Source organism: Billgrantia gudaonensis, from assembly GCF_900100195.1.
GTDB lineage: Bacteria > Pseudomonadota > Gammaproteobacteria > Pseudomonadales > Halomonadaceae > Halomonas > Halomonas gudaonensis.
Genome location: NZ_FNES01000005.1, coordinates 1 through 55,277, shown reverse-complemented (window position 1 = coordinate 55,277; position 55,277 = coordinate 1). Strand labels below are relative to the sequence as shown.

Annotated in this window: 54 protein-coding genes, 1 tRNA gene and 1 pseudogene (1 of these 56 running past the window's edge); 42 read left to right on the top strand and 14 right to left on the bottom strand. The window is 65.3% G+C overall.

The window, feature by feature from the left end:
* Positions 1-185: the 5' end (the start) of a LysR substrate-binding domain-containing protein gene (locus tag BLP96_RS07775; RefSeq protein ID WP_089684824.1), read on the bottom strand. The gene continues 757 nt to the left of window position 1, outside the view; the window shows 185 of its 942 coding nt (coding positions 1-185); its start codon is at positions 183-185; the stop codon falls past the left edge of the window.
* A 187-nt stretch (positions 186-372) separates the two neighbouring features.
* Here BLP96_RS07775 and BLP96_RS07770 point away from each other — a divergent pair, with 187 nt between their 5' ends.
* From BLP96_RS07770 to BLP96_RS07745, 6 genes are all read left to right on the top strand, one after another.
* Positions 373-1,752 (top strand): L-serine ammonia-lyase, encoded by a 1,380-nt coding sequence (locus BLP96_RS07770; protein WP_089684822.1) that lies wholly within the window; start codon positions 373-375, stop codon positions 1,750-1,752.
* Between the two features lie 257 nt (positions 1,753-2,009).
* A complete protein-coding gene (locus tag BLP96_RS07765) occupies positions 2,010-2,783 on the top strand; it encodes an ABC transporter ATP-binding protein (RefSeq protein ID WP_089684820.1) in 774 nt (257 codons plus the stop codon).
* A complete protein-coding gene (locus BLP96_RS07760) occupies positions 2,780-3,532 on the top strand; it encodes an ABC transporter ATP-binding protein (RefSeq protein ID WP_245682197.1) in 753 nt (250 codons plus the stop codon). The genes BLP96_RS07765 and BLP96_RS07760 overlap by 4 nt, the downstream gene beginning before the upstream one ends.
* A gap of 131 nt (positions 3,533-3,663) precedes the next feature.
* Positions 3,664-4,884 (top strand): ABC transporter substrate-binding protein, encoded by a 1,221-nt coding sequence (locus tag BLP96_RS07755; protein ID WP_089684818.1) that lies wholly within the window; start codon positions 3,664-3,666, stop codon positions 4,882-4,884.
* Positions 4,885-4,948: 64 nt separating this feature from the next.
* The gene (locus BLP96_RS07750) at positions 4,949-5,836 is read left to right on the top strand and encodes a branched-chain amino acid ABC transporter permease (RefSeq protein WP_089684816.1); all 888 of its coding nucleotides are present in this window, start codon (positions 4,949-4,951) and stop codon (positions 5,834-5,836) included.
* Positions 5,837-5,838: 2 nt separating this feature from the next.
* Entirely contained in the window at positions 5,839-6,822 is a 984-nt protein-coding gene (locus BLP96_RS07745) for a branched-chain amino acid ABC transporter permease (protein ID WP_089684815.1), read from the top strand.
* A 58-nt stretch (positions 6,823-6,880) separates the two neighbouring features.
* Here BLP96_RS07745 and BLP96_RS07740 read toward each other — a convergent pair whose 3' ends face one another.
* Positions 6,881-7,786, bottom strand: coding sequence for a LysR family transcriptional regulator (locus tag BLP96_RS07740; protein ID WP_089684813.1), 906 nt, complete (start codon positions 7,784-7,786; stop codon positions 6,881-6,883).
* Positions 7,787-7,912: 126 nt separating this feature from the next.
* Between BLP96_RS07740 and BLP96_RS07735 the strand changes: the two genes are divergently transcribed.
* From BLP96_RS07735 to mtgA, 3 genes are all read left to right on the top strand, one after another.
* Complete coding sequence (locus BLP96_RS07735) at positions 7,913-9,022, top strand: S-(hydroxymethyl)glutathione dehydrogenase/class III alcohol dehydrogenase (protein ID WP_089684811.1); 1,110 nt, start codon at positions 7,913-7,915, stop codon at positions 9,020-9,022.
* Between the two features lie 84 nt (positions 9,023-9,106).
* Positions 9,107-9,961, top strand: coding sequence for an S-formylglutathione hydrolase (fghA, locus tag BLP96_RS07730; RefSeq protein ID WP_089684808.1), 855 nt, complete (start codon positions 9,107-9,109; stop codon positions 9,959-9,961).
* 57 nt (positions 9,962-10,018) lie between these two features.
* A complete protein-coding gene (gene mtgA, locus BLP96_RS07725; RefSeq protein WP_089684806.1) occupies positions 10,019-10,747 on the top strand; it encodes a monofunctional biosynthetic peptidoglycan transglycosylase in 729 nt (242 codons plus the stop codon).
* Here mtgA and BLP96_RS07720 read toward each other — a convergent pair.
* A complete protein-coding gene (locus BLP96_RS07720; RefSeq protein WP_089684805.1) occupies positions 10,744-11,658 on the bottom strand; it encodes a DMT family transporter in 915 nt (304 codons plus the stop codon). The genes mtgA and BLP96_RS07720 overlap by 4 nt on opposite strands.
* Positions 11,659-11,832: 174 nt before the next feature.
* On the opposite strand from BLP96_RS07720, the gene BLP96_RS07715 reads away from it, so the two are divergent.
* The 4 genes from BLP96_RS07715 to BLP96_RS07700 all read left to right on the top strand — a co-directional run bounded on the left by BLP96_RS07715 (position 11,833) and on the right by BLP96_RS07700 (position 16,401).
* Complete coding sequence (locus tag BLP96_RS07715) at positions 11,833-12,231, top strand: DUF4168 domain-containing protein (protein WP_089684803.1); 399 nt, start codon at positions 11,833-11,835, stop codon at positions 12,229-12,231.
* A 145-nt stretch (positions 12,232-12,376) separates the two neighbouring features.
* Positions 12,377-14,281: a DUF294 nucleotidyltransferase-like domain-containing protein gene (locus tag BLP96_RS07710; protein WP_089684802.1), complete on the top strand. Its 1,905-nt coding sequence runs from the start codon at positions 12,377-12,379 to the stop codon at positions 14,279-14,281.
* Positions 14,282-14,291: 10 nt separating this feature from the next.
* The gene (locus BLP96_RS07705; RefSeq protein WP_089684800.1) at positions 14,292-15,017 is read left to right on the top strand and encodes a 3'-5' exonuclease; all 726 of its coding nucleotides are present in this window, start codon (positions 14,292-14,294) and stop codon (positions 15,015-15,017) included.
* A 67-nt stretch (positions 15,018-15,084) separates the two neighbouring features.
* On the top strand, positions 15,085-16,401 hold the full coding sequence (locus BLP96_RS07700; protein ID WP_176761485.1) for a sensor domain-containing diguanylate cyclase: 1,317 nt from the start codon (positions 15,085-15,087) through the stop codon (positions 16,399-16,401).
* Positions 16,402-16,447: 46 nt separating this feature from the next.
* Here BLP96_RS07700 and BLP96_RS07695 read toward each other — a convergent pair whose 3' ends face one another.
* The 4 genes from BLP96_RS07695 to BLP96_RS07680 all read right to left on the bottom strand — a co-directional run bounded on the left by BLP96_RS07695 (position 16,448) and on the right by BLP96_RS07680 (position 21,642).
* Positions 16,448-17,827 (bottom strand): putative bifunctional diguanylate cyclase/phosphodiesterase, encoded by a 1,380-nt coding sequence (locus BLP96_RS07695; protein WP_089684796.1) that lies wholly within the window; start codon positions 17,825-17,827, stop codon positions 16,448-16,450.
* 204 nt (positions 17,828-18,031) lie between these two features.
* A complete protein-coding gene (locus tag BLP96_RS07690; RefSeq protein WP_089684794.1) occupies positions 18,032-19,693 on the bottom strand; it encodes a BCCT family transporter in 1,662 nt (553 codons plus the stop codon).
* Between the two features lie 63 nt (positions 19,694-19,756).
* Positions 19,757-20,182 (bottom strand): universal stress protein, encoded by a 426-nt coding sequence (locus BLP96_RS07685; RefSeq protein WP_089684792.1) that lies wholly within the window; start codon positions 20,180-20,182, stop codon positions 19,757-19,759.
* Between the two features lie 203 nt (positions 20,183-20,385).
* On the bottom strand, positions 20,386-21,642 hold the full coding sequence (locus tag BLP96_RS07680; RefSeq protein WP_089684790.1) for an NAD(P)/FAD-dependent oxidoreductase: 1,257 nt from the start codon (positions 21,640-21,642) through the stop codon (positions 20,386-20,388).
* A gap of 213 nt (positions 21,643-21,855) precedes the next feature.
* Between BLP96_RS07680 and BLP96_RS07675 the strand changes: the two genes are divergently transcribed.
* From BLP96_RS07675 to BLP96_RS07660, 4 genes are all read left to right on the top strand, one after another.
* Positions 21,856-22,998: an ABC transporter ATP-binding protein gene (locus BLP96_RS07675; RefSeq protein ID WP_089684788.1), complete on the top strand. Its 1,143-nt coding sequence runs from the start codon at positions 21,856-21,858 to the stop codon at positions 22,996-22,998.
* Positions 22,999-23,139: 141 nt separating this feature from the next.
* The gene (locus BLP96_RS07670) at positions 23,140-24,255 is read left to right on the top strand and encodes an extracellular solute-binding protein (protein WP_089684785.1); all 1,116 of its coding nucleotides are present in this window, start codon (positions 23,140-23,142) and stop codon (positions 24,253-24,255) included.
* 78 nt (positions 24,256-24,333) lie between these two features.
* Complete coding sequence (locus tag BLP96_RS07665) at positions 24,334-25,587, top strand: ABC transporter permease (RefSeq protein ID WP_089684783.1); 1,254 nt, start codon at positions 24,334-24,336, stop codon at positions 25,585-25,587.
* 4 nt (positions 25,588-25,591) lie between these two features.
* Complete coding sequence (locus BLP96_RS07660) at positions 25,592-26,443, top strand: ABC transporter permease (RefSeq protein ID WP_089684780.1); 852 nt, start codon at positions 25,592-25,594, stop codon at positions 26,441-26,443.
* Between the two features lie 87 nt (positions 26,444-26,530).
* Here BLP96_RS07660 and BLP96_RS07655 read toward each other — a convergent pair whose 3' ends face one another.
* From BLP96_RS07655 to BLP96_RS07645, 3 genes are all read right to left on the bottom strand, one after another.
* Complete coding sequence (locus BLP96_RS07655; protein ID WP_089684778.1) at positions 26,531-27,400, bottom strand: glycine betaine ABC transporter substrate-binding protein; 870 nt, start codon at positions 27,398-27,400, stop codon at positions 26,531-26,533.
* 104 nt (positions 27,401-27,504) lie between these two features.
* The gene (locus BLP96_RS07650; RefSeq protein WP_089685149.1) at positions 27,505-28,341 is read right to left on the bottom strand and encodes an ABC transporter permease; all 837 of its coding nucleotides are present in this window, start codon (positions 28,339-28,341) and stop codon (positions 27,505-27,507) included.
* 5 nt (positions 28,342-28,346) lie between these two features.
* Positions 28,347-29,591 carry a quaternary amine ABC transporter ATP-binding protein gene (locus BLP96_RS07645; RefSeq protein ID WP_089684776.1) on the bottom strand — a complete coding sequence of 415 codons (1,245 nt, stop codon included), beginning with the start codon at positions 29,589-29,591 and terminating at the stop codon, positions 28,347-28,349.
* A gap of 432 nt (positions 29,592-30,023) precedes the next feature.
* Here BLP96_RS07645 and BLP96_RS07640 point away from each other — a divergent pair, with 432 nt between their 5' ends.
* Positions 30,024-30,323 carry a hypothetical protein gene (locus BLP96_RS07640; RefSeq protein ID WP_143005084.1) on the top strand — a complete coding sequence of 100 codons (300 nt, stop codon included), beginning with the start codon at positions 30,024-30,026 and terminating at the stop codon, positions 30,321-30,323.
* Between the two features lie 171 nt (positions 30,324-30,494).
* Here the strand turns inward: BLP96_RS07640 and BLP96_RS07635 are convergent, their stop codons facing one another.
* From BLP96_RS07635 to BLP96_RS07620, 4 genes are all read right to left on the bottom strand, one after another.
* Positions 30,495-31,871 (bottom strand): sigma-54-dependent transcriptional regulator, encoded by a 1,377-nt coding sequence (locus BLP96_RS07635; protein WP_089684772.1) that lies wholly within the window; start codon positions 31,869-31,871, stop codon positions 30,495-30,497.
* Between the two features lie 10 nt (positions 31,872-31,881).
* A complete protein-coding gene (locus BLP96_RS07630; protein ID WP_089684770.1) occupies positions 31,882-33,366 on the bottom strand; it encodes a sensor histidine kinase in 1,485 nt (494 codons plus the stop codon).
* 38 nt (positions 33,367-33,404) lie between these two features.
* Complete coding sequence (locus BLP96_RS07625; RefSeq protein WP_089684768.1) at positions 33,405-34,556, bottom strand: PQQ-dependent sugar dehydrogenase; 1,152 nt, start codon at positions 34,554-34,556, stop codon at positions 33,405-33,407.
* An 81-nt stretch (positions 34,557-34,637) separates the two neighbouring features.
* The gene (locus tag BLP96_RS07620) at positions 34,638-35,513 is read right to left on the bottom strand and encodes an AEC family transporter (protein WP_089684766.1); all 876 of its coding nucleotides are present in this window, start codon (positions 35,511-35,513) and stop codon (positions 34,638-34,640) included.
* 127 nt (positions 35,514-35,640) lie between these two features.
* Here BLP96_RS07620 and BLP96_RS07615 point away from each other — a divergent pair, with 127 nt between their 5' ends.
* The 24 genes and pseudogenes from BLP96_RS07615 to BLP96_RS07500 form a co-directional block, all read left to right on the top strand.
* Positions 35,641-37,437, top strand: coding sequence for an ABC transporter ATP-binding protein (locus BLP96_RS07615; RefSeq protein WP_089684764.1), 1,797 nt, complete (start codon positions 35,641-35,643; stop codon positions 37,435-37,437).
* 78 nt (positions 37,438-37,515) lie between these two features.
* Positions 37,516-37,592, top strand: a tRNA-Ile gene (locus tag BLP96_RS07610).
* Positions 37,593-37,657: 65 nt separating this feature from the next.
* Positions 37,658-38,524: a ParA family protein gene (locus BLP96_RS07605; protein WP_089684762.1), complete on the top strand. Its 867-nt coding sequence runs from the start codon at positions 37,658-37,660 to the stop codon at positions 38,522-38,524.
* Positions 38,511-39,914: a replicative DNA helicase gene (gene dnaB / locus BLP96_RS07600; RefSeq protein WP_089684760.1), complete on the top strand. Its 1,404-nt coding sequence runs from the start codon at positions 38,511-38,513 to the stop codon at positions 39,912-39,914. Before BLP96_RS07605 ends, dnaB begins: the two co-directional genes overlap by 14 nt.
* Complete coding sequence (locus BLP96_RS07595) at positions 39,911-40,291, top strand: DUF7673 family protein (protein WP_089684758.1); 381 nt, start codon at positions 39,911-39,913, stop codon at positions 40,289-40,291. The genes dnaB and BLP96_RS07595 overlap by 4 nt, the downstream gene beginning before the upstream one ends.
* The gene (locus BLP96_RS07590; RefSeq protein WP_089684756.1) at positions 40,284-40,520 is read left to right on the top strand and encodes a type II toxin-antitoxin system HicA family toxin; all 237 of its coding nucleotides are present in this window, start codon (positions 40,284-40,286) and stop codon (positions 40,518-40,520) included. The genes BLP96_RS07595 and BLP96_RS07590 overlap by 8 nt, the downstream gene beginning before the upstream one ends.
* Before the next feature lie 75 nt (positions 40,521-40,595).
* Positions 40,596-42,500, top strand: coding sequence for a ParB family protein (locus BLP96_RS07585; protein WP_089684754.1), 1,905 nt, complete (start codon positions 40,596-40,598; stop codon positions 42,498-42,500).
* Positions 42,497-43,099 (top strand): DUF2857 domain-containing protein, encoded by a 603-nt coding sequence (locus tag BLP96_RS07580; RefSeq protein ID WP_089684752.1) that lies wholly within the window; start codon positions 42,497-42,499, stop codon positions 43,097-43,099. The genes BLP96_RS07585 and BLP96_RS07580 overlap by 4 nt, the downstream gene beginning before the upstream one ends.
* Positions 43,099-44,448 (top strand): STY4528 family pathogenicity island replication protein, encoded by a 1,350-nt coding sequence (locus tag BLP96_RS07575; RefSeq protein WP_089684750.1) that lies wholly within the window; start codon positions 43,099-43,101, stop codon positions 44,446-44,448. The genes BLP96_RS07580 and BLP96_RS07575 overlap by 1 nt, the downstream gene beginning before the upstream one ends.
* Before the next feature lie 82 nt (positions 44,449-44,530).
* Positions 44,531-45,259 carry a PFL_4669 family integrating conjugative element protein gene (locus tag BLP96_RS07570; protein ID WP_089684748.1) on the top strand — a complete coding sequence of 243 codons (729 nt, stop codon included), beginning with the start codon at positions 44,531-44,533 and terminating at the stop codon, positions 45,257-45,259.
* Between the two features lie 205 nt (positions 45,260-45,464).
* Positions 45,465-45,920: a DUF3158 family protein gene (locus BLP96_RS07565; protein ID WP_176761484.1), complete on the top strand. Its 456-nt coding sequence runs from the start codon at positions 45,465-45,467 to the stop codon at positions 45,918-45,920.
* Positions 45,921-45,938: 18 nt separating this feature from the next.
* A complete protein-coding gene (locus tag BLP96_RS07560) occupies positions 45,939-46,373 on the top strand; it encodes a single-stranded DNA-binding protein (RefSeq protein ID WP_089684744.1) in 435 nt (144 codons plus the stop codon).
* Positions 46,374-46,440: 67 nt separating this feature from the next.
* Entirely contained in the window at positions 46,441-46,998 is a 558-nt protein-coding gene (locus BLP96_RS07555) for a hypothetical protein (RefSeq protein ID WP_089684742.1), read from the top strand.
* A gap of 89 nt (positions 46,999-47,087) precedes the next feature.
* A complete protein-coding gene (locus tag BLP96_RS20105; RefSeq protein ID WP_176761483.1) occupies positions 47,088-47,243 on the top strand; it encodes a hypothetical protein in 156 nt (51 codons plus the stop codon).
* Positions 47,244-47,345: 102 nt separating this feature from the next.
* Positions 47,346-49,343, top strand: coding sequence for a DNA topoisomerase III (locus BLP96_RS07545; protein ID WP_089684738.1), 1,998 nt, complete (start codon positions 47,346-47,348; stop codon positions 49,341-49,343).
* An 820-nt stretch (positions 49,344-50,163) separates the two neighbouring features.
* Positions 50,164-50,430, top strand: a complete 267-nt coding sequence (locus BLP96_RS07540; RefSeq protein ID WP_089684736.1) for a hypothetical protein — start codon at positions 50,164-50,166, stop codon at positions 50,428-50,430.
* Positions 50,431-50,543: 113 nt separating this feature from the next.
* Positions 50,544-51,077, top strand: a complete 534-nt coding sequence (locus BLP96_RS07535; protein WP_089684733.1) for an STY4534 family ICE replication protein — start codon at positions 50,544-50,546, stop codon at positions 51,075-51,077.
* A 92-nt stretch (positions 51,078-51,169) separates the two neighbouring features.
* Positions 51,170-51,409: a hypothetical protein gene (locus BLP96_RS07530; RefSeq protein WP_089684731.1), complete on the top strand. Its 240-nt coding sequence runs from the start codon at positions 51,170-51,172 to the stop codon at positions 51,407-51,409.
* Between the two features lie 144 nt (positions 51,410-51,553).
* Positions 51,554-52,198 carry a PFGI-1 class ICE element type IV pilus protein PilL2 gene (gene pilL2, locus BLP96_RS07525; RefSeq protein WP_089684729.1) on the top strand — a complete coding sequence of 215 codons (645 nt, stop codon included), beginning with the start codon at positions 51,554-51,556 and terminating at the stop codon, positions 52,196-52,198.
* Positions 52,191-52,964 (top strand): hypothetical protein, encoded by a 774-nt coding sequence (locus BLP96_RS07520; protein ID WP_089684726.1) that lies wholly within the window; start codon positions 52,191-52,193, stop codon positions 52,962-52,964. The genes pilL2 and BLP96_RS07520 overlap by 8 nt, the downstream gene beginning before the upstream one ends.
* A gap of 19 nt (positions 52,965-52,983) precedes the next feature.
* The gene (locus BLP96_RS07515) at positions 52,984-53,727 is read left to right on the top strand and encodes a TIGR03759 family integrating conjugative element protein (RefSeq protein WP_089684724.1); all 744 of its coding nucleotides are present in this window, start codon (positions 52,984-52,986) and stop codon (positions 53,725-53,727) included.
* A 14-nt stretch (positions 53,728-53,741) separates the two neighbouring features.
* Complete coding sequence (locus BLP96_RS07510) at positions 53,742-54,311, top strand: lysozyme family protein (protein ID WP_218118590.1); 570 nt, start codon at positions 53,742-53,744, stop codon at positions 54,309-54,311.
* A gap of 14 nt (positions 54,312-54,325) precedes the next feature.
* Positions 54,326-54,907 carry an integrating conjugative element protein gene (locus BLP96_RS07505; protein WP_245682196.1) on the top strand — a complete coding sequence of 194 codons (582 nt, stop codon included), beginning with the start codon at positions 54,326-54,328 and terminating at the stop codon, positions 54,905-54,907.
* Between the two features lie 9 nt (positions 54,908-54,916).
* Positions 54,917-55,277, top strand: a pseudogene (locus BLP96_RS07500) (type IV conjugative transfer system coupling protein TraD); the annotation flags it as partial.

Genomic DNA, 55,277 nt, shown 5'->3' with positions numbered 1-55,277 from the left:
AGGCGACGCGGCAGGCGACGGAACAGCTTGAAGCCGAGTCGCGCCTCCAACTGCTTGATCTGCTGGCTGACGGCGCCGGTCGTCACGTGCAGCTCCTCGGCGGCGCGCGTGAAGGAGAGCAGCCGGGCACTGACGGCGAAGACTTTCAGCCAGGCATGGGTCTGGGCATGCAAGAGTCGGCTCATGCTTTAGTCATTCTATACTGAAGGGAAGATATTTTCGTTTGCTCGTCGTGCCATAGGCCACCAACATAGGATCATTCCCCGTGACATGGCAATAGGCTTTAGTTTCGCTCATGTATGAATGGCGTGTCATGAAGCCATCGACCAATAAAGAACGCTCGGTTCTCACGAGCGAACAGAGGTGATCCCCATGGCAATCAGCGTTTTCGATCTCTTCAAGATCGGCATCGGCCCTTCCAGCTCGCACACCGTGGGTCCGATGAAGGCCGCCCATGATTTCGTGCAGGCACTGCACGAGCGGGCGCAGTTGGAGCGGGTTGCCCGAGTCGAGGTGCGGCTCTACGGATCGCTGTCGGCCACCGGGGCCGGCCACGGTACCGATCGTGCGGTGATCATGGGGCTCATGGGCGAGCGCCCCGCCACCCTCGATCCGGCCATCGTCACGCCCTGCATCGAGGAGCTCCTGGAATCCAATGCCCTGTTGCTCGACGGCCGGCTGGCGATTCCCTTTCTGTGGGCGCGCGACATGCAGTGGTACGAGGAGTGCCTGCCCTACCATCCCAATGCCATGACGCTGATCGCTCATGGCCACAGCGATGAGCTCTTCCGCAACACCTACTACTCCGTGGGTGGCGGTTTCGTGGTCGATGAGGATCAGGCGGCGCGCGGCGAGCTGGATACCGACGGCACGATTCTGCCTTACGACTTCGACACGGCGGCGGAACTGATGGCGCTGTGTCGCATGCACGGGCTGCGCATCAGCGAACTGATGCTCGAGAACGAAAAGGCCTGGCGCAGCGAAGAGGAGGTGCGTGCCGGCCTCCGGGAGATCTGGGAGGCGATGCAAGCGTGCGTGGAGCAGGGGTTGCGCCAGGAGGGCGTGCTGCCCGGTGGGCTCGACGTCCGCCGCCGCGCCGCCGCATTGCACCGCCGCCTGTTGGCGGCCGAAGACGATGACAGCCTGATCGCTTCCACCTTCTCCGCCATGGACTGGGTCAACGTCTTTGCGCTGGCGGTCAACGAGGAGAACGCCGCCGGCGGGCGGATGGTCACCGCTCCCACCAACGGTGCGGCGGGCATCATCCCCGCCGTGCTGCATTACTACATGAAGTTCAGGCCCGGCGCCGGCGAGCGCGACGTGGTGGATTTCCTGCTCACCGCCGGTGCCGTGGGCATTCTGTGCAAGAAGAATGCGTCCATCTCGGGGGCCGAGGTGGGCTGCCAGGGTGAGGTGGGGTCGGCCTGCGCCATGGCCGCGGCAGGCCTCGCCGAGGTCATGGGCGGCAGTGTCGCTCAGGTGGAGAATGCCGCCGAGATCGGCCTGGAACACAACCTGGGGCTGACCTGCGACCCGGTGGGCGGGCTGGTGCAGGTCCCTTGCATCGAGCGCAACGCCATCGCTTCGGTCAAGGCGATCAACGCTGCCCAGATGGCGCTGCGCGGCGACGGAGAACACTTCGTTTCGCTGGACAAGGCGATTCGCACCATGCGCGACACCGGGCGCGACATGCAGGACAAGTACAAGGAGACCTCCCGCGGCGGCCTGGCCGTCAATGCCATCGAGTGCTGACGGGCGAATCCTTTCCAGATCAGCCCCCTACCGTAGACCAGCGCGACGCCCCGGCCGGCGTCGCGTTTTTGTTTGCAAGCTATTGAACTGTCAGGCGTCTACGCCATTGGTCGAGTTCGGCGATTCAGCTATTGCTCCCTAGAGGCGAGTCCTCTAGCTTACGTTAACGTAAAGGTTAGAGAGTCCTGAGCCTTCTCTACAACGACAACAACGTCAGCAACGGCGGATCGCCAGCGGCGGTCCAGAGAGGACGCCACATGACCCAGGAGTTCGCACTCGAAACCCGTGGGTTGACCAAGGAATTTCGCGGTTTCACGGCCGTGGACGACGTCAACCTGCAGGTTCAGGAGGGGCACATCCACGCCCTGATCGGTCCCAACGGAGCCGGCAAGACCACTGTCTTCAACCTGCTCACCAAGTTCCTGCCGCCGACCCGCGGCGAGATCCTCTACCGCGGCAAGGCCATCACCGGCATGAAGGCCAACGAGATCGCGCGCATGGGGCTGGTTCGCTCCTTTCAGATTTCTGCGGTGTTCGGCCACATGACCGCATTGGAGAACGTTCGGGTCGCCCTGCAGCGTCCCATGGGGACGTCCTTTCATTTCTGGAAGTCCGAACGCTCCTTGGAGCCGCTCAATGAGCGTGCCGTGGCGCTGCTCGATGAAGTCGGCCTGAGTGACTACGCCGACGTGCTCACCGTGGAAATGCCCTACGGGCGCAAGCGCGCACTGGAGGTGGCCACCACCCTGGCCATGGAGCCGACGCTGATGCTGCTCGACGAGCCGACCCAGGGCATGGGGGCCGAGGACGTCGATCGCATCGTCGAGCTGATCCGGCGCGTGGCCAAGGGGCGCACCGTGCTGATGGTGGAGCACAACCTCAGCGTGGTCAGCCGCCTGTGCGATCGGATCACCGTGCTCGCCCGTGGCAGCGTGCTTGCCGAGGGAGACTACGAGAGCGTCTCCTCCGACCCGCGCGTCAAGGAAGCCTACATGGGCAGCGAAGTCGCGGAAGAGGAGGCCGGGGCATGAATCAGCTCGCCGAACAGACCGGTGTGACCCATTACCGGGATCACGACGGCGCCGAAATGCTGAGGGTCAGCGACCTGCATGCCTTTTACGGCGAATCGCACATCCTGCACGGCGTCGACTTCGAAGTGAGACGCGGCGAACTGGTGACGCTGCTGGGTCGCAATGGCGCCGGGCGCAGCACCACTCTCAAGTCGATCATGAACATGGTGGGACGGCGTACCGGCTCGATCATGATCAACGGCAACGAGACGCTCGACGTCAAGCCACACCGCATTCCACGGCTAGGGGTCGGCTACTGCCCGGAGGAACGCGGCATCTTCGCCAGCCTCGACGTCGAGGAGAACCTGCTGCTGCCGCCCACGGTGCGCTCCGGGGGAATGTCCATCGATGACATCTACGCGATGTTCCCCAACCTCTACGAACGACGGCGCAGTCAGGGAACCCGGCTCTCCGGCGGAGAGCAGCAAATGCTGGCCATGGCGCGCATCCTGCGCACCGGCGCGCGACTGCTGCTGCTCGACGAGATCACCGAGGGGCTGGCACCGGTCATCGTCCAGGCGCTGGGCGAGGTGCTGGTCAAGCTCAAGGAGCGCGGCATGACCATCGTGCTGGTGGAGCAGAACTTCCGCTTCGCCGCGCCGCTGGCCGACCGCCACTACGTGATGGAGCACGGCCGCATCATCGAGGAGATATCGGCAGCCGAGCTGCCCTCGCGTCGTGAGCACCTGCATTCCCTGCTGGGGGTATGAATGCGGCTCGCCCCCGGCTAAACCGCCGCGCCAGCGCTACGCCTGGCGTCCAGGCTTCCACCCACCCAAACCCATCGCTGCGCAACGTCAGCTACAACAACAACAGCCCCGCTGGGGCCGAGGAGACGATAATGACCTTCATCAAGAAGACACTCGCCAGCAGCATCGCCATCGCCGCCACCTCCATGATGGCAGCCACTGCCCAGGCCGAGATCAGTGACGGCGAGATCCGCATCGGGTATCTGGCCGACATGTCCGGCACCTACCGCGACCTGGCCGGCCCGGGCGGCCTCGAGGCGCTGGAGATGGCCATCGAGGACTTCGGCGGCAGCGTCGACGGGGCGCCCATCGAAGTGATGAGCGCCGACGATCGCAATAGTGCCGACGTGGGCGCCAACACCGTGCGCGGGTGGATCGACCAGGACAACGTCGACCTGGTGGCCGGCATGGTGGCCTCGTCGGTGACCATCGCCGTGACCAATGTCCTCGAGGACAACGACAAGCTGGGCATCGTGTCCGGTTCGGCGGCGTCCAGCATCACCAACGAGCACTGCACGCCCAACCACATCCACTGGGTCTACGACACCTACCCGCTGGCCAACGGCACGGCCAAGGCGGTCGTCGACCAGGGCGGTGACACCTGGTTCATGCTCACCGCCGACTACGCTTTCGGCCACGCTCTGGAGAGCGACGTGGAGAAGGTGGTGACCGACAACGGCGGCACCATCGTCGACCGCATTCGCCATCCCTTCCCCACCGAGGACTTCTCTTCCTACATCCTTCAGGCGCAGGGCTCCGGTGCCAAGATCGTCGGCCTGGCCAACGCGGGTGCCGATACGGTCAATGCCATCAACACCGCGAGCCAGTTCGGCCTGGTGCAGGGCGGTCAACAGCTCGCCGGCCTGCTGGTGTTCCTCAACGACGTCTACGCCATGGGGCTCGAAACCACCCAGGGACTGCTGCTCACCACCGGCTGGTACTGGAACATGGACGACGAATCCCGCGAGTGGGCCGAGCGCTACTACGAGCGCGTGGGCCGTATGCCGACCATGGTCCAGGCAGGCATCTACTCCAGCACCATGCACTACCTCGAGGCCGTCGAAGCCACCGGCAGCGACGATGCCCAGACCGTGCGCAGTTACATGATGGAGCAGCCCATCGAGGACTTCTTCGCTCGCAACGGGCGTATCCGCGAGGATGGACGCATGGTCCACGACATGTACCTCGCCGAGGTCAAGTCGCCGGCCGACTCCACCCATGAATGGGACCTCTACGAGATCCTGGCCACCATTCCTGCCGAAGAGGCCTATCGTCCGCTCTCCGAGAGCGATTGCAAGCTGGTCAACGACTGAGCGGACGTGCGAGATCCGGCGGCGGCGCGAGCCGCCGCCCCTCTGACGGCGAGGAGAATCTGACATGACGATGATATTCGGCGTGCCGGTGGCGGTGTTCATGGGCCAGCTCATGCTGGGCCTGATCAACGGCGCCTTCTACGCCCTGCTGAGCCTGGGCCTGGCGGTGATCTTCGGCCTGCTGAAGATCGTCAACTTCGCCCACGGGGCCATGTACATGCTCGGTGCCTTCGCCACCCTTCTGGGCATGCAATACCTGGGCATCGGTTACTGGGCGGCGCTGTTGCTGGCACCGCTGGTCGTGGGTGCGCTGGGCATGGTGATCGAGCGATTGCTGCTGCGTCGCATCGGCCATCTCGATCATCTCTATGGCTTGCTGCTCACCTTCGGTCTGGCGCTGATCTTCGAAGGTTCGCTGGTCAACGTCTTCGGCGTTTCCGGCGCTCGCTATCCCACGCCGGAAGCGCTGCAAGGGGGGCTGCAGCTCGGCTTCATGTTCCTGCCCACCTATCGTGCCTGGGTGCTGGTGGCGGCACTGGTGGTGTGTCTGGGCACCTGGTACGTGATCGAGCGCACCCGGCTCGGCGCCTACCTGCGTGCGGGCACCGAGAACCCGGCACTGATGCAGGCATTCGGCGTCAACGTGCCGCAGCTGATCACCCTCACCTACGGTTTCGGCGTGGCGCTCGCGGCTTTCGCCGGCGTGCTGGCCGCGCCGCTCTATCCGGTGTCGCCCACCATGGGCTCCAACCTGTTGATCGTGGTCTTCGCCGTGGTGGTGATCGGCGGCATGGGCTCGATCCTGGGGGCGGTTCTCACCGGCCTGGGGATGGGGCTGATCGAAGGCCTCACCAAGGTGTATTACCCCGAAGCGGCCAACACCGTGATCTTCCTGGTGATGATCCTGGTGCTGATGCTGCGACCCGCCGGCCTGTTCGGCAAGGAGGCATGACGATGGCCACGACACAAACTCTCACCCCGGCCATGGAGCGCGCCCGGCGAGCTTCCCAGCGCCGCAATCTGTTCTATCTGGCGCTGTTGGCCGTGGGGCTGGTGGCTCCGTTCCTGGCCTACCCGGTCTTCCTGATGAAGGTGCTGTGCTTCGCGCTGTTCGCCTGCGCCTTCAACCTGCTGCTCGGCTACGCTGGCCTGCTCTCCTTCGGTCATGCGGCCTTCCTGGCCACCGGCGGTTACGTGACGGGGTTCCTGCTGTCGAGCTATCCCGCCCTCACGCCGGAGATGGGCATCCTCACCGGGACAGCCGCCGCCGTGGCGCTGGGCGCGGTGTTCGGCGTGCTCGCCATACGCCGCCAGGGCATCTACTTCGCCATGGTCACGCTGGCGCTGGCCCAACTGATGTTCTTCGTCTTCATCCAGGCGCCGTTCACCGGCGGCGAGGACGGCCTGCACGGCGTGCCGCGCGGCGAGCTGTTCGGTCTCTTCGACCTGGATAGCAATCTGGCGATGTACTACTTCGTGTTCGCGGTGTTCCTGATCGGCTTCGCCATCATCCAGCGGGCCGTGCACTCGCCCTATGGCCAGGTACTCAAGGCCATTCGCGAGAACGAGCCGAGGGCGGTGTCGCTGGGCTACAACGTCGACGCCTACAAGCTGCTGGCCTTCGTGCTCTCCGCCGGGCTGGCGGGCCTGGCGGGCTCCACCAAGACGGTGGTCTTCCAGCTCGCTTCGCTGACCGACGCTCATTGGCACATGTCCGGCGAGGTGATCCTGATGACCCTGCTGGGCGGCGTGGGCACGCTGTTCGGGCCGTTGGTGGGGGCCGGCCTGGTGGTCAGCCTGCAGCACATGCTGGCGCAGTCGCCGCTGGGCAACTGGGTCAGCCCGATCCTCGGCCTGATCTTCGTGATCTGCGTGCTGAGTTTCCGCAGCGGCATCGTCGGCGAGGCGCTGAAAATCGTGCGCAAGAATTTCAAATGACGGCCGGTGCGGTCACTGACGGGCGCCTTGCGAGGCGCCTTTTTTCCATGGGCGCGGCTCAGAGTGGGGAGCCGGCGGTGGCCTCCGCCAGCCGCGCTGGCAGGTGCTCGACCAGGAAGTCGACGAATTGACGCACCTTGGGGGCGTGCTGGCGGTGGTGTGGCATCACCGCCCAGACTCCGGTGTCGCGGCACTGGAAGGCATCGAGTACCGAGAGCAGCTCGCCCCGGGCGAGGAAGGGGGCCACATAGTAGTCGGGTAGCTGGGCGAGCCCCAGTCCCTTGAGCGCCGCATCCAGCAGCGCCGAGCCCGAATTGGCTTGCCAGGGTCCATGGACGCGCACGTCGCGATGCACCCCTTCGACGTCGAAGCGCCACAGTTCCCGCGTACCGATCAGGCAGCGGTGGTGGGCCAGCTCGGCCAGGGCGTGGGGTTGGGAGACGCGGGTGAAGTAGTCGGGAGCGGCCACCACGAACTCGCGGCGCTCGCCGAGGCGTCGCGCGACCAGCGAGGAGTCCTGCAGGGTGCCCATGCGGATGGCGATATCGTAGCCCTCGTCGATGATGTCCACCTGACGATTGGTGAGGTGCAGGCGCATTTCCAGCTGCGGATGCAGGCACAGGAAGTCGTTGACCAAGGGGGCGATGAAACGCTCGCCGAAGGTGGTTGCCGAACTCAGGCGCAGCACGCCATGGGGGCGGTTCTGCCGTTCCTGAAGGGTGGACTCGGCATCCCGGAAGCCGTCCAGAAGAGTCCGGCACCGAGCGTAGTAGCTCTCGCCGGCGTCGGTGAGGCGGATCTGGCGCGTGGTACGATAGAGCAAGGGTACGCCCAACTGCTGCTCGAGCTGGGCGACCTGGCGGCTGACGTGGGAGTTGGAGACCTGGAGTCGGCGCGCTGCGGCGGCGAAGGTGCCGAGACGTACCACCTCTACGAAGGCTTCGATTCCATCCCAGCGGGACATGGTGTCTCCGAGTTGGATTGTTGCTCAGCGGAAATAATGTTGTGAGTCTGTTTCAGTTTCGTCGCGCTGGCAAGGTCGCCTAGACTGACAGTCCATACGAGACATGCAATCGACGAGGAGGTCGCCATGAAGTCACGCGCCGCCATTGCGTTGGAAGCAGGCCAGCCGCTCACGCTCACCGAAATCGACGTGGAAGGCCCCAAGGCCGGTGAAGTGCTGGTGCGCATCGCCGCCACCAGCGTCTGTCATACCGATGCGTACACGCTCTCCGGCGCCGATCCGGAAGGCAACTTCCCGGCGGTGCTGGGGCATGAGGGTGCCGGCGTCGTCGAGGAGGTCGGCGAGGGCGTCACCAGCGTCAAGCCCGGCGACCATGTGATCCCGCTCTACACGGCCGAATGCGGCCAGTGCAGGTTCTGCCTCTCCGGCAAGACCAACCTGTGCGGGGCGGTGCGCGCCACCCAGGGCAAGGGCGTGATGCCTGACGGTACCTCGCGCTTCTCGCACGATGGCACGATGCTGCACCACTACATGGGCTGCTCCACCTTCAGCGAATACACGGTGCTGCCCGAGGTGTCGCTGGCGGTGGTGTCCAAGCAGGCCCCGCTGGACAAGATCTGCCTGCTCGGCTGCGGGGTGACCACCGGCATCGGTGCGGTGATGAACACCGCCAAGGTGGAACCGGGCTCGACCGTGGCCGTGTTCGGCCTGGGCGCCATCGGCCTGGCGGTGATCCAGGGGGCGGTGATGGCCAAGGCCAGCCGCATCATCGCCATCGACGTCAATCCCGACAAGTTCACGCTCGCCGAGCAGTTCGGTGCCACCGACTTCGTCAACCCCAACGACTACGGCGACCCCATCCAGCAGGTGATCGTCGATCTCACCGACGGCGGCGTCGACTACTCCTTCGAATGCATCGGCAACGTCAACGTCATGCGTCAGGCGCTGGAGTGCTGCCACAAGGGATGGGGCGAATCGGTGATCATCGGCGTGGCCGGGGCCGGCGAGGAGATCAGCACGCGGCCGTTCCAGCTGGTCACCGGTCGGGTGTGGAAGGGATCGGCCTTCGGCGGCGTCAAGGGACGCTCGCAGTTGCCCGGCTACGTGGACCAGTACATGGCCGGCGAGATCAACATCGACGATTTCATCACCCACGACCTGCCCTTCGAGCAGATCAACGAGGCCTTCGATCTGCTGCATGCCGGCAAGAGCATTCGCACCGTCCTTCACTACTGAGCGTCCGGCGCCGAATGCCTGGCGTTGCCCTCGACATTCGATCAGGGGTGGTCGGCACGCGTCGGCCATCCGGGAGATTGCCCAATGACCATGACGGAAAACCTCGAGCTGGTATCGGCCAACAAGAGCTTCGGCGGTTGGCACAAGCGCTATCGCCATCGTTCCCGAGCGCTGGACTGCGAGATGGTGTTCGCCATCTATCTGCCGCCCCAGGCCGAGACGGAGCGAGTGCCGCTGCTGTGGTGGCTATCGGGGTTGACCTGCACCGACGAGAACTTCATGCAGAAGGCCGGGGCGCATCGCCTGGCTGCCGAACTGGGTCTCGCCATTCTGTGTCCCGATACCAGTCCGCGCGGCACCGACCTGCCGGGCGAGCACGACAGTTACGACCTGGGATCGGGAGCGGGCTTCTATGTCAATGCGACCCGCGAGCCCTGGAAGCGCCACTACCGCATGTACGATTACGTGGCCGAAGAGCTGCCCTCGGTGGTTCGCCAGCATTTTCCGGTGAACGGCCGCGAGGCGATCAGCGGCCACTCCATGGGAGGGCACGGCGCCCTGGTGATGGCGCTGCGACGCCCCGGGCATTACCGCTCGGTGTCGGCCTTCGCGCCGGTCGTCAATCCTACCCAGTGTCCCTGGGGCAGGAAGGCCTTCACCGAGTACCTGGGCGACGATCCCGGCGTCTGGACCCAGTACGACGCTTGCGAGCTGGTGGCCAAGGGGGCTTCCAGCCAGAGGTTGTTCGTCGACCAGGGCGACTCCGACGACTTCCTCGAAGAGCAGCTATGTCCCGAGCGGCTCGAAGCGGTATGCGCCGAGCACGATCACCCACTGACGCTGCGCCGCCAGCCGGGCTATGATCACAGCTACTTCTTCATTGCCAGCTTCATCGAGGACCACCTGCGCTATCATGCCGAGCACCTCTCCCGTCGCTGAACGCTGCCTCCATAAGTGGCGGCGCGGGGATGTCGTCACGCTGAACGGCGGGGCGTCATGACGACGCTGCGGAGGCTGCTGGAAGCACTCGTGCGCCGTCTGCTGCGAGTCCTCGCCCTGATCGCCGTCGGGTTCGCGGCACTCTCGCTGTTGCTGGTGCTGCTGCTACGCGAAGTGCCGGCCTACGGCTCCATGGTCATGATGGAGCGCAAGGTGCAAGCTTGGCTGGCCGGCGAAACGCTGCCGATACGTCACCAGTGGCGGCCCTGGGAACAGCTATCCGGGCATGCCAAGCTCGCGGTGATGGCCGCCGAGGATCAACGCTTTCCCGAGCACCGCGGGTTCGACCTGGTCGAGATTCGCCGCGCCTGGGAGGCGAGCCGTGACGGGATGCGCTTGCGCGGTGCCAGTACCATCAGCCAGCAGACCGCCAAGAACCTCTTTCTGTGGACCGGGCGCAGTTGGGTGCGCAAGGGACTGGAGGCCTGGTTCACCCTGCTCATCGAGACGCTGTGGCCCAAGCAGCGCGTGCTCGAGGTCTACCTCAACATCGTCGAATGGGACAGCGGCGTGTTCGGTCTGGAAGCCGCCGCCCAGCACTATTTCGGCGTCTCCGCCGACCGGCTCAGTGAAGTGCAGGCCAGCCGGCTGGCGGCGATCCTGCCCAATCCGCGCGGCTGGGACGCGGCCCGGCCCGACCCTTACGTGCAGCGGCGCAGCGCCTGGATTCGCCAGCAGATGCACAACCTCGGCGGCATGGCTTATCTCGAACGCCTCGTTCGCTAGCGCCGGCCGCGCGCCGTCAGAACCACGCCGGCAATGGTCACCGCCATGCCGACCAGTCCGATCATCGGCAGGCGTTCGTCGAACAGCCACCACGCTTCCAGCGCCGTCACCGGCGGCACCAGATAGAACAGGCTGGCCACGCGCGAGGCCTCGCCGCGCTTGATCAGCGCCATCAGCAGCAGGATGGCACTGATCGACAGCACCAGTACCAGCCACAGCAGGGTTAGCAGAAAGGTGGGCGTCCACTCGATGTTGCGTTCCTCGAAGAACAGCGCCCCGAGGCCCAGCAGGATACCGGCGGCCAGGTATTGCACCGCGGTACCCGTGAGCAGCGGCATGCCCGTGCAGTAGCGCTTCTGGTAGAGCGTGCCGAGCGAGATGCCGGCCAGTGCCACCATGACGCTGGTCAGGGCGCCGAGGCCGAAACCCTGGAACAGCGCTCCGCCGGGGTCGAGCTTGCTGCCCAGCACCAGGGTGATGCCGGTCAGCCCCAATGCCAGTCCGGCCCATTGCAACGGGGCGAGGCGCTCGCCCAGCAAGGGTCGGGCCAGGGCGGCGGTCAGCAAGGGCTGCAGCCCCACCAGCAGCGCGGCGAGTCCCGCCGGCATACCGAGCTGAATGCCATAGAACACGCCGCCGAGATAGGCGCCGTGAACCAGCATTCCCGAGATGCCGATGTGCCCCCATAGGCGCAGGCCGCGGGGCCAGTCGACCTTGAGCAGGCCAGCCAGGGGCAGCAGCAAGGCCAGCGTCAGCACGAAGCGCACGAACAGGAAGGTGAAGGGTTCAGCATGGGGCAGGCCGAACTTGGCCCCGATGAAGCCGGTACTCCACAGGGCTACGAAGAGCACGGGCATGCTGGCGAGCCAGAGCCGGCTGGGGGAGAAGGAAGAGAAGGAAGGTAGTGGCATGGCCTCAGAAGGGTTCCGGTCGCAACGAAACGTCGACCATACTGGGTTCCCGCCGCGGGCAAAAGGGGATGAGATGCGAAACGCTGTTACATTCCGTTACTCGAAAAGTGTGAACCCCCCCATGCGAGCGTCGTCACAGGGACGCACATACACACGCAACCCTTGGAGGTATTCATGCCACGGATGACTGCACTGTTCTCGGCTGCCTTGCTCACTGCCGGACTCATGAGCGCTCAGGCGCATGCCCAGGACCAGTCACAGGATCCGGCTCAGGATCCGTCAGCGACGCAGCAGCCGCAGGCCACTGCCGAGGATTTCTCCGACGAGCAGCTTCAGCAGTTCGCCGATGCATCTCAGGAGATCGCCGTCATCTCTCAGGACTACACCGAGCGCCTGCAGGAGGCCGAGGACGAACAGGCTCAGCAGGATGTGCGCATGGAAGCCAACGACAAGATGGTCGAGGTGGTCGAGGACAGCGGTCTCGACGTGGATACCTTCAATGCCATCGGTCAGGCCATCCAGCAGGATCCGGAAATGATGCAGCGGGTTCAGGAAATGGCCAGCGAATCATGAACTGACGTAGGCTCTCGCCCGACGTCGCGAAGGCCACCTCACGGGGTGGCCTTCGCTGTGTCTGGGCGCCGATCAAGACTTTACAGCCCGTGGGCGTGCCCACACACTGACCGCGATGCGGGTCGAAACGGTCTCGGAGCGATGCATGGACGTGGAACTGCTGGAGATTCGCCAGCACATGGCGCAATTTCCCCCCTTCGACAGCCTCTCCGACGAGCGGCTGGATGACGTGGCCGGCCATGTGGAGGTGAGCTACTTCAAGGCGGGAACGGTCATTCTCGCCCTGGATCAGGAAGTTCACGAACTTTGCTACATCCGCAGCGGGGCCGTGGAGGTCTACCGGCGCAACGGCGACCTCTACAACCGGCTCGGCGAGGGCGATATCTTCGGCCAGTTCAGCTTGCTGCGGAACCATCGCGTGCGTTTTCCGGCCTCGGCGCTCGAAGACACCCTGATCTATTTCATCCCCGAGGCGGTATTTCGTCGGCTGTGCGAAGCCGATGAGCACTTCGCCGATTTCGTCGAGCTCGGTCGGCCCCGGCTCGAGGCGGCGGTGGAGGATCAGAAGAAGTCCAACGACATGATGATCACCCGGGTGCGCAAGCTGCTGTCGCGCTATCCGGTGATGGTCGAGGCGACGACCACGGTGCAGGAGGCGGCTCGTCAAATCGGCGCAGCGCAGGCCTCGGCGGCGCTGGTGCTGGATGCCGTCGGCGAGCACCCTCGCTACAGCTTCACCGACAGCGAGGAGCGGGCCTGGGAGATGTGCGGCATCCTCACCGACAGCGATTTCCGCACCCGAGTGGTGGCCGAGGGACTCCCACCCGACACCCCGGTGGGCCAGCTGGTGGGCAAGCCGCCGATCACCATCCAGTCCGATGAGTCGGTCCACGAAGCGATGCTCACCATGCTGCGCAACAACATCCATCACCTGCCCGTGCTGTATCGCCGACGGCCGGTGGGCATCGTGCATCTCTCCGACATCATCCGCTACGAGACCCATTCCAGCCTGTACCTGGTCAGCAACATCTTCAACCAGTCGAGCGCGGCCGGGCTCGCCAAGCTGGAACCCGACGTGCGTGCCGCTTTCGTGCGCATGGTGGAGGAGGGCGCCAACTCGCAAATGGTCGGCAGTGCGCTGTCGACGATCGGGCGCAGTTTCACGCGGCGCCTGCTGGAGCTGGCCGAGCAGGAACTCGGCCCGCCACCGGTGCCCTACTGCTTCATGGCCAATGGCTCCATGGCTCGCAACGAGCAGTCCATCGTCACCGACCAGGACAATGCCCTGGTGCTTTCCGACGACTTCGACCCCGAACGTCACGACGCCTACTTCCTGGCGCTGGCGCAGCGGGTCAGCGATGGGCTGCACGCCTGTGGCTACACCTACTGCAAGGGCGGAGTCATGGCCACCAACCCCAAGTGGCGTCAGCCGCTGTCGGTGTGGCGGGACTACTTCCGTGACTGGATCGACGACCCGACGCCCGAGCGTCTGCTGCACAGCTCGATCTTCTTCGATCTGGACAGCGTCTACGGCGAGGAAGACTACGTCGAGCAACTGCAGGATCTGGTGGCCGGCAAGGCGGCCAAGAGCCCGCTGTTTCTCGCCGCCATGGCACGCAACGCCCTGAACCGCACGCCGCCGCTGGGATTCTTCCGGACGTTCGTGATGGAAAAGGATGGCAAGCACAATAACTCGATCAACCTCAAAAGGCGCGGTACGGCGCCCCTGATCGATCTGATCCGCGTGCATGCCCTGGCCTGTGGCTCGCGTGCCCAGAACAGCTTCGATCGTCTCGACGACATCGGCAATACCCAACTGCTGGCGCCGGGCGTCGGCGACAAGCTGCGCTACGCACTGGAACTGATCGCGATGTCGCGGATTCGCCATCAGGTCATCGATCTGCAGCAGGATCGCGAGCCGGACAACAACATCGAGCCCGAAAACGTCGCGGATAGCGAACGTCACAACCTCAAGGATGCCTTCCAGGCGTTGAGCAACGCTCAGAAGTTTCTCAAGTATCGTTATCCGCTGCCCTCCCGTTCACGCTGACAGGTGCTTCATGCCGATCCTGCGCCGTTCGTCCCACGTCGCCGCGCCTGGCTGGCCGGAATACCTGGAGCAGCGTGCCAGCGAGTCGCGCTCGGCATTGTTGTCGCGCTACTTTGCCGCCGGCGTGCCAGCGGCCGACACGCCCATCGGCGAGGTGGAAATGGTGGCTCTCGACCTGGAAACCACCGGGCTCGATACTCGCCGCCATGCCATCGTCAGCGTCGGCGCGGTCCCCTTCACGCTGGCGCGCGTGCGTCTGGCCGAGCGCCGTTACTGGGTGGTACGTCCACCGCGACCGCTGTCCAGCCAATCGGTCATCTTCCATCACATCACCCATTCGGAGGTGGCGGAGGCCCCTGACCTGGAACGCATCCTGCCCGAGCTCCTCGAACTGATGGCTGGGCGACTGGCGGTGGTGCATTTTCGCCATATCGAACGTCCCTTCCTCGACACCGCCGTGAAGGCTCGCCTCGGCGAGGGGCTGCGCTTTCCGGTGATCGACACCATGTCGTTGGAGGCGCGTCGCCATCGCCTGTCGCCCTGGGCTCGCTTTCGCCGCTGGCTACGCCGCCCGCCGGTGTCGATCCGGCTGCATGACAGTCGCTTGCGCTATGGCCTGCCCGCCTACCAGGGGCATCATGCGCTGATCGATGCCCTGGCCACGGCGGAACTGCTCCAGGCGCAGATCGCCACCCACTATCGTCGCGAGACCCCCATCGGCGAGCTATGGAGTTGACCGTGTTTCTCGCCCCAGGCGGCCGAGACAGGCATACTGGCTGCCAGGGCAGGTGACGGGGGTATGCATGGCAGCGAGCGATCAGGATAGCCAGAACCGACATCTCGATCATGCAAGGCTGTGGCAGCTTCTCGAGCGCGCTCCGCTGCCCCTGCTGCTCACCCAGGGCGGCGACAAGCGGGTCGTGTTGCTCAACCGCCAGTTTCGTCAATGCATCGGCTATGGGGTCGACGAGATCCCCGATGCCGGCCACTGGTGGCCGCTCGCCTACCCGGAGGCCGAGGAGCGCGAACGCCTGGCCGCGCTGTGGCGCCAGCGCCTGGAGCAGGCCGCCCGGGGGCAGGGCGAGGTCGAGCCGCTGGAGGCGCCCATTCGCTGCAAGGATGGCGAGACCCGCATCTTTCTGGTACATGCCGTCTGCCACGGCGACCTCACCTTGAGCCTGTTCGTCGAACTGACCGCACTGCGCCAGGCGCAGTCGCAGCTGGCCGAGAGCCACCGTACCTATCGTGCGCTCTTCGAGCGCAGCGCCGACGGCATCCTGCTGTTGGATGGCGAACGCTTCATCGACTGCAATGCCGCCGCCGCAGAGCTGCTGGACTACCCCGACAGGCAGCAACTGCTGCAGCGGCACCCCGCCGAGATTTCGCCGCCTCGCCAGCCCGATGGCCGAGCGTCCTGGGAACTGGCCGTCGAATGGATCCAGCGGGTCCGTGAGGTCGGATCGTGTCGCTTCGAGTGGGTTCATCTGACGCGCACCGGAAAGCCGACCTGGCTGGAAGTGCAACTGACGATGATTCCCATCGAAGGTCGCGAGGTCGTGCATACCGTCTGGCGCGACATCAACGAGCGCATCCAGGCCCGCGAGGAACTGGAGTATCGCGCCAGCCACGATGCCTTGACCGGTCTCTACAACCGCGATCGCATGCAGCAGTTGCTGCGTGAGGCCGACGCCCTGCATCGTCGTCATGGCTTCCGCTACGCCTTGATCCTGCTCGACATCGATCACTTCAAGTCGGTGAACGATCGTTTCGGTCATGCCGTTGGCGATAGCGTATTGCAGACCATGGGGAACCGTATCCACGAGCGGCTTCGCGAGACGGATCGCCTGGGCCGCTGGGGAGGCGAGGAGTTCCTGATACTGGCTCCAGAGACCACGCAGCAGGGAGCGCTGGAGCTGGCCGAACGCATCCGGCAGCACATCGAGAGCCATGAATTCGACGACGCCGGCCGCGTGACGGCGAGCTTCGGCGTGGCCGCCAGCCAGTCGGGCTTGTCGCTGGATACGTTGATGGTGCGCGCCGACCGGGCGATGTATGCCGCCAAATGCCAGGGACGCAACCGCGTCACTGCCGAGCAGGGCTCATCGGCTTCCGCCTCCTGAGTGGAACTGCAGGGTACGAAATGGCGCATGCCGTGAAGCGGGCCGCTCAAGTGACGGAAGAGCGTTGCGTCAGCCAGCATGCGGTAAAGGTGGCGGCATCCACCGGGCGGCCGTAGTGGAAACCCTGTACGCCGCTGCAGCCCAGGGCGCGCAATGCATTGGCCTGATCGGCATTCTCCACGCCTTCGGCCACCGTCTGCATGCCCAGGGTGTGGGCCATGGCGATGATGGTGGCAACGATGGCATGGTCGTGGCTGCTCTTGAGCATGTCGTGCACGAAGGACATGTCGATCTTCAGGGTGTCGGCCGCGAACCGCTTCAGATAGGCGAGCGACGAGTAGCCGGTGCCGAAGTCGTCGATCGCCATGCCGATGCCGGCCCGGCACAGGGTGCGGGTGATGCCCACCGCCATCTCCGGATCGCGTATCAAACCGCTCTCGGTGAGTTCGAGTCCCAGCAAGCCCGGACGCATCCGGGTCGCCAACTGCTGCACGTGACCGGCCAACCGGGGGTCGTCCATCTGCTGGGCCGAGACGTTGACGCACAGCCTTCCCGGAAAGGGCGTCCCAGCCTGCTCCCAGCGCTGCAGCTGGCGACAGGCGGACTCCAGCACCCAGTCGCCCAAGATGCTGGCCAATCCCTGGCTCTCCGCCAGGGCGACGAACTCGCCCGGGCTCACCCAGCCCAACAGCTCGTCGTGCCAGCGACATAGCGCTTCGGCGCCGATCAGCTCACCGTTTGCCAGGCTGAACTGGGGCTGATAGTGCAGCGTCAGCCGCTCGTGCTGCAGGGCTTCGAGGAATCGCGCCTGCAGGCGCGCTTTCTGGTGCATGGCCTCGGCCATGGGGCGGGTGAAGAAGCGCGTGCGGCGCCCGCCGCGCTTGGCATGGTTGAGCGCGATGCTGGCGTGCTGGAACAGTGCGCCAGCATCGTCGGCATCCCGTGGGAAGCGAGCCACGCCGGTGCTGAGCGAGAGGGTGAAGTGCCGGCCGTCCACGGGAATGGGCGACGCCAGGCTTTGCCGGTACCGAGCCACGGCTTCCTCGAGATGGACTCGATTGGCGGTCCCGCAGAGGACGGCGAACTCGTCGCCGCCCAGTCGGGCGATGAACTCATCGGCGGCGACGACGTCGCTGAAACGCGCGGCGACGGCAGCCAGCAAGCGGTCGCCGCACTCGTGACCCTGGCTTTCGTTGATCTGTCGGAAACGGTGCAGGTCGATGTAGAGCATGCCGAGCGAGCCGGCGGTTCGGCGTGCCTGACGGCAGGCGTCGTCAAGGCGCTCCATGAAGTGGCGGCGGTTGGCAAGCCCAGTGACGCTGTCCCAGTAGGCGAGCTGTTCGGCGAGTCGTTCCAGGTGCTGGGGCAGGCCGGCCTTGCCTAACCCATCGGCAAGCTGGCGAAAGGCGTCTTCGGGGGCCTTCATCGGCGCTTGGGGGCTCCTTGCCGGGCGGGTGGCAGTATCGTGAAACTATGGCCGAAGCGGCATCGCCCCGCCAGGGCGGTTGCCGAGAGTCGTAGCAGAATACGCATGACGCCTGGCGGCGCACCTCATGCCGAAGAATGAGGGAGTCCAAATAGGACAGGCGACCAAGAGGCCGCCTGTCGTGGGTTGCAGCGAAAGAGGGAATCAGGCGCGTGGCTCGCTGGCCAGCCCCTTGATGATGGCGTAGCAGGCGGCCAGCAGCACCAGCGTGAAGGGCAGGCCGGTGGTGATCACCGCCGTCTGCAGCGCGGTGAGCCCGCCTCCGAGCAGCAGGGCGATGGCAACGGCCCCCTCGATGACGGCCCAGAAGATGCGCTGCGGTTTGGGCGCATCGACCTTGCCGCCGGCGGTGATGGAGTCGATCACCAGTGAGCCGGAGTCCGACGAGGTGATGAAGAACACCATCACCAGCACGATGCCGACGAAGGAAGTGATGGCGGTGAGCGGCAGCTCGCCGAGCATCACGAACAGCTGCAGCTCGAGCGCTGCGTCCTGAACGCCTTCGAAACCGTCGCGGACGACCTGGTCGATGGCGGTACCGCCGAAGGCGGTCATCCAGATGACCGAGACGACCGACGGCACCAGCAGCACGGCGATCAGGAATTCACGCACGCTGCGCCCGCGGCTGACTCGGGCGATGAACATGCCCACGAAGGGCGACCAGGCGATCCACCAGGCCCAGTAGAAGGCCGTCCAGCCCTGGGTGAAGTTGGCATCCTCACGCCCGAAGGGGTTGGAGAGCGCCGGCAGATTCACGACGTAGGCGATCAGGTTCTCGAAGATGCCCGTGGCGATCAGCAGCGTGGGACCGACGAAGATCACGAACAGCAGCAGCAGGGCGGCGAGTACCATGTTGAGCTGCGACAGCCGCTGCACGCCCTTGTCGACGCCGAGCAGAATCGAAACCAGGGCTACCGCCGTGATGCCCATGATCAGCAGCACCATGGTGGTGTTCGTTTCGGGGACCCCGAACAGATAGCCGAGCCCCGCCGAGGCCTGGGTCGCGCCGAGCCCCAGTGAGGTGGCGAGACCGAACAGGGTGGCGAAGACGGCCAGGATGTCGATGACGTGCCCCGGCCAGCCCCAGACGCGCTCCCCCAGGATGGGGTAGAAGATCGAGCGCATGGTCAGCGGCAGGCCCTTGTTGTAGGAGAACAGGGCCAGGGCCAGCGCGACCACGGCATAGATGCCCCAGGGGTGCAGGCCCCAGTGGAAGATGGTGGCGGCCATGCCCAACGAGATGGCCCCCGACTCATTGCCTTCGGCCGCGCCCAGCGGTGCCCAGTCGGTGCGGGCGCCGTTCTCCATGGCGGTGCCGCCGATGGCGGTGCCGTAGTGCGTCAACGGCTCGGAGACCCCATAGAACATCAGGCCGATGCCCATGCCGGCGGCGAACAGCATCGAGAACCAGCCCAGGTAGCTGAAGTCGGGCTTGGCGTGCATGCCGCCGATGCGGACCTTGCCCAGTGGGGTGAAGATCAGCACCACGGAGAGGATCACGAAAATGTTGGCGGCCAGCAGGAAGAACCAGGCCAGGTTGCCGGTCAGGAAGCTGAACATGCCGTTGTAGATGGGTTCGACCTGATCCTGCAGGGCCAGCGTGATGATCACGAAGAAGAGGATCACCAGCGAGGAAAAGGTGAATACCTTGCCGTGCAAGTCCAGGTTGACGCCCATGGGGCTGGCGGTGATGTTGTCCTGACCGATCACGTAGTCGGTATCGATCAGGTTGGCCGGCCCCTCTGGCGCCGGAATGCCTTCCGAAGCCTGCTCTTGGGGCCCTTCGTCTTGGGGATTCTTTTCCATGGAGCGTTCTCCCTTCAGTTCGTCAGGATGCCGTGTCTAGGGGCTTTCCCGGCAGCCGGCGAGTCACTGCTTCGCCGGGCGAACCAGAAAGACCGACACGTCGGTGTGGGTTGCGACCTTGCCGCCATGCGAGGGCATCAGGACGTCCAGGTGCTTGGGTGGATGGGTCGGCATGATCACCAGATCGGTGCCGACATCGTCGATGGCATCGATCAGCAGGTCGTCGAGGTCGGCGATGGGATCGGGGCTGGTGATGACATGCGTGCTCACCGGCTGGCCGTGCACCGCGGCGCGTTCGTCGGCGAAGGCATCCAGCTTCTGCTGGTACTCTTCCGGTGTGCGGGCCACGCTGCCTGGCTGAGTCGCCGTGACGCCGACATAGCAGATTTCCGCGTCGTAATGGCGAGCCAGGTCGGCCACGGTGGCCAGAGATGGCTCGAGCACGTCGAGATGTGCCAGATCGATCGGCACCATGATCTTGCGGTACATGTCTGCGTCTCCTTGCATACTGAGAAACGAGAGACGGCCCGAAGCAGGCCGGCCCCTTCATCTTAGTTTGGCGAGCTCGTCGATCCACGCCAGTGGTGGCGTCAACGCTTTCCCGCCTTGGAAGGCGCTGTAACGCGATGATACAGGAATCGCACCGTTACGCCGACAGCGTAGGCCGACTTTTCTCCTTTTACCACCGGTGGTTAGCGTGTGAACCGCTGAGGGTGGCAAGCCTCCAGCCAGCTCGGCGACGCGCCGGAGAGACTTTCGGCGACCAGCCGACCGGTAGTCGGCGCCAGGGTCAGTCCCAGATGGCCGTGGCCGAAGGCGTAGGTGACGCCCGGAAGGCGGGCGGGTCCGATCACTGGCAGCGAATCCGGCAACGACGGCCTCAGTCCCAGCCACTCGTGGCTGGCTGGGCCGAGAGGCCCGAGGAGCGCCTCGCCGTGACGGCGCAGATAGGCCAGGCGGCGCGGGTTGGCCGGATCGCGGGGATGGCCGAGCTCGACGGTGCCGGCGATGCGCAACCGTCCGGCCAGCGGGGTCATGTAGAACGCGTTTTCCGCCGGATTGCAAGGCCGCGACAGGCGCGTCGAGGCATCGGGAAATTCCAGGTGATAGCCGCGTTCGACGTCCAGGGGAATGCGGTCGCCGGCGCAGCGAGCCAGCGTCGCCGACCAGGGGCCAGCCGCGACGATGGCGTGCTCGGCCAGCCAGCTGCCGAGATCGCTGTCGATGCGCACTCGCCCTCCGGCTCCGTCGAGGCCGGTGACGCGTGCCGTGCGGAAGTCGACGCCGCGCTCCGCCAGGCGGCTTGCCAGTCGTGTGGCCAGGGCCTGAGGGTCGGCAAGATGGCCGGCGGCCAGAAAGTGCACGCCGCCTTGTGCCACGCCTTCCAGGGCGGGTTCCAGCTCGGCGACCTGCCGGGCGTCCAGGTAGCGTTGGGGAATGCCCAGCCGCTCGCGAGCGATGTAGGCGTCGCGTTCGGCTTGCCAATGGCGACGCTGGCGAAAGAACGTGAGTGCGCCGCGTCGATGCAAGGCGGTGGCCGAGGTGCCGGTGCCCAGCGTCGCGTGCAGTGCCTGCCAGTCGTCCATGGCAGGGGCCAGCAGGTGGTGAAGGGTTCGGGTCGCGGCAGCGGTTCGGGCGGGGGTCGCTGCGGCGAGAAAGCGCCACAGCCAGGGTGCCAGGCGCGGTAGGTGGCGCCAGCGCAGGTGGAAGGGCGAAGAGGGAGACAACAGCAGAGCCGGCAACTGGGTGAGTAGGCCGGGATGGGCCAGCGGCTCCACCGCATAGCCGGCGAGCGTGGCCGCATTGCCGGAGGAGGCCTGCCCTCCCGGCGGTCCCGGATCCAGCACGGTGACTTCGCGTCCCCGCTCGATCAGTGCCCAGGCCGTGGCCAGGCCGACGATGCCGGCGCCGATGACGACGATATCGGCCTTGCCGTGGCGATTCGACATGATGGCCTCCCTTTTCTGGAGCCTGAGGGCATAGCCGACTTCATGAGCGGTTGCGGGCTTGCCATTCAACGCTGGTTGGACCCTGCAAGGATTGCGAGGTGATGGGCAATCAGACTACTGTCGATTTCGTTGAATTAGAACAAGACAAAGCGGCCTGGCGCACTGCGCAGGGGAACGATGCTCGTAGCGACCGGTCGTCAACAGGAAGCTTGCATGAACGAAAGTGCCGTCCCCGACGCCCCCGCGGCGTCTTCCCAAGAAGTCGATACCTGCTTTGCGCGTTTCATCGACGTCCAGAAGAGCTACGACGGCGTGGAACTGGTCGTCAAAGGATTCAACCTCGATATCCAGCGGGGTGAATTCGTCACCCTGCTCGGTCCCTCGGGGTCGGGCAAGACCACCTGCCTGATGATGATGGCCGGTTTCGAGACTCCCACCCACGGTGACATCCTGCTCAAGGATCAGCCCATCAACGGCTTGCCGCCCCACAAGCGCGGCATCGGCATGGTGTTTCAGAACTATGCGCTGTTTCCCCACATGACCGTGGCCGAGAATCTCGCCTTCCCGCTCGAGGTGCGTCACCTCTCGAAGTCAGAGATCGCCCGCAAGGTCGATCGGGCACTGGGCATGGTGCGTCTGGAGGGCTTCGGCAGCCGTCGCCCGGCGCAGCTTTCCGGCGGCCAGCAGCAGCGCGTGGCCCTGGCGCGCGCGCTGGTCTTCGAGCCCGATCTGGTGCTGATGGACGAGCCGCTCGGCGCTCTGGACAAGAACCTGCGCGAAGAGATGCAGTACGAGATCAAGCGCATTCATGCCAGCCTCGGCGTGACCATGATCTACGTGACCCACGATCAGACCGAAGCGCTGACCATGTCGGATCGCATCGCCGTGTTCAACGATGGCGTGGTCCAGCAGTTGGCGAGCCCTCAGACCCTATACGAATCGCCGGAGAACGCCTTCGTGGCCAGCTTCATCGGCGAGAACAATCGCCTCATGGGCGAGGTGGTGGAGCATCTCGGCAAACGCTGCGAGGTCGTGCTCGACAGCGGAGAGCGCGTCGTCGCCAAGCCGGTCGCGGCAGGAGGGATCGGTTCGCGCACCACGCTGTCGCTGCGTCCGGAGAGGGTGGTGCTTCTGGAAGCGGACGACGGCGATGGCGAGCGCTTCGACAACTGCTTCACGGGGACCGTGCAGGAAGTGATCTACCTGGGGGATCATCTGCGCACGCGGCTCGCACTGTGCGGCAACGACGAATTCATCATCAAGACCCCGAATGCCGAAGGACATCCCCCGCTGCGACCGGGGCAGTCGGTGACCGTCGGCTGGACGTGGCAGGACTGTCGCGCCCTGGATGCCTGACGATACCTGGCGAAGGGGATAATCGTGCAGCCCGGCGACGCTCGTTCGCGTCGCCGGCCACCGACGCGGCCGGGATGGTCTGCAACGCCGATAGGCGATACCACCGCAACGACCGCATCAACAACAACAATGGAGAATTCCATGAATTCATCACTTCGTTCATTTCGCAAGGGAACCCTGGGGACGGCCGTCGCTTTGGTCGGCATGAGTGCCCTGGGGCTGTCGGCCACGGCCCAGGCCGAGACGTTGAACATCGTCTCCTGGGGAGGTGCCTACAGCATGAGTCAGCACGAGGCCTACGATAAACCGTGGATGGAGAAGACCGGCGACGAGATCGTCAACATCGATCGTAGCGGCAATGCACTGGCTGGTCTGCGCGCCCAGAGTCAGGCGGGCAACGTCACCTGGGATCTCGTCGACATGCTGCCGGCAGACGCCATGATCGCCTGCGACGAAGGGCTGATCGAGCCGCTGGATCACGATGAACTGCTCGCCGATGCCCCGGACGGTACGCCGCCCAGCGAAGACTTCGTCGACGGGGGGCTGGACGATTGCTTCGTGGCCTCGATCGTCTATTCCAACATCGTGGCCTACAACACCGAGATGTTCCCGGAAGACCAGCAGCCGAGCACCATCGAAGACGTCTTCGACCTGGAGAACTATCCCGGCAAGCGTGCCCTGCTGCGCAAGCCGATCAACAACCTCGAGTGGGCGCTGATCGCCGATGGCGTCGACCGCAATGACGTCTATGCCATGCTCGAGACCGAAGAGGGCATCCAGCGTGCCTTCGCCAAGCTCGACACCATCAAGGACGAAGTCATCTGGTGGGAGGAGGGTGCCCAGCCGCCGCAGTTGCTGGCCGACCAGGAGGTCGCTTTCGCCTCGGCCTACAATGGGCGAATCTTCAACGCCATGGTGACCGAGGATCAGCCTTTCGAAATCATCTGGGACGCCCAGGTGTTCGAACTGGATGGCTGGGTGGTGCCCACCGGCAAGCTCGACAAGGTGAAGGACTACCTTTACTTCGCCACCGACACGCAGCGGTTGGCCGACCAGGCCAAGTACATCTCCTACGGACCGGCGCGAAAATCGTCCGCCGACTATGTGACGACTCATGCCGAGACCGGCATCGAGATGGAAGAGCACATGCCCACCTACGGGCCCAACTTCGAGACCGCCCTGCAGAAGGACGATCTCTTCTGGGCCGACTTCAGCGACGAGTTGACCCAGCGCTTCGACGCCTGGCTGGCCCAGTAAGGCCTTGCCGCCGCCCGGTTGGCCGGGCGGCGGCTCTCCCATAGCCCGATTGCCGTTTCGTTCGATGGAGAGGCCTGCGTGTCCCATTCGTCCTCTGAACCACTGACTACCGCCGACGGCGTGCCGCTCAAGGTGAGCCTGCGTCGCGCCGTGCGCCGTTCGAAGCTCAAGGCGCTACTGCTGGTGTCGCCGCTGCTGGCGTTCTTGGTCATCGCTTTCGTGATGCCGATCTTCGACATGCTGTGGCGCAGCGTCGACAATCCCGAAGTCTCCACCCATCTGTCACGCACCGTCGAGGCCCTGAAGGGCTGGGACGGCGAATCGCTGCCGGAGGAGCTCGCCTTTGCCGCCCTGGTCGAAGATCTCCGCGAAGGGCAGGAGGAGCGCAACCTGGGGCTGCTGTCGAGCCGGCTCAACTACGAGAAGTCGGGCATGCGCTCGGCGATCAGCCGCACGGCACGCCGCGCGGCCGACCTCGAGCCGCCGTTTCGCGAGTCTCTGGTGGAGGCACACCGCGCCTGGGGAGAACTCGACACCTGGCGGCTGATCCAGCGCGAGGCGCGTCCCTACACGCCTTCCTACTATCTGGCGGCGGTGGATCGCCAGGTGAGCCCCGAGGGCGAGATCGTCAAGGTGCCCGCTCATCTGGAGATCCATGTCGCGCTGTTCTGGCGAACTTTCTGGATGAGCGCGGTGATCACCGGGCTGACGCTGCTGCTGGGCTATCCCATCGCTTATCTGCTAGCGACGCTGCCGCTGCGTCGTTCCAATCTGTTGATGATCCTGGTGCTGCTACCGTTCTGGACCTCGCTGCTGGTGCGCACCACCACCTGGATCGCCATTCTGCAGTCGCAGGGCGTGCTCAACGACATGATGGTGGCCATCGGGATGATCGCCGACGAAGCCCGCTGGCAGATGATTCACAACAAGGTCGGCACCATCGTGGCGATGACCCATATCTTGCTGCCGTTCATGATCCTGCCGCTCTATTCGGTGATGAAGACCATTCCCCCGAGCTACATGCGCGCGGCGCGCTCGCTGGGTGGAAAGCCCTTGTTGAGTTTCCGGCGCGTCTACTTCCCGCTGACCATTCCCGGAATCGCGGCGGGCGGCATCCTGGTGTTCATTCTGGCGATCGGCTACTACATCACGCCGGCGCTGGTGGGCGGCCAGTCGGGTCGCTTCATCACCAACTACATCGCCTATCACATGCAGACCTCGCTCAACTGGGGTCTGGCCGCAGCGATCGCCTCGATCCTGCTGTTCGTGGTGATCGTCTTCTACCTGATCTTCAATCGCCTGATCGGCGTCGACAAGGTCAAGCTGGGGTAAACCGATGGCCATTCCTTCCTATGCCACCCGCGGCGAGCGCATCTGGCACACCGTCTTCCTCGGCATCTGTACGCTGGTCTTCCTGTTTCTGGTGGGACCGCTGCTGGTGATCATCCCGCTGTCGTTCAACGCCGAACCCTACTTCACCTTCAGCGAAGAAATGCTGACCCTCGACCCGGCGGGCTATTCGCTGCGTTGGTACCAGGACTTCTTCACCTCCAGCGAGTGGCTCGGGGCGATCAAGAACAGCTTCATCATCGGCATCGCCTCGACCTTGCTCGCCACGGTGCTGGGTACGGTGGCGGCACTGGGGCTCTCGAGCCGTCACATGCCGGCGCGCGGGGCGATCATGGCAATGCTGATCTCGCCGATGATCGTGCCGTTGATCATTTCGGCGGCAGCGATGTTCTTCTTCTTCTCCAAGATCAATCTGGCGCAGACCTATCTGGGCGTGATCCTGGCTCACACGGCACTGGGCATCCCCTTCGTGGTGATCACGGTCACCGCCACCCTGTCGAGCTTCGACACCACGCTGATTCGTGCCGCCCACAGTCTGGGAGCCAATCCCACGCGCACTTTCTTCAAGGTGGTGCTGCCGCTGGTGACGCCCGGTGTGGTGTCCGGAGCGCTGTTCGCCTTCATCACCTCGTTCGACGAGGTCGTGGTGGTGCTGTTCATTGCCGGACCGGAACAGCGCACCATGCCGATCCAGATGTGGTCGGGCATTCGCGAGCAGATCAGCCCGACCATCCTGGCCGTGGCCACGCTGCTGGTGCTGCTTTCGATGCTGCTGCTCACCACCCTGGAACTGCTGCGGCGGCGTGGAGAGCGGCTGCGTGGGGTGAGTCCAGGCTAGTCGGCATCGAGACGAACGCCATCAACGCAAGCGGGGAGGCCAATCGGCCTCCCCGCTTGCGTTGCAGGAACGACGGTCAGGAAACGCTTAGCCGTCGATCCACTCCTGCACGACGTCCTGGTTGTCTTCGACCCACTGCTTGGCGTTCTCGTAGGGGTCGGAGTCCTCTTCCTGGTTCATGAGCATGACTTCGCCCATCTGCTCCGGAGTCCACTCGAAGGCATCCAGAATGGCGTAGGCCTCCGGCATGTCCTCCTCGAGACCCTGGCGGGCGATGGTGTGGATCTGCTCGGCGCCGCCGTAGACGTTTTCCGGATCCTCGAGGTACTTGAGATCCCAGCGGGCGAATTTCCAGTGCGGCGTCCAGCCGGTGACCACCACGTCTTCCTCGTTCTTGATGGCCGACTCGAGAGCGGCGGTCATGGTGGCGCCGCTGCCGCTGCGCAGGGCCAGGTCGAGATCGTATTCCTCGATGACGTCCTCGGTGAGCCCCATCAGGCCGGCACCGGGGTCGATGCCGATGATTTCGCCGTTGAAATCGTCGGCGTGGTCGTTGAGGTCGGCGATGGAATCGACGTCGCTGTAGGCGGGTACCACCAGGCCGAGCTTGGTGCCGTCCAGGTTGACGCCCAGATCGTCGACCTCGTCACCCACGCGCTCCATGTAGTCGGCATGGGTGGTGGGCAGCCAGGCGGCGACGATGGCGTCGGCATCGCCGGAGGCCACGGCCTGCCACATGGCGGCCGCGGACAGCGAGGTCATCTCCACGTCGAAGCCCTGCTGCTCGAGCACGGCGCGTACCACGTTGGTGGAAGCCACCTCGGAAGACCACTCGACATAGGCCAGGTGGACGCTGCCCTTGTCCTGAGCCTGAGCGGTGCCGGCAGCGAGACCGGCGCCAGCGACCAGTGCCAGGCTGGCGAGACGAATGCGGCGATTGAGCAGTTGCTTGTTCATTGGTGTTCCTCCCTTTGCGTACGACCCTTACACCTTGGCGATGGTAGCGCTTCGATGCAAGGGCCATTACCAACGTTATACAGGACCGTTCCTGCCGTTGACGTTTACCCGGACTTGCGCTGTTTGCGCAGCGACTGCGTGATGCGGTCGAGCAGCATGGCCAGGATCACCACGGCGATGCCCGCCTCGAAGCCGTCGCCCGGACGCAGCCGCTGGATGGCGCGCCACACCTCGCTGCCCAGACCGTCGGCGCCGATCATGGCGGCGATCACCACCATGGAGAGCGCCAGCATGATGGTCTGGTTGATGCCGGCCATCACCGTGGGCAGTGACAGCGGCAGCTGTACCTTGAACAACTTCTGGCCACGCGTGGCGCCATAGGCGTCGGCGGCCTCGATCAGCTCCACCGGCACTTGGCGGATGCCCAGGGTGGTGAAGCGTATTGCCGGCGGCATGGAGAAGATCACCGTGGCGAAGATGGCCGACACGGAGCCGATGCCGAAGAACGGGATCGCCGGAATCAGGTACACGAAGGCCGGCATGGTCTGCATGAAGTCGAGTACCGGCATGATGCCGCGATAGAGCCTTTCGGAGAGCGCGGCGGCAATGCCGACCGGCAAGGCGAAGACCACTGCCACGAACGTGGCGATCACCACCAGGGTGAGGGTCTCGATCATCGGCTCCCACAGACCCATGTTCCAGATCAGCAGCAGGCCGGCCACGGCGCCGATGGCCAACCGAAGGTTGGCGACTTTCCAGCACAGGGCGGCCATGATCGCCAGCAGGCCCCACTCGGGCAACCACATCAGCGCCTCGTTGAGACCTCCGATGCCGGTCTGGGTGACCCGTGAAATGCCGCGGGTGATGAGAGAGTACTCGCTGGTCAGCCAGTCGAGACCGCCTTCGATCCACTGGCCCAGCGGAATGCGGGGAATTTCGATAGCCATCATTCGTCTCCTGCCGGTACGGTCGCTTCCTCGGTGGTTTGCGGGGTCTCGGCGGCCTGTGCCAGCTCGTCGAGCACCGCGCCCTTGACCACCACGCCGAGCAAGCGCTTGCTATCGTCGACGACGGCAATCGGGAAGCTGTTGTCGTGGAACATGGCGAAGAGATTGTGCAACGGCTCGGCCGGTCCCACGCTGCGGAAATCGAGGGTCATGGCGTCGGTCACCTTATCCTTGCCCTGCTCGAGCGCCTGACTGGCGGCTTCCGCTTCGATCAGCCCGATGAGGTGACGGTCGCGGTCCGTGATGTAGATGGAATCGAGGCTGTGTTCGCGCATCTTGCGAAGCGCCGTACGCGGGCCGTCCGAGTCGCGCACCGTGGAGCGCACCTTGCGCATGGCGCTCTCGGCGGTGAGGATGCGTGACTTGTCGACCCCTTCGATGAAGCGGCGCACGTAGTCGTCGGCTGGCTTGGTGAGGATCTCCTCGGGCGTACCGATCTGCACGACCTCGCCGTCCTTGAGCAGCACGATGCGATCGCCGATGGTCAGCGCCTCGTCCAGGTCGTGGGTGATGAACACCGTCGTCTTCTGCATCTTGTGCTGCAGTGCCAGCAGTTCCTGCTGCATGTCACCGCGAATCAGCGGGTCGAGGGCCGAGAAGGCCTCGTCCATCAGCAGCACGCTGGCATCGTTGGCCAGTGCGCGAGCCAGGCCCACGCGCTGCTGCATGCCACCGGAGAGCTGGTTGGGATAGGCGTCTTCCCAGCCGTCCAGGCCCACCTGCTTGAGGGACTCGCGGGCGACGCGTTCCCGTTCCACCTTGTCGATGCCGCGAACCTCGAGACCGAACTCGGTGTTCTGCTGCACGGTGCGGTGGGGGAAGAGGGCGAAGTTCTGGAACACCATGGAGAAGTGGCGGCGGCGACATTCGAGCAGTGCCTTCTCGCTCAGCTCGGGAATGTTCTCGCCGTCGATGACGATCTCGCCCTCGCTGGGCTCGATCAGCCGGTTGAGGCAGCGGATCAGGGTCGATTTGCCTGACCCGGACAGCCCCATGATGACCAGCAGCTCGCCTTCATGGACGTCGAAGTTGATGTTGGACAGGCCCAGCGTCTGGCCGGTCTTGTCCAAAATTTCGGGGCGTTTGAGCCCCTGGTCACGCAGTTCGAGCGCCTTCTTCGGCTGGTTGCCGAAGACCTTGCTCAGGTTGCGTACCCGAATTTTGACGTTGCGGTTGTCGCTCATTGGCTATGCCTTTTGTCAGCCCCTTTCTCGACGAGGGGCACACGAAGGTTCCCTGTCGGATCGAATTGCCGCTGCCTAGTTTGGCACGCGTAATCGTTGATGGCTCGGGAGGGGGTATACCCTAGTGGTTTTTGAACGATCATTCAAATAAAACGCGGCGGTCCGAGGCATGCCACCCATGGCGCATGTGTCAGTTTTCACCACGCATTCGACCGCTCGGCGGCCGTGAGCTGGCGTTTGCGATTTTTTTTAACTTTCTGAGTTTTTGGGTTTTTTTAGAATCCTGGCTGCGTTGGCATGCCGCATGCTCTGCGGCAAGGAATGCCAACGGCTCGTCGAGGAGGCCACGGCGCATGGAGCGCCTGCACTGAACCCGCACCGATTCGGACGGTCTTCCAGTCACGATTCCAGTCATGCGACGCAAGGAGAGACATGATGACATTACCGGCACTGTTCAAGCGAGCTGGCGCCTTGGGAGTGGCGCTGGGTTTGCTGGTCGGCCCCCTGGCCATGGCTCAGCAGGACGACCTGGACAAGGAGCCGGGCGCCGCCGAACGACGGTCGGCCGATTCGCCGACTTCCGAGTCGGAGGCGCCCGACGAGCCAGGCTTCGGCAGTGGCACCGAGCCCATGCCCGGCACGTCGCAACCGGGCAGCGATCCGGCCCAGCAGGCACCGGAGGAGGAGACCGACGATGGCTGGGAGCAGGACTCTCAGGGCGCCGGCGGGTAGTCACGCCCGACCGGATGCCGGGTAGCGACGATTCCCTGCCCTGCCGCTGTCATTTCCCCACCGCCCTCTCGTTTCCCCTTGCTGCGTCTGGCGGTTAAGCAGCGGCATTTGCCCCCGAACTCCCCGGGGGCTTTTTTTACCCTGGCCGCGCGAGGCGACATCGCCGAGGCGTCATTCCTCCTCCAGGCGCCGATAGAGGGTGCGCCGAGCGATGCCCAGGATGTCCGCCGTCTTGCGTTTGTTGCCACCCGTTGCATCCAGCACTTTCTGAATGTAGCGCTTTTCCACTTCCTCGAGGCTGGGCCAGTTGCCTTGCTCGGGCCGAGTGGCTTGGGAAGTGCCGCTCGGGGCGTGGCGGCGTTGCGTCTCGTGGCGTTGGCGCAGCCGCTCGGGCAGGTCGGCATGGCTCAGCACTCCCGCTTCGGCCAGCGTCACGGCGCGCATCACCGCGTTTTCCAGCTCGCGTACGTTGCCGGGGTAGGGGTAGTCGAGCAAGGCCTGCAGGGCGGCGGGCTCGATGCGTTCGATACGCTTTTCCTGGGCGGCGGCGTGTTTGGCGATCAACGTCGAGACCAGCCGTTCGATGTCGCCGGGGCGCTCTCGCAGCGGGGGGATGCGCAGCGAGAAGGTTTCCAGGCGAAAGAAGAGATCGCTGCGGAAGTGGCCGGCCTCGATCTCGCGTTCGAGGTCGCGATGGGTAGCGGCGATGATCCGCACGTCGATGGGGTCTTCGGTTTCCGCGCCGACGGCCTTGACGGTCTTTTCCTGCAGGGCGCGCAACAGCTTGGCCTGCAGGTTGGGCGACATCTCGCCGATTTCATCGAGAAACAGGCTGCCGCCGCGGGCGGCCTGGAAAAGCCCCTGACGGTTGTCCGTGGCGCCGGTGAAGGCGCCCTTGCGATGGCCGAAGAACTCGCTTTCCATCAGCTCGCCCGGAATGCTGGCACAGTTGACCGCCACGAACGGGGCTTCGGCTCGCGGGCTTTCGGCATGGATGGCGCGGGCCAACAGCTCCTTGCCGGTGCCGCTTTCGCCGAGAATCAGGATGGGGGCCTCGCTCCTGGCCAGCCGGGTGGCATCGCGGAACAGGGCATGCATCGGTTCGCTGTCGCCGATGATCCCGTGGAAGCCTTCATCGCGCGCCGGCCGGTCGAACCGCTCGGCCAGGCGGCGGTGCTCGAGCACGCGGAACACGGCCTCGCGCACGCCTTCCAGGTCCAGAGGCTTGGTCAGGAAGTCGTCGGCTCCCATCTTGAGCGATTCCACGGCCTGGTCGATGGTGCCGAAGGCGGTGATCACGATGAAGCCGACCTCACTGCCGTCGGTACGCAGCTGCTGGAGCAGCTGCAGCCCGCTGATGCCCGGCAGGCGGACGTCGCTGATCACCAGCGACACCTCGCTGTGGCTGAGGGTGGCCAGGGCGTCTTCGGCGCTGGCCGCGACGAGGGTAGCGTATCCGGCGTCCTGGAGTTCCTCTTCGAGCAGCTCGAGAATGGCGGAGTCGTCCTCGACGATCAGCAATGGGGCTCGGGGGGAATGGGGGGCCATCCTGGTCACGTCATGCTTCCTCGTTGTCTTGGGGCGGGGTAGCGGGGGTGTCGTCGTCCAGAGCATCGTCCAGGGGCAGGACGATCTCGAAGCCGGCGCCACCCAGCTCGCTGTCGAAAACGCCGATGGTGCCGCCATGGTCGTTGACGATGCGATGGACCATCGACAGGCCCAGGCCGCTGCCCTGGCCCACGGGTTTGGTGGTGAAGAAGGGGTCGAAGACCTTGCCCTGATCGCTGTCGGCAATGCCCGGGCCGTCGTCTTCCACGCACAGCGTCAGCCAGTCTCGTTCTTGCCGGGCACGCAGGCGCACGCGCGTGACGCCCTCGGCCTGGGCGGCATTGCGCAGCAGGTTGGTGAGGACCTGGATCAGTTGCTGGCCGTTGACCAGCAGTTGCGGCGAAGGAGACGGCAGCTCGGGCTCGAGGCGAATGGCATGCGCTTCTAAGTCCTCTTCCACCAGCTCGCGGGCAGCCTGTATCAGTTCGTCGAGGGGGCGTGCCTCCTTGGTGACGTTGTGCTGGCGTCCCAGTTCCATCAGCTGGCGCACGATCGTCACGATGCGCTCGACCTCACCGTGAATGCGGGTCAGCCGTGCCTGCTCGCGTTCGCCGATGGCTTCGCTACGTGCCAGGCGCTGCGCCTGTCCCTCGATCACCGTCAGCGGGGCGCCGATCTCATGGGCGACGCCGGCAGCCAGTACGCCCAGCTCAGCCAGCTTCTTCGACTTGCGCAGGCGCTGCTCCAGCTCGACCTCTTTTCGGCGGCTGGCGGCGATGTCGGCGTCCTTCTCGGCCAGGCCATCCAACATGCCGTTGAGTGCCACGGCGAGCTGCTGGTATTCCGCCGGCCCGTCCACGGGGGCGCGCCGGTCGCGTTCGCCGGTCTCGACGCGTTGCATGACGGCCAGCAGCCGTTTGAGTGGGCGCTCGATATGGTGGCGAAAGGCCCACCACAGCCCCAGCACCACGCCGGCGGCGCCGACCACGAAAGCCAGCAGGGCGGCCTGGCTGAGAAAACCGGTGTAGTTCTCGACGCCGGTGTTGAGGCGGTTGACCTGCAGCACGCCGAGCACCTCGCCGGAGGGAGAGGTCAGCGGCTTGAGGGCCGAGTAGTAGTGCCACTCATCGTGCTGGCGATAGTCGGCCTGCATTTCTCCCTCTTCGGCCACGCGGCGGATGTCCTCGGGGCTGAACAGCGCCTCGCCCAGCCCGAGACCGTAAATCTCGCGGCCTCGATCGTCGAAGACGTAGGCACCGTAGATGCGGTGGAAGGAGAAGACCGAGTGCAGCGTTTCCTCCAGGGGTTCCGCTGCATCGCGGGACAGTGCATGACCCAGCGTGGTACCGATCACGTGGGTGATCACCTCGACTTCCCGTTCCAGGCGCGAGCGCACGTTCTCTTCCAGCGAGGTGATGGCGACCAGGCTGAACACCAGCAGCACGAGGAACAACGGCACGATGACGGTGAGCAAGATCAGGTTGCGTAGGCGCATGGCATCTCGACGTGGCCGGGAGCGGGGGAAAAAGCGGGTCAGTCCGTTGGCCGCAGCCGATACAGGCCGCCGTCGGGGGCGTCGCTGAGCAGATAGATGGCTCCGTCACGACCCTGGCGAACGTCGCGGATGCGACCGATCTCGCCCTCGAGGATGACTTCGCGTTCGATGACCTCGTCGCCGTCGAGGCGCAGGCGCAGCAGCGTCTCGCTGCTCAGCCCGCCGGCCAGCAGATCGCCCTGCCAGGCGCTGAAGGCGTCGCTCGTGACTTCGGCGAGGCCGGAGGGCGCGAAGCGGCCCTCGAAGACGTGCACGGGGTCGCGCATGCCGGGCAGCGAATCGGCGCCGATGGGTTGGTTGGTGGCGTAGTCGTTGCCGCGACTCACCTCCGGCCAGCCGTAGTTCTCGCCGCCGACCAAGCGGTTGAGTTCGTCGCCGGTGCGCGGGCCGTGCTCGCTGGCCCAGGGCTCGCCGTCGTGGCGCACGGTCAGGCCCTGAACGTTGCGGTTGCCGATCGTGTAGAGCTCGTCGAGAGCGTCGGGGTCGTCGACGAAGGGGTTGTCCGGGGCCGCTTCGCCCGTCTCGGTCAGGCGCAGCACGCTGCCGGCATGGTCGCTCGCGTCCTGGGCGCGGGGTGGGGTGCCGCGCTCACCGATGCTCATCAGCAGGGTGCCGTCGGGCAGCCAGGCGAGCCGCGAACCGTAGTGACGGCCCGGGCTGGAAAAGCGGTTCTGCACGAACAGCGCTTCCACTTCCGTCAGGGCGTCGTCCGCGAGACGCGCGCGCGACAGGGTGGTGGCGGTGCCGCCAGAGCCGGGCTGGCTCCAGGTGAAGTAGATCCAGTCGTGTTCGCCGCTCTCGTTCTCGCCGAAGCGGGGATGCAGCACTACGTCCAGCAGACCGCCCTGGCCGCGGGTGCTGACCTCGGGAACGCCCTCCAGGTGCGTGATCGTCCCGCTCTCGTCGAGGCGTGCCATGCGCCCCGGCCGCTCGCTGACCAGAAAGTCGCCGTCGGGCAGTTGTGCCACCGCCCAGGGGTGGGTCAGGCCGTCGGCGATTCGCTCCAGGCGCAGATCGAGATGCTCGGTCGCGAGCCGCTCGCCGACGATGGTCTGGGCGTGGACGGGCCCGGCGATCAGGGCCAGGCCCAGCAGCAGGGGGGTGGCGAATCGTGCGCTGGCAGGGTGCATCCCACTCTCCTTGGCGTTCGGCAGGCAAGCATTCGAGGCTCCCCTACTGACTCCCCCAGGGCGTGGGTGTTCCAGTGCCGACTACATCAGAATGGCCAACAGAATCGGCAGATAGAACAGCGACAGCAGCGTCGAGCAGAACACCAGACTGGCCACGTACTCCGGCTCGCGGCGAGCCTTCTGGGCGAACAGGTAATTGAACACCGCCACCGGCATGCTCATCTGCAGCACCAGGATGCTGTGGCCCATGGGCGGCAGCGCCAGAAGATGGCCGATGCCCCAGGCGAGCAGGGCGGCCACCGGGATGCGCAGCAGGCTGAAGCCGATGCCCGACTTGAGGTTCTTCACCTGGATGCTGGCCAGCGACACGCCCAGGGTGATCAGCATCAGCGGTACCGTGAAGCCGGAGATCAAGTCCACGCTGTTGGCCAGCCACAGCGGCAGCGCGGTGTCGGTGAGCAGCAGCGACAGGGCGATCAGGATGGCGTAGACGGTGGGCGTCTTGGCCAGCGACTTCAGCGGATTGCCGCGGCTGGCCAGCATGGTGCCCAGGGTGAACTGGAACAGCGACACCGTGACCATCACCGTGATGCCGTACACGAAGCCCGCGCTGCCGAAAGCGTAGAGCACCACCGGCAGGCCCATGTTGCCGGTGTTCGGGTACATCATTGGCGCCAGCAGCACACGCCAGTCGCGCCTGAGCACCCGCGCGACCACCACCGTGGCCGCTGCCATGGCGACGATCACCAGGGCGGTGGCCAACATGGTGCGCCCGAAGCTGCTGGCATCGATCTCGGCCTCGGAGAGCGAGGCGATGACCAGTGTCGGGGTGCCGATGTTGAAGACCAGGCGGGTGACGAAATCCACCGGGTAGGGGTGGCCCAGGCGAATCCAGGTGAAGCCCAGGCCGGCCCCGGCCAGGACCGGGGCCATGACGGCAAAGAGTTCGGCGAGCATGCGCAGTACCGTGTCGTGGAGAGGGGGCAGGACACAGGCGCATCATTGTCGTGTTTCGTGCGGCGTCGCGCAAATGAGACGGTCAAATGCGTTACACTTGCCCCTTTTCGCATCAGGACGCATTTTCATGTCGAATTCCGCCACCAGCTTCCAGGCACTACGGCGTTTGCTGCGCTACGCCCGCGGTTACCGGCGGCGCATCGTCGCCGCCTCGGCTTGCTCGATCGTCAACAAGCTCTTCGACATCGCCCCCGAGATCCTCATCGGCGTGGCCATCGACGTGGTGGTCAACCAGGAACGGAGCTTCGTGGCTCGGGTGGGTTTCGAAACCGCTCAGCAGCAGATCCTGGTGCTGGCCGTGCTCACCTTCTTCATCTGGGCGGGGGAGTCGCTGTTCGAGTACCTCTACCAGGTTCTGTGGCGCAATCTCGCCCAACGCCTGCAGGCCGATCTGCGCCAGGACTCTTACGAGCACGCCCAGCGCCTCGACATGGCCTACTTCGAGTCGAGGAGTTCCGGTCAGCTGGTGGCGACCATGAACGACGACGTCAACCAGCTCGAGCGCTTCCTGGACGGCGGCGCCAACGCGATGATCCAGGTGGGCGTCACCGTGGTGGCGGTGGGGGCGGTGTTCTTCGTCATCTCACCGTTGATCGCGCTGCTCGCCTTCACGCCCATTCCGCTGATCATCTGGGGCGCCTTCTTCTTCCAGCGCAAGGCCGGCCCGCTCTACGCCGACGTGCGCGAGAAGGTAGGCGACCTGGCCAGCCGGCTCGGCAACAACCTGGCCGGCATCGCCACCATCAAGAGCTTCACCAGCGAAGCCCGCGAGGCCGAGCGGCTGCGTGAGGTCAGCGAAGCCTACGTGGAAGCCAACCGCCGAGCGATTCAGGTCAGCTCGGCGTTCATCCCGGTGATCCGCATGGCGATTCTCGCCGGCTTTCTGGCCACCTTCACCGTGGGCGGGATGCTCGCCCTGCGCGGCGATCTCAACGTGGGCGCCTACGGCGTGCTGGTGTTCCTCACCCAGCGGCTGCTGTGGCCATTGACCGGCCTGGCCGAGGTGATCGACCTCTTCGAGCGTGCCATGGCCAGCACCCGGCGCATCCTCGACCTTCTGGCAGTACCCATCACCGTGCGCGACAATCACGGTGCATCGCTGCCAGAGCCGGTGCGCGGCGAAGTGAGCTTCGAGCGCGTGAGCTTCCGCTACGGTTCCAGCGGCGAAGGTGTGGAGGGCGTGAGCCTGCACGTGCCCGCCGGGAACACCCTGGCACTGGTGGGAGCCACCGGCTCGGGCAAGTCGACCCTGGTCAAGCTGCTGCTGCGCTTCTACGACCCCGACAGTGGGCGCATCTGCATCGACGGCCAGCCCATCGATGGCGTCAGCCTGGCCTCGCTGCGCGGTGCCATTGGCCTGGTCAGCCAGGACGTCTACCTGTTCGAGGGCTCGGTGCGTGACAACATTGCCTACGGTAGGCCGCAGGCGAGCGAAGCGGAAGTGATCGAGGCGGCACGCACCGCCGAAGCCTGGGAGTTCATCCAGGCGCTGCCCCAGGGCCTCGACACCGCGGTGGGCGAGCGTGGCGTGCGCCTCTCCGGCGGCCAGCGCCAGCGTCTCTCGCTGGCTCGGGCGCTGCTCAAGGATCCGCCCATCCTGGTGCTTGACGAGGCCACCAGCGCGGTAGACAACGAAACCGAAGCCGCCATCCAGCGCTCGCTGGCGCGGATCGGCCACGGCCGCACCGTGATCATGATTGCCCACCGTCTCTCCACCATCGTCCACGCCGACGAGATCGTGGTGATCGAAGGCGGCCGGGTAGCGGAGCACGGCACCCACGACAGCCTGCTCGCCGCCGACGGCCGCTACGCCGCCCAGTGGCGGGTGCAGACCGGCGCGCTGGCCACGGCCGACGTGGAGTGAATCGAAGGGCGGTGGCTATGGTCTCGGCCACCGCCTTTCGCTATCATACGGCGGCGCCGTTCGGCGTTTCTCCGGTAAGGGCCTATAGCTCAGTTGGTTAGAGCAGGGGACTCATAATCCTTTGGTCGCTGGTTCGAGTCCAGCTGGGCCCACCAAGTACGCACTGCATTGATTGAGGTTCGACCCTTAGGCCACTCGTTACCACACGAGGGCACAATCAATGCGCATCATGTCTGTTATCTCCACCAAGGGCGGCGTCGGCAAGACCACCGTCACAGCCAATCTGGGCGGCCTCCTGGCCGATGCGGGCCTCAGGGTCCTGTTCATCGACCTGGACAGCCAGCCGACCCTCTCCAGCTACTACCCTCTTCGCACCGAGGCCTCCGGCGGTACCTATGAGCTGATCGCGCTCAGCGACACGGCTCCCGACCGCGTCATATCGCAAACGGCCCATCCCAACCTGGATGTGGTGATCTCCAACGATCACGCCGGCCAGCTTCCTCAGCTGCTGCTCAACGCCCCGGACGGCCGCTTCCGGCTCGCCCAGCTGCTCTCCAGCCTATCGGGCTATGACCTCGTTCTGATCGATACCCAGGGGGCACGCTCCATCACCCTGGAGATGGCGGTCCTGGCTTCCGATCATGCCCTCTCTCCCATCACCCCCGAGCTGCTCTCCGCCCGCGAGTTCGTGCGCGGCACTGTCGGCCTGCTGCGCGATCTCGAGGCGCTCAGCCAGTTCACCCACCTCTCCGTTCCCCCCGTTTCCGTACTCGTGAACCGTCTGGATGAAACCGCCGATGCGCGGGGCATTCACCAGACGCTGGCGGAGATGTTCGCCGCCGGTGAGCAGGGCGTCACCGTGATGCAGAACACCATTCGCGCCGGTGTGGCCTTCCGGCAGGCCGCCAGCGCCGGCCTGCCGGCTCACCAGTTCGAGCCGCGCAAGCCCGCCGGCCGCAAGTCGCCCGCCGCTGCCGATCAGGTCAAGGCGATGGCCTGTGAGCTCAATCCTGACTGGCAGCCGCTGATCGACACCATGGTCAGCACCACCGCCATGCAGGGAGGCTGCCACGATGAGTGCCATTGAGAATCTGGCGGTGCTGCCAGGTGTGGAAGAGCGCTCCGAGCCGGGTTACCTGCCACCGCACAGCCTGGAAGCGGAGCAGTCGGTGCTGGGCGGCCTGATGCTGGATAACGCCATGTGGGACGAGGTCGCCGACCGCCTGGCGCCGGCAATGTTCTATCAGCAGGCCCATCGCCTGGTGTTTCAGGCCATTCAGGGGCTGGCCGAGCGTGACCAGCCGATGGATGTGGTGACCGTCTCCGAAGCGCTGGAGGAGGCGCGTCAGCTGGAGCAGGTGGGAGGCCTCGCCTTCCTGGCAGAGCTGGCCCGCAATACGCCCAGCGCGGCCAATGTCGTGGCCTATGCCGAGATCGTGCGGGATCGCCATGCGCTGCGTCAGCTGATCCATACCTGCTTCACGCTGAACCAGCAGGCCCTGAACGCCCAGGGCCGTTCGGCCGCCGAGCTGATCGAGGAGGCCGAGCAGAAGCTCTTCGCCCTGACGGAGGACCGGCATGAGCGGCTGAGCTCCATGAAGGAGATGCTGGGGGAGGCCATCAACGTCATTGATCAGGCCTTCAATGCGCAGGGCGGGGTGACGGGTATCCCGAGCGGACTTAGCGAGCTGGATGCCATGACCGCGGGCTGGCAGCCCGGGGATCTCATTATCCTGGCCGGCCGCCCCTCCATGGGCAAGACCGCCATGGGGCTCGGCTTCGCGGAGCATGCGCTGACGGCAGAGGAGGTTGCCGGTCCGGTCTTTATCTTCTCCCTGGAGATGCCCGAGTCGCAGCTGATGCTGCGGTTGATCGCCAGCCTGGGCAATGTCTCCCTGCAGAAGCTGCGCACCGGAAAGATGGAGGACGAGGATTGGCCGAAGGTGACCGCTGCGGTCAATCGGCTCACCCAGCTGGAAGGGAAGCTCTTGATCGATGATGCCTCAGGCATCACCGCCTCCAGCCTTAAGGCTCGCGCACGCCGCATGACGCGCCGCTTCGGGCGCCCCTCCATGATCCTGGTGGACTACCTGCAGCTGCTTCAGGAGCCGGGCAGCGAGAACCGGACCCTCGAGGTGGGCAAGGTCAGTCGGATTCTCAAGGAGACCGCCAAGGAGCTGCGCTCTCCGGTCATTGCCCTGTCGCAGCTCAACCGCTCGCTGGAAACCCGCCCCAACAAGCGCCCCTGCATGGCCGATCTGCGTGACAGCGGTGCGCTGGAGCAGGACGCCGACGTGATCGCCTTCATCTACCGCGACGAGGTCTACCACCCCGAGAACGAAGACAGCCACGGCCTGGCCGAGCTGATCCTGGGCAAGCAGCGCAACGGGCCGACCGGCACCGTGCACCTGGCGTTCCAGGGAGAGTCGGCGCGCTTCAAACCGTTGGCGTGGCAGCACCAGGAGGGGACCCCATGAGCCAGCATCGTGTACGCACACCCGACCCCCGCTCCCGGCTCTCACAGGCCCTTGCCCAGGTCATGCACGAGACCCGCCAGCGGCAGCTCGAGGCGGAACGGGAGGGCCTGTCAGCGCTCGAGCACCTGATCCGTGTGGCCGAGGGCCATAGCGGCCAGTCCCACCATCTTCGTCGCCTCCTGCTCGGACTCTACAACGGCTACCACTGGCCCTTCGAGATGCAGCGGCTGCGGGGGCTCGATGCGGACCTGCAGGCGGATGCCCTCACGGTGATCCGGATGGCCACCTACAGCGGCCACGAGATCCACACCTTCATCGAGGGCGGTGATGCCTTGCTGAAACGCTTCTGGGAGATCGAGGAGGCCGAAGATGAGTAAGTCGTCTTCTGTAGCGCGAGGGTGCAAGGGGATGCAGCGCCTGATTCGCTATGCCGCGTCTCAGGGATGGGAGGTGCAGCGTACCAGCGGCGGTCACCTGCGGTTCAGCAAGCCGGGCTGTGCGCCGGTCTTCACCTCCTTCACCACCAAGGACCGCCGCGCCGAGCTCAATGCCCGCTCCCAGTTGCGTCGGGCGGAGTGGCAGCAGAGGTGCCGCCATGACGAGTGATGCCACTGTCATCAGCACCAGGGCGCCGCATGCCTGCGCCGCTTCTGTCAGCACCGTCACCAAGGAAGTCACCCGATGAAACGTCCTACCGACCAGCAGCTTCGCGAACGCCTGATGCAGCCGGGCCCCAAGCGTCAGGGGCAGCCCGTGGATGCCGTAACTCCTCCTGACCAGGAGATGGCCGTCTGGGTCACGCTGGACATGCTCAAGCCCTACGAGCACAACCCCCGGCAGGTCCGGAATCCCAAGTACGAGGAGATCAAGGCTTCGATCCGTGCCGCGGGTCTCAAGCACAAGCCCCCGGTGACCCAGCGGCCGGGGGAGAAGCACTACACCATCTGTGATGGCGGCAATACCCGCCTGCAGATCCTGCGCGAGCTCTTTGAGGAGACCGGCGAGTCGCGCTTCCACGCCTTCTATGCCCTGTACCGACCCTGGCAGTCGGAAGTGAAGATGCTGACAGGGCATCTCAGCGAGAACGACAACCGCGGCCAGCTGCTCTGGATCGAGCGTGCCAAGGGCGTAGTGGATGCCAAGGCGATGTACGAGGAAGAGAGCGGCGACACGCTCTCGCAGCGCGAGCTGGTCAAGCGCCTGGCCGAGGATGGCTATCAGGTTGCCCAGAGCCATATCAGCAAGATGCTCTATACCGTCGAGCATCTGCTGCCCACCCTGCCCAACACCCTTTACAGCGGCTTAGGGCGGCCACAGGTCGAGAAGCTGATCAGCTACCGGGAAGCCTGCCGACTGATCTGGGAGCGCTGCACCGAGGAGGTCGCGCCCGAGGGCTTTGCCGAGGCCTGGCACCAGACCATGGCCTGGTTCGATGACGAGGGCCAGACAGAGATGAACTGGAGCATCGTGGTGGATCGGCTGTGCGGCATGCTGGCCGACCACACCGGCGTGCACTTCAACGTCTGCGAGCTGACCCTCGATAACATCGTCACCTATCGCAAGCGGCGCTGGGACCTGGAAGAGCATCAGGCCTTCGAAGCCCTGGACGTTGAGCTGCAGCAGATGCGCGACCCCGACGCCCAGCCGCCCTCGCTTTATCCACCGCTGCCCGAGACCTCTGCCGAGCCCGCCGCGGGCGGTGCGCCGGTGGCGAAGGTGTCTGCTTCCGACTCTGGCCGTGAACCCCAATCCCAGCCCCAAGCTGAGCAGCTGCCATCGCCACGGGCCCTGGGCAGAGACGCGCTTTCCGACGACGAGAGGACAGAGAGCGCCGAGCTGCTTCGGCTGCGTGAGCAGGTTGCCGCGCTGGAGCGTGAAAAGGAGCAGCTGAGCGAATCATCGTCTCCCGTGCTGCGAGGAATCGGTGAGCCGGCGTCGGAGCCTGGCCCTGTGCCCATGGCTGCGACCCCAGAGGAGGAGGTCGACTGGCCAGAGGGGGCTGCTCGGACAGAAGCCGAGCGGGCCGCCCGCCTCGAGGGGCTGACCCAGTCCAGCTGGCAGGAGAGTCCGGGGAAGCGCGGTTACCGCCACCATCTGGCCAGCGAGCTCGGCGTGCCCAGCTTCGATTTCGAGCAGCTGGCCCCCCTGGCGGCGCCGGTGCTCTCCGGCGAAACCACCCCGCCCATTGCCGACGTCTGGTTTATCGAAGGGGTGGAGGATGAGCCCCGCTCACTGCGTATTCGTATCCGCGAGCTGGTCCAGGTGATTGCCCGCTGGGGAGGCTTCGGCGGCAGCGACGTGGTGGTCGCCGATGACGACGGCATCGGTTTCGACCTCAACCCGCTGCCGGACGCCGCCGACCGCCGTGCACGCTTCGCCTGGCAGGCGCTGGCGAGCCTGCGCGGTGAACTCAATCCCGAGTACCCCTCTGACGCCACCCTATGGGGAGCGCTGCTGGGCACCCATCGGGAAGAGGGCGATGAGAGTGCCTGGGACGATGCGGTACTGCTTCGTTTCTTCCGTCTGGTGCGGCTGATTCGCCGCCTTCGTGAACACCTGCAGGGACAACAGGAGGCCCAGTCATGAGCTCTTCATCCGCCAACCTGAACCAGGCGCTGCTCAGCCAGGTCATGGGGTTTCTTCGGGAGGGCAATATGCGCCGAGCGCTGGCCCTTGGCTTCAGTGAGGATGAGCTGCGCACCCTGCGACGGCTGAGGGCGAGCGATATCGACTCGCTGGCCTGCGCAGGGCCGGTGGTAGCGCGCTTCTCGGTGGATCATGCCGCGCTGCGCGGTGTTCTGGCGCGCATCGATCGTGACCAGGATCGTGAGACCCTGATCGACCGCTGCCTGAGGCTGGGGGCCAGCGTCAGCATGATGGGAGCCTTCTTCGGCCTGACCGGCAACGACTGCTCGACGCGTCGCCAGCTGCTGGGCATTGCGCCGCGCCAGGGGCGGCTGGCGATGCCGTCGGAGCAGGCAGAGCATGATGCCTGGGAGCGCTGGCAGCATATCGCCCTGGACCCCAAGGCGACCGACGACCTGCAGGGTATGGTCACCCTCGCCGAGGAGACCGATATCCCGCTGGCGGTGGTGTGGCACCTGATCAAGCAGTGGGTCGATCCCGGCCAGCCGCGCACGGCGCCCCCGGCCGAAGAGTGGACGTCCCCTGCGGGAGAGCGGTGATGGTGCAGCTGCGGGACGCCACTCGGCAGGGGCTGGATCGCCTGATCGGCCAGGCAGCTTCCGAGATGACCCAGCGCCGGGGAGAGCCCCCGGCGTCTGGCGCTGTGAACGGCGAGACGGAGCGGTCAGGGGAGGCTTCGTCAGGCCTCGATGGCCTGCTGTTTTTCGGGAACCCCCATGAGACCGTGCCGCGGTCTCTGCTGCTGGATCCCCGCCTCGGGCACGTCGACAAGCTTGGCTGGCAGATGATGCGCATGCTGGTCAATCCGGACCGAACCACGGCGGTGCCGACCTATGACGAGCTGCAGCCCTTGCTGCGGGGGGCGCCGGGCCAGAAGGCGTCGAGGGCCACGGTCGCCCGCGTTATCGCTGTGCTTCGCCTGACCCGCTGGGTCAGTCTCGGTCATCGGGCGCGCAACGCGCAGAACGGCCGCATTATCGGCAACGTCTATATCCTGCACGACGAGCCGCTTTCGCCTGCGGAAGCCTCGGTGCTGGATGCCGACTACGTGGAGTATGTGTGTCGCTGCCTGGATCACCAGAACAAGGTGGTCAAGGCCGTTGCTGCCATGGTGCTCGAGGAGCTCCAGGAGGCCGGGGCGCTACATGAGCTGCCGACGCGTCTCGATACCCTGGCGTCTCGGCCGAGGCAGGCCCAGTGCCGGTCGCCTGCCAAGCATGACGCTGCCCAGTTCTCCGCTGCGACTGAGCAGAAGAACCAGGGCAGGCAGCCGAGTTCTCAGCGAGAACCCGGCCGGGTGAGCCGAGAGAACTCCCCTGGTTTTCAGAGAGAACCAAGTCTGGAATCAAAGGCTTATCGGGCTGTCGAGGCAGTTCTCGATGAAAACTCGGGCAGTTCTTCCCGTACAGTACGTACTTCACACTGTGTAAAACCTACAGGTACGTCAGCCCCGAGGCTGCACTGGCCGGCGTGTCTCTCGCTGGATGGGAGTGAACGTCAGGCGACTCAACTCCTGATGTCGGGCCTATCGGGCGATACCCAGCAAGCGATTCTCGATGAGGCGGCGGGTCGTGTGAGCAGCGGTTCGGTGAGAAACCCCAAGGGCTTCCTGCGGGGGCTGATCAAGCGCGCTATCAGGGGCGAGTTCGTGGCGACCGGCTATGCCCAGACCCAGGCCGAATGCCGGGCGGGCAGCAGGACCCAGAGCGCTTCACCGGCCAAGCATCTGTCTGAACCCCGTGCCGCGGCTCAGCCATCCACGCAGGCGCCGGCGCCCACGCCACCGAGCTCCACGTCACCTGATGAGGCCCGAGCGGCCCGAGAGCAGTGCCTGCGCAAGCTGGGGCTATGGCCTGCTGGCGACAAAAACTCACTCAATAGCCATTAACAATTCCGCTGTCCCCCCCACCTCAACTGATTGACAGTGCCTGCCATACCGCAGACACACATCAGCATGAGGACGACGCGCCATGGCCGTTGATCGCCTGGGAGCACTGCGCAGCAAGATCGAACTGACGCTCCATACCCACCACGCTGCACGGATCTGGAAGGGCCGTGGGGTCGAGACGGGTCGCCCACAGATAATCGGCATGCGGCAGTTCCTGCTGATCTGCGGTGCGATCAAGCAGAACGCAGCCAAGGATGACCCCTATGCGGATCACTGGCTGCTGCAGCTGGATGCCAAACTTGCCGAGACTCGTACTCAGCTGGACCAGCGTCTCCATGAGCTCGATAGCCTGATGGCACAGCTTCCACCAGAGCTAGACGTGGAGGAGAACCTTAATCAGCAACCCTTGAAGATTCCTGTCTATACCGGCGGTCAGCATGGATGGCTCGCCCTGCGCCTGCTGATCGACTTCGACCGCTTCGTCAGGCGCGTCATGCTTGCCCACCATATCGCCCTGATTGGGCGGCGACAGATGGAGGAGTACGTCCGGGGCGGTGGCCACCTGTTGCGTAGCCTATGCGCGAGCACCCAGAAGTACCCGGGCTTCAGCGGTGCCACCCGGGACGACTTCGCCGCCAACAATGCCAAGGCCCGAGACGCCATCGAGAAGTTCGGCGCACTGCCTGACGACGTGCTCTCCGGCAAGCGGCGCAGCGAGTTTGCACCGCCGATTTCCAAGCCGGGAGAGTCCAAGGTCGCCGGTGGTGGGAGCAAGGCGGAGAGTGACCAAGCCCCTTCCGCCGAGGAGTAGCGGCTTGGCTTCCCGGAGTGATTCCACTGGAATCACTGGGGCGGCGGTGCCGAGAGGGCTTCGGGGTGATTCCACTGGAATCACCTGGGCGGCGGTGCCGGAGGAGGTCTCCGGGGTGATTCCACTGGAATCACTTGGGCGGCGGTGCCGAGGAGGTCTGTGGTGATGTCACCGGCATCACAACAAGAGCATGAGGGGGGGCAGGGTGAGTAGCGCATCGAATAGCTATGGCAAAGACGCATTCAACAGCTACGCAAAGGGTTTTTTAAAACCCTTTAAGGGTAAGGGGGAGCTGATTCGGCTCCGTGACGAGCTGGAAGAGGCGGCAAGAGCGGCGCGGCAAGAGGCGATCGATATGGCATCTCAAGCGAATGGCGGCTTGCTGAAATCGACCGACCTCTGGCTTACCCCATGGGGTAAGTCAGGCATCCCAGCCAGAACCCTGCAGTGGCGCGATAACAGGCAGAGAAGCATGGGGCTTTGGCTGCTGGAAGCGTTCCTGTCTCGTGACGACATATCCGAGGCGATGCGGCAGTCCGTCATTGATCTCGAGGTGCAGCGCTGCGTGTTCAATGCCAAGGCGGCCACGATCAACTGGTCGATCAAGCGAATCGGCAAGGCGCTGGCCGATATCGAGCATGCTGTCTCATTTCAGCGATAACGACCAAGGAGGATACCCATGGGCACACGCTTCTACGGCGAGGGGAATATCGGCAGCGATCCGGAGGTTCGGACCTTCCCCGTGCGTGACAACCAGCCGCCCCGCACGCTGCTAAGGCTCAATGTGCGGTTCGATAACCTGGTCCCCAAGGACGGAGAGGTCGTGGATCGCGGTGGTTTCTGGGCAGACGTGGAGTGGTGGCACCGGGAAGCAGAGCGCTGGTCGCGGTTGTATCAGCGAGGGATGCGGGTCGTGGTGGTGGGCAAGATGATTCAGGACAGCTGGGAGCAGAACGGCGAGACGCGCACGGCCTTCAAGGTACAGGCTGAGCGAGTGGCCATCTTGCCTCATCGGGTAGCTCAGGTAATCATGGATACCCCCCATAGCCATCAGCAGCCGGCTGAGCAGTATGCCAGTGGCCCGGGGGCCAGCCAGGAAGGCTACGGGGACTAGCCGCTGAGTGATCATGGATGAATCAAGGAGGAGAGCGATGAAGGGAGCCAGGAGGGTGCTGTGCTGGATGGGCCTGGGTGCTGCTGCGGTGCTGGCAGCGGGCTGTACCACACAGGACCATCTCTACTCTCAAGGCCGCTGCCTGACCTGCATCAACAACCCGGTGACCGGGGAGCCGATCAACTACGATCCCGAGCAGCAGCCTGCTATCGACGAGGAGGCTGTGGCAGCCAGCAGCGGCCAGGAGGTATCGGCAAGCAGCCGGCATGGGCGTTTCAGCATGGCGTCGCCGCTGGATGTGGATACGGCCTATGCTCGGGTGCGTTCCGAGTTCGGATTCCGCTCCGAGGCGGACTTCAACCCGAACAGCAACTCTGACCAGTGGGCGATGATGGACAACGCCTGGCACTTCGATGCCACGCCCGGCGCCTTCTATCAGATGAGTGACTATGCCAGGCAGACCGTCAACGGTGCCGAGCACTCCCTGGTGCTGAAGGCACAAATCCAGCGCGACGGCAGCGGCTCTCGCATCAACGTTGAGTACCTGCCGACGACCAATGCCGGGTACGATGGTGATGCCATGGGTGAGGCGCTCGAGGAGCGTTTCCGCATGGTGCTCCGTTAGCGTAGAGAGGAGGGAATTCGGTGACATCGCCAGCACTGAGACAAGAGCGGATCGGCATTGGCCACGCGGCTCAGCTGCTGGGCGTCCGTGTGACCGAGCTCAAGGATGCCCTTCGGCATGGCCGCGATTTGCGCGGCCATGCGCCACCCCAGCCCATTGTCAGAGGCGCCGGCTCATCCGGCACTCAGATGCTGTTTTTCCTGGGCGACGTGATGGACGTCGCCGAGCTGATGGCTAACCCCTGAAGACGGCGGTGCAAAGCCCTATCGCTGATGTTCCCTTTCTTGCTTCGCGCGCTTCCATCGCCTTGCCATGCTGCCCTCCACGTTCATGAGGGAGGCGAGCCAATGCGTGTATTCCTGTGCGAGAAGCCTTCGCAGGCCCGAGATATTGCCCGCGTGATCGGCGCCGGCCAGCGCAGCGAGGGCTTCCTGAAGGGCGAGGGGTGTGTCGTGACCTGGGGCTTCGGGCACCTGCTCGAGCAGGCCCCTCCGGAGCAGTATGACCCAGCGCTCAAGCGCTGGTCGATGGAGGCGCTGCCGATTCTGCCTTCGACCTGGAAGATGGAGATCAAGAAGAGCGGCCGCAAGCAGTTCGGGGTGGTGAAGAAGCTGCTGGGCCAGGCGACTGAAGTGGTGGTGGCCACCGATGCCGACCGGGAAGGGGAAACCATCGCCCGTGAGCTGCTGGATTACTGCGGCTATCGGGGGCGGGTCACACGCTTGTGGCTCTCGGCCCTGGACGACGCCTCGATCCGCAAGGCCCTGGCCGGCATCAGGCCCGGAGAGGCGACCTACCCGCTATATCTGGCTGGGCTTGGGCGTAGCCGGGCCGATTGGCTGGTCGGGATGAATCTGACCCGGGCCTATACGGTGCTGGCCCAGCGACAGGGGCATCAGGGTGTGCTTTCGGTGGGACGTGTGCAGACGCCTGCGCTTCGGCTGGTCGTGGATCGCGACCGGGAGATTGCCAACTTCGTACCCCAACCCTTCTGGGAGGTCGTGGCTCAACTCCAGGCGGCAGGCGGCACCTTCCAGGCGAAGTGGCAGCCGCGTGATGCCTCGATCCAGGATGCCGCTGGGCGCTGTATCAGCGAGGAAGCCGCCCGGTCGCTGGCTCAGCGAGTCACTGGGCAGCAGGGGCGTGTCGGCCACCTCGAGACGAGCCGCAAGAAGGAGGCGGCGCCGCTGGTGATGGACCTGTCATCGCTGCAGCAGGAGGCCTCGCGCCGCTTTGGCTACGGTGCCCAGCAGGTACTGGACATCGCCCAGGCGCTCTATGAAGCCCACAAGGCAACCAGCTACCCGCGAACCGACTGTCGGTATCTGCCGGAGTCGCAGCTCGAGGAGGCCGAGCGCATCGTGACGATGCTGCTGCACTCGGATGAGGCGCTGTCGGCGCTTCGCCAGCGCCTGGACACGACCCGCAAGAGCCGCGTCTGGAACGACAGCAAGATCACCGCACACCACGGCATCATCCCGACGGCGGCATTCGATCTCGCCAAGCTGAGCGATGCCGAGCGCAACGTCTACGACCTGATTCGTCGCCACTACCTGGCCCAGTTTCTGCCGGCTCACGAGTATGATCGGACCGAGCTTCGGGTGGACCTGGAGGGCGAAGCGTTCGTGGCCTCAGGGCGGCAGGTGCGTGTGGAGGGGTGGCGCATGCTCTTTCCCCGGGCGGCTGCTGGAGAGGGCGATGAGGAAGAGCGGGAAGCGTCTCCGCTGCCAGCTCTGAGCGAGGGAGAATCCTGCCAGGCCCGGCAGCTTGAGGTGCTGGCCAAGCAGACGACTCCGCCCAAGGCCTTCACCGAGGGCACCCTGATCGCCGCCATGAAGCATGCCGCTCGATTCGTGACGGACGAGCGCCTGAAGGCGCGCCTCAAGGAGACCGCCGGCATCGGCACCGAGGCAACGCGGGCCGGTATCATCGAGACGCTGCTGAAGCGTGGCTTCATCAAGCGGCAGAAACGCGCCCTGGTCTCGACGCCGACCGGCCAGCAACTGATCGATGCGCTGCCTACCGTCATCACCAATCCCGGCATGACGGCGCTCTGGGAGCAGGCGTTGGATGACGTCGCGGCAGGGCGACTGTCGCTGCAGGAGTTCATGGGGCGTCAGGCCGGCATGGTAGAGAAACTGGTACAGCATGCGCGGGAGTCCACGGTGACGATGCCTCAGCCGAAGAGCAAGACGTGTCCGGAGTGTCAGGCACCTATGCGTAAGCGCCAGGGCCAGTACGGTGCCTTCTGGGGCTGCTCGCGCTACCCGGAGTGCCGCGGCATGTTGCGCGACAAGGCGCCCGGGAAAGGCGCCGGCAGCCGGCGTAAGGCGGCATCGCCTTGACCGTGAAAGGGGCAGGCTCAATAATAGAACTTGTACCCCGTTGGTTGCTGACGGTCATCACGCAACGCCCTTTGAGCCTGCGGCTCGAACCCCCAAAGCGGCAGCGCCTCGCGAGACTGTCGCGTCCCACTCCCTACCTTTGAAGCCAGAGCCACTGACTTCATTGCTTCCACCGGGATACGAGGCTCCTTTATCCCAGGCCAGCTTGGTTGGTTGGCCACCTCTCTCATATGACGACCGGCCTGCCGGCTACCTTGATCCAGGGTGGCGGGCAGGCCGGTTGACGTTTCCACGCTGGAAACGCCTGCCCTTCTGCGGAGCCCGCCGCATCACCAACGGGAGCCCTTTGTACAGGGATCTGTGCTTGATCGACCGAATGCGTCCGCGAAGAGATTCGGGTGCTACCGTGAGCGAAGCATGGCAACGAGGGACATGCCTTGGCTCCAGTTGCATGGCGGACATCCTGGTACTTGTCGATACGGCGACGACCCTGTTGATGCCCTCTATGGTCTTCAATCCCAAGACGTGGCGTGCCGCGTCTTGCGAGTGGGGATATTGAGGAGACGCTGACGAAGAAGTAAGCAGCCTCCCAGTGGGCAAGTGCCGCCGCTGGCGGCCCGGTGGTCTCGACCGGCTCCAACCGAGACACCCCAGGCACCCAGGCGTTTCGAGGGTGCGCCGCTTGGCGGTACGCCGCCACCCAAGGCCTCGCGCATCCCGAGACGAGGCCGCCCATCAGGGCCGGATGCCACTGCTACCACCCATTCGGGGAGATGCCTCCCCAGGGGGGCGGACCCCCTGGAACCTGGAGGAATACCCCATGGCCACGATTGTCGACGACCATGTCATGGTCTGTGACGACTGCCTGATGATCATCGGCAATGACGATGCCACCGGGCTGGATCACTTCCTGGATGAAGAGAGCGCGCCGCCCGCGAGCGGGAGGTGCGTGACGCCATCGCCGCAGCGCAGCGCGACGGGAACACCCTCGTCGTCGGCGATAGCGAGCAAGACGAAGCGTTCTCGACGTCATCCTGCGGCTGCTGCCACACCAACCTGGCGGGCTCTCGGCACCACTGCGTGCTGATGGGCTGAGCCAGCGCCTGAATCCACCCCTTGCCCACCCGGGAAGCCACTCGACTTCCCAGGGGGGGGCGAGTGTCTCCCGGGCGCAGACTGAAACCACCGAGGAGACACACCATGACGGTCACCACTCACCAGAGTGCCACCACTGGCTTCTTCGATCTTCATATCACCGGCCTTGGCTACCTCAATCGCATCCGGGAGGTAAAGCCGAAGCGCGGAGACGCGTTCTGGGCATGCGATATCGCGGCCCTGAATGGTCCCGCGGACGATGTGGGCTACACCCGCTTCGACTGCCGGATCAGCGGCCGCGATGCCGAAGCGCTCGTCAAACGCTGCCGTCAGGCAGTCTACCAGGGCCGCAAGGTGCTGATCGGCTTCAAGCTGGGCGACCTCTGGACGGATACCTTCGTCTATTCCAAGGGCGACAAGGCCGGCCAGACCGGCGTCAGTCTCAAGGCCCGCCTGCTGTTCATCAGCTGGATCAAGGTGAACGGCGAGATGGTTTACCAGGCGCCCCGCCGCGACGAGCAGGGTGCCGGTAACGACAGATCCGCTGACTCAGCGGAGCAGCCTGAGTCCGTCAATGGCTACGCCGCTGCCCACTCGGGAGAAGCGGCCGGCTCCTTCGATTCGCCGGCCATGCACTGAGCCACAGCGTTTCTATCAACCCACCCAGCCGGGGAGTGACCTCCCCGCTGTGGAGGCTCTTCTCAGCAATGCAGTTCACTGGAGGAAACCCCATGCGAGTCGAGATGAACCAGCTGCTCTATGACGCCCAGGATCCGATGTGCAAGTACATCCTGAGCGCGAGCGCCGGCAAGCTGTATGCCTTCGTGCAGTGCATTGATCGTGGTATGGATCTCAAGGCCCGCTATCGCGCCCGCTACTGGGGCGAGTATAGTCATGATGATCCGGAGGGCAGTATCCGACATATTCTCGCCCATGGCGGCAAGTGGCCGGGCCTGCCCACTACCGCGTGACCCAAGTACTTCTGTCTTAGAAGAACGCCCCACCCCGGGGCGTTTTTCATTTCCCGCCTGATTACGCTTTTCAATCGACCCGCCCCCGCAAACCCGAGAACCTCCTGCCTCAACGCCATTGAATGGACTCCCTTGAGGCAACGCATGCTCAACCTTCCCACCCTCTCGACCGCTGCGCTGATCACCACCACGCTGCTGGCGGGCTGTGCCCATCAACCGCCACAGCTCCCTGATCCTTCGAACGTCGACCCGCTGGTGCTTTCGCTGCCGCACTTCGACGTCGATGGCGAGCGGCATCGGGCCGTGGTCACCGGCCCCAACCCGCCGACGACCGAGGCCGTGACGCCGGACATCTATAGCGACGAACTGCCTTCCGTCGAGGTGATTCGCACCGGGCGTTACCAGCTGGTGGCCACTCAGGCCTCGCTGGGTCAGCGCTACCTCCTGGAGCAGACCATCGACGTGCGCATTCCGGCATCCATGACCACCACCGTGGAGGACGCACTGCATCACACCCTGCGCTATACCGGCTACTCGCTATGTCCGGCACCCGGTCCCGCTCAGCGCACCCTCTATCGCAAGCCGCTGCCGGCGGCCCACTACTGGCTGGGCCCCATGCCGCTGCGCGAGGCCCTGCAGGTGCTGGGCGGCGATGCCTGGGAGCTGGAGGTCGACCCGGTGGCAAGAGAGGTCTGCTATCAGGTGCGGGATATCCGCTATGTGCCGGGGCTCGGCGACGACGGCCGTGACGAGAGCAGCGTGACGGTGGCGGAGGTGAGCGATGAGTGAGCCCACCGAGCTGTCGCCCGACCACAAGCCGATTGGTCCTGCCTCCTCTGCGAAGCACCGCGGTAAGCGAGGAGCAGGGAAGGGCGGCAGGAAGGCCCTCTATGGCCTGCTGGCGGTCAGCCTGGTCGGCGCTGTGGTGTCAGGGGCCCTGCTGGTGAGACCGGCTCCCGACGAGGTTCCGGTGGAATCCTTAGTGCAGTCCCAGATTCAGCAGGCGTTGCTGCCCCTGGATGAGAGCCTGGCACGAGTGGAATCACAGCAGGGGGCGTTGGAGCAGCGCCTGGCGGAGCTGGATCAGCGTCTCGAGCGGGCCGAGCAGCGAGGGCAGGAGAATGCCGCCGGCATCACCGCCGCACAGGCTCAGCTGGAGCAGCTGGATCTGCTCGAGCCCCGCTTGTCCGAGCTGGCCGAGGCGCTGAGCCGCCTGGATAGCGAGCTCAACCTGCGCGTCACCGCCCAGAACGAGCAGATCCAGACGCTGGAGGAGCGCCTTGAGCAGAGCCGGCAGGCGGCGTCACGCCCGGCACCTGTTCGCCAGGCGCCGCGGCCAGCGGCCCCGCCGTCGCCCCCGTTTCAGGTCACCGGCGTCGAGTCCCGCGGTGGCCACCCCTATGTGGGCGTGTCACCCAACGGCCTGTCGAGCCTGCGGGATATCCGGCTGATGGGCGTCGGGGATCGCCAGGATGGCTGGGAACTGACGAGGATCCGCGGCACCCACGCCGTCTTCAGCCGCAACGGCCGCTCGGTCGACGTCCAGATTCCCTGAGCCCACCGGAGATCCTGCGATGACCACCATGACACCCGCTGTTCTGCCCGCGATGACCGTTGCCGTGGCGCTGCTGGCAAGCCAGGCCGCTGCCCAGACCACCCCGGAGCGCCGCCCCGATGCCTCCGCCGTGATTCAGGAGGCCCAGCGGCTGCTCGAGAGCGAGCGCACCACCACGCGCACGCAGCAAGCCGAAGCCTGGAAGCTGACCGAGCGCGACTGGGAGCGCTACGAGACGCTGATGGACGGGCCGCGGGGAATCTGGTCGCCCAACCTCGACCCCATCACCGCCCTGGGCGTGGAGGCGCGCAGCGCCGAGGAGCGCCGCCGCTACGCGGAGCTGCTGGTGGCAGTGGAGCGCGAACGCACCGAGCGGGAGCTGGCGTTCCAGCGGGCCTACGATGAGGCCTGGCAGCGCCTCTATCCCGACGAGATGCCCGTGGATGAGTTCACCCTGCGGCCGCGCAATGCTTTTCACTTCACCGACGAGGGCGCGCTGCAGGCGCGGCTGACGGTGTATGTGGCGGTCGAGGCGTGCGAGCGCTGCGACAGCACCGTCAGCGAGCTGATGGCTCAAGGCGCCCAGATGGACATCTTTGTGCTCGACAGCGACGGCGACGACGCAGTGATACGCGACTGGGCGAGCCGCGTGGGCGTGCCGGCCGACCGCGTGCGGGCGCGGGACATCACCCTCAACCACGGCCAGCCGGACCCCGAGCGTGGCATTGCCGCGAGGTCACTGCCCCAGGTCTATCCCAGGTGAGGGAGGGGGTAGGCATGAGGCTGAAGCATTGGATGGGGAGTATGGCGGTTGGCCTGGCAGTGCTGTCATCGTCGGCTACGGCGTCACCGGTGCCGCCGGCCTACTTCGATGCCGCCAGCCTGCATCAGGTCCCGCCCGAAGTGCTCTATGCGGTGGCCACCGCGGAATCGGTGGTCAGCCTGAAGGAGGGGCGCCGGCCCTGGCCATGGACCCTGAACGTGGCGGGGGTGGGCTCTCATTTCGCGACCCGCCAGGCGGCCTGCGAGGCGCTGACGTTGGCCCTGCAGGAGACCCGCGTCGTGGACGTGGGAATCACCCAGCTTAATGTGCGCTGGCAGCCTCAGCTGTTTGGTGCCGGCAAGCGCTTTACTCAACCCTGCGATGCCCTGAACCCCTACGCCAATCTGGAGGAGGCGGCCCGCCTGCTGCGCGGCCACTATGAGGCCACCGGGGACTGGGTGCAGGCGGCCGGTCGCTATCACCGTCCCGCTGGCGGGGAGCCGGCGGCCCGCTATCGCCGCATCGTCGCCGCTGAGCTCGAACGGCTGAGAACGTCTCGCCAGCGGCAGCTGGCAGCCAACTGAGGGAGATTCGACTGATGCTGCAGCGTGAATGCTATCGCCGAGTACTGTACGCCGTGACGGGGCTCGGACTGGTTCTCGGGCTCGCCGCAGCCGGCGCCCAGGCGGAAACGATGCCCCGGATGTCTCTGGTCGAGCAGCCCTCCCTGGAGGTACTTGCCGACTACGGCGGGGAGCCGGCACGCCCCTATTTCGTGGCCATCGGCATGGCCGGCATACCGGAGGAGGAGGGCTATGCGCCGGATCCGCGAGCGCCGGCGCCGTTCGGCGAGGCGGATATGCTGCCGGTGACCAGTGAGCGGCTGTCGCCCGGCGAGGTGCGCTTTCGCCCGCTCGAGCTGCCCAGCCGCATGACGCCCTTCTTCCTGGTCGGTGACGATGCGCTGTCGCTGCGCTGGCTGGAGGCCCGCGGGGAGACCCTGCGTGAGCTCAACGCGGTGGGATTGATCGTCGAGGTGGCCACGCCCGAGGGGCTTGAGCGCCTGCGCGAGGCGGCACCGGGGCTCGAGCTGCGCCCCACGCCGGGTGACGACCTTGCCCAGCGGCTGGGCCTGGCCCACTACCCGGTGCTGGTGTCGGCTCAGGGGCTGGAGCAGTAGGAGCGTGCGATGAACCAGACACACCCCCTGGAGGCGCTGCTGCGCCCGGCGGTAGAGCTTAACACCGCCCTGGTCTGCCTGGCCTGTGCTGTGCTCTGCATCATGGCGCCCTGGTCGCTGGCTCTGTCGCCCAGCGTGGGCTACGGCATGGCGGCGGGCTTTGCTGCCTTCGGGCTGTGGCGGGCTCGGCAGGCCTGGATGGTGCTGCGCTACCGTCGCAACATGAAGCGCCTGCCGCGCTTCGCGCTGCGCAGCCGGCAGATTCCGGTTAGCCAGCGGCTGCTGTGGATGGGCAAGGGCTTCAAGTGGGAGGCGCGCCACACCCAGCGGCTGCATGAGAGCCAGCAGCCCCACGTGCAGCGCTATCTGC

What these genes read in the sequence shown, in the direction of transcription:
- BLP96_RS07770 (WP_089684822.1), top strand. Translation starts at nt 373, where the DNA reads ATGGCAATCAGCGTTTTCGATCTCTTCAAGATCGGCATCGGCCCTTCC.
- BLP96_RS07765 (WP_089684820.1), top strand. Translation starts at nt 2,010, where the DNA reads ATGACCCAGGAGTTCGCACTCGAAACCCGTGGGTTGACCAAGGAATTT.
- BLP96_RS07760 (WP_245682197.1), top strand. Translation starts at nt 2,780, where the DNA reads ATGAATCAGCTCGCCGAACAGACCGGTGTGACCCATTACCGGGATCAC.
- BLP96_RS07755 (WP_089684818.1), top strand. Translation starts at nt 3,664, where the DNA reads ATGACCTTCATCAAGAAGACACTCGCCAGCAGCATCGCCATCGCCGCC.
- BLP96_RS07750 (WP_089684816.1), top strand. Translation starts at nt 4,949, where the DNA reads ATGACGATGATATTCGGCGTGCCGGTGGCGGTGTTCATGGGCCAGCTC.
- BLP96_RS07745 (WP_089684815.1), top strand. Translation starts at nt 5,839, where the DNA reads ATGGCCACGACACAAACTCTCACCCCGGCCATGGAGCGCGCCCGGCGA.
- BLP96_RS07740 (WP_089684813.1), bottom strand. Translation starts at nt 7,786, where the DNA reads ATGTCCCGCTGGGATGGAATCGAAGCCTTCGTAGAGGTGGTACGTCTC.
- BLP96_RS07735 (WP_089684811.1), top strand. Translation starts at nt 7,913, where the DNA reads ATGAAGTCACGCGCCGCCATTGCGTTGGAAGCAGGCCAGCCGCTCACG.
- fghA (WP_089684808.1), top strand. Translation starts at nt 9,107, where the DNA reads ATGACCATGACGGAAAACCTCGAGCTGGTATCGGCCAACAAGAGCTTC.
- mtgA (WP_089684806.1), top strand. Translation starts at nt 10,019, where the DNA reads ATGACGACGCTGCGGAGGCTGCTGGAAGCACTCGTGCGCCGTCTGCTG.
- BLP96_RS07720 (WP_089684805.1), bottom strand. Translation starts at nt 11,658, where the DNA reads ATGCCACTACCTTCCTTCTCTTCCTTCTCCCCCAGCCGGCTCTGGCTC.
- BLP96_RS07715 (WP_089684803.1), top strand. Translation starts at nt 11,833, where the DNA reads ATGCCACGGATGACTGCACTGTTCTCGGCTGCCTTGCTCACTGCCGGA.
- BLP96_RS07710 (WP_089684802.1), top strand. Translation starts at nt 12,377, where the DNA reads ATGGACGTGGAACTGCTGGAGATTCGCCAGCACATGGCGCAATTTCCC.
- BLP96_RS07705 (WP_089684800.1), top strand. Translation starts at nt 14,292, where the DNA reads ATGCCGATCCTGCGCCGTTCGTCCCACGTCGCCGCGCCTGGCTGGCCG.
- BLP96_RS07700 (WP_176761485.1), top strand. Translation starts at nt 15,085, where the DNA reads ATGGCAGCGAGCGATCAGGATAGCCAGAACCGACATCTCGATCATGCA.
- BLP96_RS07695 (WP_089684796.1), bottom strand. Translation starts at nt 17,827, where the DNA reads ATGAAGGCCCCCGAAGACGCCTTTCGCCAGCTTGCCGATGGGTTAGGC.
- BLP96_RS07690 (WP_089684794.1), bottom strand. Translation starts at nt 19,693, where the DNA reads ATGGAAAAGAATCCCCAAGACGAAGGGCCCCAAGAGCAGGCTTCGGAA.
- BLP96_RS07685 (WP_089684792.1), bottom strand. Translation starts at nt 20,182, where the DNA reads ATGTACCGCAAGATCATGGTGCCGATCGATCTGGCACATCTCGACGTG.
- BLP96_RS07680 (WP_089684790.1), bottom strand. Translation starts at nt 21,642, where the DNA reads ATGTCGAATCGCCACGGCAAGGCCGATATCGTCGTCATCGGCGCCGGC.
- BLP96_RS07675 (WP_089684788.1), top strand. Translation starts at nt 21,856, where the DNA reads ATGAACGAAAGTGCCGTCCCCGACGCCCCCGCGGCGTCTTCCCAAGAA.
- BLP96_RS07670 (WP_089684785.1), top strand. Translation starts at nt 23,140, where the DNA reads ATGAATTCATCACTTCGTTCATTTCGCAAGGGAACCCTGGGGACGGCC.
- BLP96_RS07660 (WP_089684780.1), top strand. Translation starts at nt 25,592, where the DNA reads ATGGCCATTCCTTCCTATGCCACCCGCGGCGAGCGCATCTGGCACACC.
- BLP96_RS07655 (WP_089684778.1), bottom strand. Translation starts at nt 27,400, where the DNA reads ATGAACAAGCAACTGCTCAATCGCCGCATTCGTCTCGCCAGCCTGGCA.
- BLP96_RS07645 (WP_089684776.1), bottom strand. Translation starts at nt 29,591, where the DNA reads ATGAGCGACAACCGCAACGTCAAAATTCGGGTACGCAACCTGAGCAAG.
- BLP96_RS07640 (WP_143005084.1), top strand. Translation starts at nt 30,024, where the DNA reads ATGATGACATTACCGGCACTGTTCAAGCGAGCTGGCGCCTTGGGAGTG.
- BLP96_RS07635 (WP_089684772.1), bottom strand. Translation starts at nt 31,871, where the DNA reads ATGGCCCCCCATTCCCCCCGAGCCCCATTGCTGATCGTCGAGGACGAC.
- BLP96_RS07630 (WP_089684770.1), bottom strand. Translation starts at nt 33,366, where the DNA reads ATGCGCCTACGCAACCTGATCTTGCTCACCGTCATCGTGCCGTTGTTC.
- BLP96_RS07625 (WP_089684768.1), bottom strand. Translation starts at nt 34,556, where the DNA reads ATGCACCCTGCCAGCGCACGATTCGCCACCCCCCTGCTGCTGGGCCTG.
- BLP96_RS07620 (WP_089684766.1), bottom strand. Translation starts at nt 35,513, where the DNA reads ATGCTCGCCGAACTCTTTGCCGTCATGGCCCCGGTCCTGGCCGGGGCC.
- BLP96_RS07615 (WP_089684764.1), top strand. Translation starts at nt 35,641, where the DNA reads ATGTCGAATTCCGCCACCAGCTTCCAGGCACTACGGCGTTTGCTGCGC.
- BLP96_RS07605 (WP_089684762.1), top strand. Translation starts at nt 37,658, where the DNA reads ATGCGCATCATGTCTGTTATCTCCACCAAGGGCGGCGTCGGCAAGACC.
- dnaB (WP_089684760.1), top strand. Translation starts at nt 38,511, where the DNA reads ATGAGTGCCATTGAGAATCTGGCGGTGCTGCCAGGTGTGGAAGAGCGC.
- BLP96_RS07595 (WP_089684758.1), top strand. Translation starts at nt 39,911, where the DNA reads ATGAGCCAGCATCGTGTACGCACACCCGACCCCCGCTCCCGGCTCTCA.
- BLP96_RS07590 (WP_089684756.1), top strand. Translation starts at nt 40,284, where the DNA reads ATGAGTAAGTCGTCTTCTGTAGCGCGAGGGTGCAAGGGGATGCAGCGC.
- BLP96_RS07585 (WP_089684754.1), top strand. Translation starts at nt 40,596, where the DNA reads ATGAAACGTCCTACCGACCAGCAGCTTCGCGAACGCCTGATGCAGCCG.
- BLP96_RS07580 (WP_089684752.1), top strand. Translation starts at nt 42,497, where the DNA reads ATGAGCTCTTCATCCGCCAACCTGAACCAGGCGCTGCTCAGCCAGGTC.
- BLP96_RS07575 (WP_089684750.1), top strand. Translation starts at nt 43,099, where the DNA reads ATGGTGCAGCTGCGGGACGCCACTCGGCAGGGGCTGGATCGCCTGATC.
- BLP96_RS07570 (WP_089684748.1), top strand. Translation starts at nt 44,531, where the DNA reads ATGGCCGTTGATCGCCTGGGAGCACTGCGCAGCAAGATCGAACTGACG.
- BLP96_RS07560 (WP_089684744.1), top strand. Translation starts at nt 45,939, where the DNA reads ATGGGCACACGCTTCTACGGCGAGGGGAATATCGGCAGCGATCCGGAG.
- BLP96_RS07555 (WP_089684742.1), top strand. Translation starts at nt 46,441, where the DNA reads ATGGGCCTGGGTGCTGCTGCGGTGCTGGCAGCGGGCTGTACCACACAG.
- BLP96_RS07545 (WP_089684738.1), top strand. Translation starts at nt 47,346, where the DNA reads ATGCGTGTATTCCTGTGCGAGAAGCCTTCGCAGGCCCGAGATATTGCC.
- BLP96_RS07540 (WP_089684736.1), top strand. Translation starts at nt 50,164, where the DNA reads ATGGCCACGATTGTCGACGACCATGTCATGGTCTGTGACGACTGCCTG.
- BLP96_RS07535 (WP_089684733.1), top strand. Translation starts at nt 50,544, where the DNA reads ATGACGGTCACCACTCACCAGAGTGCCACCACTGGCTTCTTCGATCTT.
- BLP96_RS07530 (WP_089684731.1), top strand. Translation starts at nt 51,170, where the DNA reads ATGCGAGTCGAGATGAACCAGCTGCTCTATGACGCCCAGGATCCGATG.
- pilL2 (WP_089684729.1), top strand. Translation starts at nt 51,554, where the DNA reads ATGCTCAACCTTCCCACCCTCTCGACCGCTGCGCTGATCACCACCACG.
- BLP96_RS07520 (WP_089684726.1), top strand. Translation starts at nt 52,191, where the DNA reads ATGAGTGAGCCCACCGAGCTGTCGCCCGACCACAAGCCGATTGGTCCT.
- BLP96_RS07515 (WP_089684724.1), top strand. Translation starts at nt 52,984, where the DNA reads ATGACCACCATGACACCCGCTGTTCTGCCCGCGATGACCGTTGCCGTG.
- BLP96_RS07510 (WP_218118590.1), top strand. Translation starts at nt 53,742, where the DNA reads ATGAGGCTGAAGCATTGGATGGGGAGTATGGCGGTTGGCCTGGCAGTG.
- BLP96_RS07505 (WP_245682196.1), top strand. Translation starts at nt 54,326, where the DNA reads ATGCTGCAGCGTGAATGCTATCGCCGAGTACTGTACGCCGTGACGGGG.